The 57,671-nt window shown below is 47.5% G+C and carries 47 protein-coding genes, 5 tRNA genes, 3 pseudogenes and 1 other annotated feature (1 of these 56 running past the window's edge); of the genes and pseudogenes, 28 read left to right on the top strand and 27 right to left on the bottom strand.

Features of this window, described 5'->3' with window-relative positions; genetic code table 11:
- The 3 genes from gndA to wzzB form a co-directional block, all read left to right on the top strand.
- Positions 1 to 824: the 3' portion of an NADP-dependent phosphogluconate dehydrogenase gene (gene gndA, locus HEN33_RS13065; protein WP_176263159.1), read on the top strand. 583 nt of this gene lie to the left of the window's left edge; only the last 824 of its 1,407 coding nucleotides appear in the window; its start codon lies off the left edge, out of view; it ends in the stop codon at positions 822 to 824.
- 248 nt (positions 825 to 1,072) lie between these two features.
- Positions 1,073 to 2,239 carry a UDP-glucose 6-dehydrogenase gene (gene ugd / locus HEN33_RS13060; protein WP_105278941.1) on the top strand — a complete coding sequence of 389 codons (1,167 nt, stop codon included), beginning with the start codon at positions 1,073 to 1,075 and terminating at the stop codon, positions 2,237 to 2,239.
- Between the two features lie 145 nt (positions 2,240 to 2,384).
- Complete coding sequence (gene wzzB / locus HEN33_RS13055; RefSeq protein ID WP_176263163.1) at positions 2,385 to 3,362, top strand: LPS O-antigen chain length determinant protein WzzB; 978 nt, start codon at positions 2,385 to 2,387, stop codon at positions 3,360 to 3,362.
- Positions 3,363 to 3,533: 171 nt separating this feature from the next.
- Here the strand turns inward: wzzB and hisIE are convergent, their stop codons facing one another.
- The 9 genes from hisIE to hisL form a co-directional block, all read right to left on the bottom strand.
- Positions 3,534 to 4,145, bottom strand: a complete 612-nt coding sequence (gene hisIE, locus HEN33_RS13050) for a bifunctional phosphoribosyl-AMP cyclohydrolase/phosphoribosyl-ATP diphosphatase HisIE (RefSeq protein WP_135487595.1) — start codon at positions 4,143 to 4,145, stop codon at positions 3,534 to 3,536.
- Positions 4,139 to 4,915, bottom strand: a complete 777-nt coding sequence (gene hisF / locus HEN33_RS13045) for an imidazole glycerol phosphate synthase subunit HisF (RefSeq protein WP_000880156.1) — start codon at positions 4,913 to 4,915, stop codon at positions 4,139 to 4,141. Before hisF ends, hisIE begins: the two co-directional genes overlap by 7 nt.
- On the bottom strand, positions 4,897 to 5,634 hold the full coding sequence (gene hisA, locus HEN33_RS13040) for a 1-(5-phosphoribosyl)-5-[(5-phosphoribosylamino)methylideneamino]imidazole-4-carboxamide isomerase (RefSeq protein WP_176263158.1): 738 nt from the start codon (positions 5,632 to 5,634) through the stop codon (positions 4,897 to 4,899). Before hisA ends, hisF begins: the two co-directional genes overlap by 19 nt.
- Positions 5,634 to 6,224, bottom strand: a complete 591-nt coding sequence (gene hisH / locus HEN33_RS13035) for an imidazole glycerol phosphate synthase subunit HisH (RefSeq protein ID WP_001103560.1) — start codon at positions 6,222 to 6,224, stop codon at positions 5,634 to 5,636. The genes hisA and hisH overlap by 1 nt, the downstream gene beginning before the upstream one ends.
- Entirely contained in the window at positions 6,224 to 7,291 is a 1,068-nt protein-coding gene (gene hisB / locus HEN33_RS13030) for a bifunctional histidinol-phosphatase/imidazoleglycerol-phosphate dehydratase HisB (RefSeq protein ID WP_176263157.1), read from the bottom strand. The genes hisH and hisB overlap by 1 nt, the downstream gene beginning before the upstream one ends.
- Complete coding sequence (gene hisC / locus HEN33_RS13025) at positions 7,291 to 8,361, bottom strand: histidinol-phosphate transaminase (RefSeq protein ID WP_105278944.1); 1,071 nt, start codon at positions 8,359 to 8,361, stop codon at positions 7,291 to 7,293. The genes hisB and hisC overlap by 1 nt, the downstream gene beginning before the upstream one ends.
- Positions 8,358 to 9,662, bottom strand: coding sequence for a histidinol dehydrogenase (gene hisD / locus HEN33_RS13020; RefSeq protein WP_176263156.1), 1,305 nt, complete (start codon positions 9,660 to 9,662; stop codon positions 8,358 to 8,360). The genes hisC and hisD overlap by 4 nt, the downstream gene beginning before the upstream one ends.
- A gap of 5 nt (positions 9,663 to 9,667) precedes the next feature.
- On the bottom strand, positions 9,668 to 10,567 hold the full coding sequence (gene hisG / locus HEN33_RS13015; protein WP_176263155.1) for an ATP phosphoribosyltransferase: 900 nt from the start codon (positions 10,565 to 10,567) through the stop codon (positions 9,668 to 9,670).
- A gap of 46 nt (positions 10,568 to 10,613) precedes the next feature.
- Positions 10,614 to 10,737 (bottom strand) — a sequence feature (His leader region).
- A complete protein-coding gene (gene hisL / locus HEN33_RS13010) occupies positions 10,713 to 10,763 on the bottom strand; it encodes a his operon leader peptide (RefSeq protein WP_001364200.1) in 51 nt (16 codons plus the stop codon). It overlaps the preceding feature by 25 nt.
- Before the next feature lie 426 nt (positions 10,764 to 11,189).
- On the opposite strand from hisL, the gene HEN33_RS13005 reads away from it, so the two are divergent.
- From HEN33_RS13005 to plaP, 4 genes are all read left to right on the top strand, one after another.
- The gene (locus tag HEN33_RS13005; protein WP_000754726.1) at positions 11,190 to 12,014 is read left to right on the top strand and encodes an SDR family oxidoreductase; all 825 of its coding nucleotides are present in this window, start codon (positions 11,190 to 11,192) and stop codon (positions 12,012 to 12,014) included.
- 45 nt (positions 12,015 to 12,059) lie between these two features.
- Positions 12,060 to 12,989, top strand: a complete 930-nt coding sequence (locus HEN33_RS13000; RefSeq protein ID WP_000803364.1) for a LysR substrate-binding domain-containing protein — start codon at positions 12,060 to 12,062, stop codon at positions 12,987 to 12,989.
- A gap of 214 nt (positions 12,990 to 13,203) precedes the next feature.
- Positions 13,204 to 13,266, top strand: coding sequence for a membrane protein YoeI (yoeI, locus tag HEN33_RS12995; RefSeq protein WP_010723108.1), 63 nt, complete (start codon positions 13,204 to 13,206; stop codon positions 13,264 to 13,266).
- Entirely contained in the window at positions 13,256 to 14,614 is a 1,359-nt protein-coding gene (plaP, locus tag HEN33_RS12990; protein ID WP_000019197.1) for a putrescine/proton symporter PlaP, read from the top strand. Before yoeI ends, plaP begins: the two co-directional genes overlap by 11 nt.
- Positions 14,615 to 14,688: 74 nt before the next feature.
- Here the strand turns inward: plaP and sbcB are convergent, their stop codons facing one another.
- Positions 14,689 to 16,116, bottom strand: coding sequence for an exodeoxyribonuclease I (sbcB, locus tag HEN33_RS12985; protein WP_176263162.1), 1,428 nt, complete (start codon positions 16,114 to 16,116; stop codon positions 14,689 to 14,691).
- Between the two features lie 208 nt (positions 16,117 to 16,324).
- On the opposite strand from sbcB, the gene dacD reads away from it, so the two are divergent.
- The 4 genes from dacD to HEN33_RS12965 all read left to right on the top strand — a co-directional run bounded on the left by dacD (position 16,325) and on the right by HEN33_RS12965 (position 19,841).
- Positions 16,325 to 17,491: a serine-type D-Ala-D-Ala carboxypeptidase DacD gene (dacD, locus tag HEN33_RS12980; protein ID WP_001353122.1), complete on the top strand. Its 1,167-nt coding sequence runs from the start codon at positions 16,325 to 16,327 to the stop codon at positions 17,489 to 17,491.
- A 118-nt stretch (positions 17,492 to 17,609) separates the two neighbouring features.
- Positions 17,610 to 18,083: a DNA gyrase inhibitor SbmC gene (sbmC, locus tag HEN33_RS12975; RefSeq protein ID WP_001602831.1), complete on the top strand. Its 474-nt coding sequence runs from the start codon at positions 17,610 to 17,612 to the stop codon at positions 18,081 to 18,083.
- Positions 18,084 to 18,281: 198 nt separating this feature from the next.
- Entirely contained in the window at positions 18,282 to 19,340 is a 1,059-nt protein-coding gene (locus tag HEN33_RS12970) for an FUSC family protein (protein ID WP_001200890.1), read from the top strand.
- A 171-nt stretch (positions 19,341 to 19,511) separates the two neighbouring features.
- Entirely contained in the window at positions 19,512 to 19,841 is a 330-nt protein-coding gene (locus tag HEN33_RS12965) for a DUF496 family protein (protein WP_000450409.1), read from the top strand.
- Between the two features lie 100 nt (positions 19,842 to 19,941).
- Here the strand turns inward: HEN33_RS12965 and HEN33_RS12960 are convergent.
- A pseudogene (locus tag HEN33_RS12960) lies at positions 19,942 to 20,238 on the bottom strand (EutP/PduV family microcompartment system protein); the annotation flags it as partial.
- On the opposite strand from HEN33_RS12960, the gene HEN33_RS12955 reads away from it, so the two are divergent.
- The 5 genes from HEN33_RS12955 to ldtA all read left to right on the top strand — a co-directional run bounded on the left by HEN33_RS12955 (position 20,217) and on the right by ldtA (position 24,083).
- Entirely contained in the window at positions 20,217 to 20,576 is a 360-nt protein-coding gene (locus HEN33_RS12955) for a cobalamin biosynthesis protein (protein ID WP_176263154.1), read from the top strand. The pseudogene HEN33_RS12960 and the gene HEN33_RS12955 sit on opposite strands and share 22 nt — an antisense overlap.
- Positions 20,577 to 20,709: 133 nt before the next feature.
- Positions 20,710 to 21,255 (top strand): bifunctional adenosylcobinamide kinase/adenosylcobinamide-phosphate guanylyltransferase, encoded by a 546-nt coding sequence (gene cobU, locus HEN33_RS12950; protein ID WP_000973165.1) that lies wholly within the window; start codon positions 20,710 to 20,712, stop codon positions 21,253 to 21,255.
- Positions 21,252 to 21,995 (top strand): adenosylcobinamide-GDP ribazoletransferase, encoded by a 744-nt coding sequence (gene cobS / locus HEN33_RS12945; protein ID WP_176263153.1) that lies wholly within the window; start codon positions 21,252 to 21,254, stop codon positions 21,993 to 21,995. Before cobU ends, cobS begins: the two co-directional genes overlap by 4 nt.
- An 11-nt stretch (positions 21,996 to 22,006) precedes the next feature.
- On the top strand, positions 22,007 to 23,086 hold the full coding sequence (gene cobT / locus HEN33_RS12940) for a nicotinate-nucleotide--dimethylbenzimidazole phosphoribosyltransferase (RefSeq protein ID WP_176263152.1): 1,080 nt from the start codon (positions 22,007 to 22,009) through the stop codon (positions 23,084 to 23,086).
- A 61-nt stretch (positions 23,087 to 23,147) separates the two neighbouring features.
- Complete coding sequence (gene ldtA, locus HEN33_RS12935) at positions 23,148 to 24,083, top strand: L,D-transpeptidase (RefSeq protein WP_176263151.1); 936 nt, start codon at positions 23,148 to 23,150, stop codon at positions 24,081 to 24,083.
- 55 nt (positions 24,084 to 24,138) lie between these two features.
- Here the strand turns inward: ldtA and HEN33_RS12930 are convergent.
- Positions 24,139 to 24,214, bottom strand: a tRNA-Asn gene (locus tag HEN33_RS12930).
- Positions 24,215 to 24,538: 324 nt separating this feature from the next.
- Between HEN33_RS12930 and nac the strand changes: the two genes are divergently transcribed.
- Together nac and cbl are read left to right on the top strand one after the other, a co-directional pair.
- On the top strand, positions 24,539 to 25,456 hold the full coding sequence (gene nac / locus HEN33_RS12925; protein ID WP_176263150.1) for a nitrogen assimilation transcriptional regulator NAC: 918 nt from the start codon (positions 24,539 to 24,541) through the stop codon (positions 25,454 to 25,456).
- Positions 25,457 to 25,557: 101 nt separating this feature from the next.
- Positions 25,558 to 26,508 (top strand): HTH-type transcriptional regulator Cbl, encoded by a 951-nt coding sequence (gene cbl, locus HEN33_RS12920; RefSeq protein ID WP_001011014.1) that lies wholly within the window; start codon positions 25,558 to 25,560, stop codon positions 26,506 to 26,508.
- Between the two features lie 37 nt (positions 26,509 to 26,545).
- Here cbl and HEN33_RS12915 read toward each other — a convergent pair.
- A tRNA-Asn gene (locus HEN33_RS12915) sits at positions 26,546 to 26,621 on the bottom strand.
- 160 nt (positions 26,622 to 26,781) lie between these two features.
- Between HEN33_RS12915 and yeeO the strand changes: the two genes are divergently transcribed.
- Both yeeO and HEN33_RS12905 read left to right on the top strand, forming a co-directional pair.
- Positions 26,782 to 28,269, top strand: a complete 1,488-nt coding sequence (gene yeeO, locus HEN33_RS12910) for a toxic metabolite efflux MATE transporter YeeO (RefSeq protein WP_001354744.1) — start codon at positions 26,782 to 26,784, stop codon at positions 28,267 to 28,269.
- 100 nt (positions 28,270 to 28,369) lie between these two features.
- Positions 28,370 to 28,445, top strand: a tRNA-Asn gene (locus HEN33_RS12905).
- A gap of 458 nt (positions 28,446 to 28,903) precedes the next feature.
- Here the strand turns inward: HEN33_RS12905 and HEN33_RS12900 are convergent.
- From HEN33_RS12900 to shiA, 3 genes are all read right to left on the bottom strand, one after another.
- On the bottom strand, positions 28,904 to 29,620 hold the full coding sequence (locus HEN33_RS12900; protein WP_000532923.1) for a YebC/PmpR family DNA-binding transcriptional regulator: 717 nt from the start codon (positions 29,618 to 29,620) through the stop codon (positions 28,904 to 28,906).
- Between the two features lie 341 nt (positions 29,621 to 29,961).
- Positions 29,962 to 31,416, bottom strand: coding sequence for an AMP nucleosidase (gene amn, locus HEN33_RS12895; protein ID WP_001060256.1), 1,455 nt, complete (start codon positions 31,414 to 31,416; stop codon positions 29,962 to 29,964).
- 101 nt (positions 31,417 to 31,517) lie between these two features.
- The gene (gene shiA, locus HEN33_RS12890; protein WP_176263350.1) at positions 31,518 to 32,834 is read right to left on the bottom strand and encodes a shikimate transporter; all 1,317 of its coding nucleotides are present in this window, start codon (positions 32,832 to 32,834) and stop codon (positions 31,518 to 31,520) included.
- Between the two features lie 314 nt (positions 32,835 to 33,148).
- Here shiA and HEN33_RS12885 point away from each other — a divergent pair, with 314 nt between their 5' ends.
- Positions 33,149 to 34,219 carry a glycosyltransferase family 9 protein gene (locus HEN33_RS12885; RefSeq protein ID WP_176263357.1) on the top strand — a complete coding sequence of 357 codons (1,071 nt, stop codon included), beginning with the start codon at positions 33,149 to 33,151 and terminating at the stop codon, positions 34,217 to 34,219.
- Positions 34,220 to 34,596: 377 nt separating this feature from the next.
- On the opposite strand, the gene HEN33_RS12880 is transcribed toward HEN33_RS12885, so the two are convergent.
- From HEN33_RS12880 to mtfA, 3 genes are all read right to left on the bottom strand, one after another.
- Positions 34,597 to 42,585, bottom strand: coding sequence for an Ig-like domain-containing protein (locus HEN33_RS12880; RefSeq protein WP_176263351.1), 7,989 nt, complete (start codon positions 42,583 to 42,585; stop codon positions 34,597 to 34,599).
- A gap of 419 nt (positions 42,586 to 43,004) precedes the next feature.
- A tRNA-Asn gene (locus HEN33_RS12875) sits at positions 43,005 to 43,080 on the bottom strand.
- A gap of 100 nt (positions 43,081 to 43,180) precedes the next feature.
- Positions 43,181 to 43,978 carry a DgsA anti-repressor MtfA gene (gene mtfA, locus HEN33_RS12870; protein WP_032237848.1) on the bottom strand — a complete coding sequence of 266 codons (798 nt, stop codon included), beginning with the start codon at positions 43,976 to 43,978 and terminating at the stop codon, positions 43,181 to 43,183.
- 93 nt (positions 43,979 to 44,071) lie between these two features.
- Here mtfA and HEN33_RS12865 point away from each other — a divergent pair.
- A tRNA-Ser gene (locus HEN33_RS12865) sits at positions 44,072 to 44,161 on the top strand.
- 668 nt (positions 44,162 to 44,829) lie between these two features.
- Here HEN33_RS12865 and zinT read toward each other — a convergent pair.
- The 4 genes from zinT to hiuH form a co-directional block, all read right to left on the bottom strand.
- Positions 44,830 to 45,480, bottom strand: coding sequence for a metal-binding protein ZinT (gene zinT, locus HEN33_RS12860; protein ID WP_176263352.1), 651 nt, complete (start codon positions 45,478 to 45,480; stop codon positions 44,830 to 44,832).
- A gap of 256 nt (positions 45,481 to 45,736) precedes the next feature.
- Positions 45,737 to 46,372 (bottom strand): protein-methionine-sulfoxide reductase heme-binding subunit MsrQ, encoded by a 636-nt coding sequence (gene msrQ, locus HEN33_RS12855; protein WP_176263353.1) that lies wholly within the window; start codon positions 46,370 to 46,372, stop codon positions 45,737 to 45,739.
- Entirely contained in the window at positions 46,373 to 47,377 is a 1,005-nt protein-coding gene (gene msrP, locus HEN33_RS12850; RefSeq protein WP_176263354.1) for a protein-methionine-sulfoxide reductase catalytic subunit MsrP, read from the bottom strand.
- Between the two features lie 108 nt (positions 47,378 to 47,485).
- Positions 47,486 to 47,899, bottom strand: a complete 414-nt coding sequence (gene hiuH, locus HEN33_RS12845) for a hydroxyisourate hydrolase (RefSeq protein ID WP_176263355.1) — start codon at positions 47,897 to 47,899, stop codon at positions 47,486 to 47,488.
- Positions 47,900 to 48,031: 132 nt separating this feature from the next.
- Here hiuH and hprR point away from each other — a divergent pair, with 132 nt between their 5' ends.
- Positions 48,032 to 48,703, top strand: coding sequence for a response regulator transcription factor HprR (gene hprR / locus HEN33_RS12840; protein ID WP_001339045.1), 672 nt, complete (start codon positions 48,032 to 48,034; stop codon positions 48,701 to 48,703).
- Positions 48,703 to 50,061, top strand: a complete 1,359-nt coding sequence (gene hprS / locus HEN33_RS12835; RefSeq protein ID WP_176263356.1) for a two-component system sensor histidine kinase HprS — start codon at positions 48,703 to 48,705, stop codon at positions 50,059 to 50,061. Before hprR ends, hprS begins: the two co-directional genes overlap by 1 nt.
- A gap of 107 nt (positions 50,062 to 50,168) precedes the next feature.
- On the opposite strand, the gene hchA is transcribed toward hprS, so the two are convergent.
- Entirely contained in the window at positions 50,169 to 51,020 is an 852-nt protein-coding gene (hchA, locus tag HEN33_RS12830; protein ID WP_000218041.1) for a glyoxalase III HchA, read from the bottom strand.
- Between the two features lie 567 nt (positions 51,021 to 51,587).
- Here hchA and HEN33_RS12825 point away from each other — a divergent pair.
- The 3 genes and pseudogenes from HEN33_RS12825 to HEN33_RS12815 form a co-directional block, all read left to right on the top strand.
- Positions 51,588 to 52,020, top strand: a pseudogene (locus HEN33_RS12825) (transposase); the annotation flags it as partial.
- Positions 52,021 to 52,097: 77 nt separating this feature from the next.
- Positions 52,098 to 52,400 (top strand): hypothetical protein, encoded by a 303-nt coding sequence (locus HEN33_RS12820; RefSeq protein ID WP_170876768.1) that lies wholly within the window; start codon positions 52,098 to 52,100, stop codon positions 52,398 to 52,400.
- Positions 52,401 to 52,686: 286 nt separating this feature from the next.
- Positions 52,687 to 54,063, top strand: coding sequence for a hypothetical protein (locus HEN33_RS12815; RefSeq protein WP_160530549.1), 1,377 nt, complete (start codon positions 52,687 to 52,689; stop codon positions 54,061 to 54,063).
- 184 nt (positions 54,064 to 54,247) lie between these two features.
- On the opposite strand, the gene HEN33_RS27100 is transcribed toward HEN33_RS12815, so the two are convergent.
- Together HEN33_RS27100 and HEN33_RS12805 are read right to left on the bottom strand one after the other, a co-directional pair.
- Positions 54,248 to 54,499 carry an IS4 family transposase gene (locus HEN33_RS27100; RefSeq protein ID WP_349817641.1) on the bottom strand — a complete coding sequence of 84 codons (252 nt, stop codon included), beginning with the start codon at positions 54,497 to 54,499 and terminating at the stop codon, positions 54,248 to 54,250.
- A gap of 712 nt (positions 54,500 to 55,211) precedes the next feature.
- On the bottom strand, positions 55,212 to 55,538 hold the full coding sequence (locus tag HEN33_RS12805) for a hypothetical protein (protein WP_159458264.1): 327 nt from the start codon (positions 55,536 to 55,538) through the stop codon (positions 55,212 to 55,214).
- On the opposite strand from HEN33_RS12805, the pseudogene HEN33_RS12800 reads away from it, so the two are divergent.
- Positions 55,537 to 56,380 (top strand): annotated as a pseudogene (locus HEN33_RS12800) (IS5 family transposase). The gene HEN33_RS12805 and the pseudogene HEN33_RS12800 overlap by 2 nt on opposite strands.
- 54 nt (positions 56,381 to 56,434) lie before the next feature.
- On the opposite strand, the gene HEN33_RS12795 reads toward HEN33_RS12800, so the two are convergent.
- Positions 56,435 to 57,508: a porin gene (locus tag HEN33_RS12795; protein ID WP_088541397.1), complete on the bottom strand. Its 1,074-nt coding sequence runs from the start codon at positions 57,506 to 57,508 to the stop codon at positions 56,435 to 56,437.
- Positions 57,509 to 57,671 lie beyond the last annotated feature (163 nt).

Here is a 57,671-nt window from a genome sequence, read left to right as displayed (position 1 = left end):
AACTGATTGCTGAAGCCTATTCTCTGCTTAAAGGTGGCCTGAACCTCACCAACGAAGAACTGGCGCAGACCTTTACCGAGTGGAATAACGGTGAACTGAGCAGTTACCTGATCGACATCACCAAAGATATCTTCACCAAAAAAGATGAAGACGGTAACTACCTGGTTGATGTGATCCTGGATGAAGCGGCTAACAAAGGTACCGGTAAATGGACCAGCCAGAGTGCGCTGGATCTCGGCGAACCGCTGTCGCTGATTACTGAGTCTGTGTTTGCACGTTATATCTCGTCTCTGAAAGATCAGCGTGTTGCCGCGTCTAAAGTTCTCTCTGGTCCGCAAGCGCAGCCAGCAGGCGATAAAGCTGAGTTTATCGAGAAAGTTCGTCGTGCGCTGTATCTGGGCAAAATCGTTTCTTATGCTCAGGGCTTCTCTCAGCTGCGTGCGGCGTCTGAAGAGTACAACTGGGATCTGAACTACGGCGAAATCGCGAAGATTTTCCGTGCTGGTTGCATCATCCGTGCGCAGTTCCTGCAGAAAATCACCGATGCTTATGCCGAAAATCCGCAGATCGCTAACCTGCTGCTGGCTCCGTACTTCAAGCAAATTGCCGATGACTATCAGCAGGCGCTGCGCGATGTCGTCTCTTATGCAGTACAGAACGGTATCCCGGTTCCTACCTTCGCTGCTGCGGTTGCCTATTATGACAGCTACCGTGCCGCTGTTCTGCCTGCAAACCTGATCCAGGCACAGCGTGACTATTTCGGTGCGCATACTTATAAGCGCATTGATAAAGAAGGTGTGTTCCATACTGAATGGCTGGATTAATCTGATTTAACCAACAATAAAATTGAGGCCCGGCGTATATTGCACCGGGCTTTTTTTTGCCATTTATCTTATAGACTAAATTTCACTGCTTAATATTAACTTAATAAATATCAGCTACTCTTATAAAGAAAATCTGAATTGTTTTTCGTTGCGTTGACCAGCTATCGACGTAGCGTTAAAACTTTTAACTCTTATCAGGATGCTAAAAACATCATGATTCACAGTTAAGTTAATTCTGAGAGCATGAAATGAAAATCACCATTTCCGGCACTGGCTATGTAGGCTTGTCAAACGGGCTTCTAATCGCACAAAATCATGAGGTTGTGGCATTAGATATTTTACCGTCACGCGTTGCTATGCTGAATGATCGGATATCTCCTATTGTTGATAAGGAAATTCAACAGTTTTTGAAATCAGATCAAATACGCTTTGATGCCACACTAGATAAAAATGAAGCCTACCGGGATGCTGATTATGTCATCATCGCCACTCCAACCGACTATGATCCTAAAACTAATTATTTCAATACATCCAGTGTAGAATCAGTAATTAAAGACGTAGTAGAGATAAATCCTTATGCGGTTATGGTCATCAAATCCACGGTTCCCGTTGGTTTTACCGCAGCGATGCATAAGAAATATCGTACTGAAAATATTATTTTCTCCCCCGAATTCCTCCGTGAAGGTAAAGCTCTTTACGATAACCTTCATCCGTCACGTATTGTCATCGGTGAGCGTTCGGAACGCGCAGAACGTTTTGCTGCGTTATTACAGGAGGGCGCGATTAAGCAAAATATCCCGACCCTGTTCACCGATTCAACCGAAGCAGAAGCGATTAAACTGTTTGCTAATACCTATCTGGCGATGCGCGTAGCATACTTTAACGAGCTGGATAGCTATGCAGAAAGTTTAGGTCTGAATACTCGTCAGATTATCGAAGGTGTTTGTCTCGATCCGCGTATTGGCAACCATTACAACAATCCGTCGTTTGGCTATGGTGGTTATTGTCTACCGAAAGATACCAAGCAGTTACTGGCGAACTACCAGTCTGTGCCGAATAACCTGATCTCGGCAATTGTCGATGCAAACCGCACGCGTAAAGATTTTATTGCCGATGCCATTTTGTCACGCAAGCCGCAAGTGGTGGGTATTTATCGTCTGATTATGAAGAGCGGTTCAGATAACTTCCGCGCGTCTTCCATTCAGGGGATTATGAAACGTATCAAGGCGAAAGGCGTTGAAGTGATTATCTACGAACCGGTGATGAAAGAAGACTCCTTCTTCAACTCTCGTCTGGAACGTGATCTCGCCACCTTCAAACAACAAGCCGACGTCATTATCTCCAACCGTATGGCAGAAGAGCTTAAGGATGTGGCAGATAAAGTCTACACCCGCGATCTCTTTGGCAGTGACTAACATCCTGTTATCAGGGCGATTTTCGCCCTGATTGTCTTTTGTTACTTGAGTAATAATTCATTATTTTTATCAATTATCCTATAGCATTCATGAGGATTATCGCTAAACTATGCGGACTTGGAAATTTCCGTCAGTTAGGGTAATGATGAGAGTAGAAAATAATAATGTTTCTGGGCAAAACCATGACCCGGAACAGATTGATTTGATTGATTTACTAGTGCTGTTGTGGCGTGGCAAGATGACAATCATCATTTCCGTCATTGTGGCTATTGCCCTGGCTATTGGATATTTGGCAGTAGCGAAGGAGAAATGGACGTCAACAGCAATTATCACTCAGCCCGATGTGGGGCAAATTGCTGGCTATAACAATGCCATGAATGTTATCTATGGTCAGGCTGCACCGAAAGTATCGGATTTGCAGGAGACGTTAATTGGTCGCTTCAGTTCTGCCTTCTCTGCATTAGCAGAAACGCTGGATAATCAGGAAGAACCAGAAAAACTTACCATCGAACCTTCTGTTAAGAACCAGCAATTACCATTGACTGTTTCTTATGTTGGGCAAACTGCAGAGGGCGCACAAATGAAGTTGGCCCAATACATTCAGCAAGTTGACGATAAAGTGAATCAAGAGCTAGAAAAGGATCTCAAGGACAACATTGCTCTGGGACGGAAAAACTTGCAGGACTCTTTAAGAACACAGGAAGTGGTTGCGCAGGAACAGAAAGATCTGCGTATCCGTCAAATTCAGGAAGCGTTGCAGTATGCGAATCAGGCGCAGGTGACAAAGCCACAGGTTCAGCAGACTGAAGATGTGACGCAAGATACGTTATTCCTTTTGGGTAGCGAAGCGCTGGAGTCGATGATTAAGCACGAGGCGACCCGTCCGTTGGTGTTCTCGCCAAACTACTATCAGACTCGTCAAAACCTTCTGGATATCGAAAACTTAAAGGTTGATGATCTTGATATTCATGCTTACCGTTATGTGATGAAACCGACGTTACCTATTCGTCGCGATAGCCCGAAAAAGGCAATTACCTTGATTCTGGCGGTGCTGCTGGGCGGCATGGTAGGCGCGGGGATTGTGTTGGGGCGTAACGCTCTGCGTAATTACAACGCGAAGTAATCTTTTCGGTTTTAAAGAAAATGGGCAGGGTGGTGACACCTTGCCCGCATTTTTTGCCGGATGCGATGTATCCAGCTTACGTGTGCAGAGAGAATAGTCGGCCCGATAAGCTTGCGCATCGGGCTATGGCTCCGGATGCGACAACAACATCGCATCCGCTTACCCAGTAACTCACTGATGCCGTTTGCGCAGGTTCTCAATCACCGTCGTTAAGTCCAACTCCTGATCCTGCAACAGCACCAGCAGGTGATACATCAAGTCAGACGCCTCGTTGGTCAGTTCAAAGCGGTCATGTACCGTCGCGGCCAGCGCAGTTTCCACGCCTTCTTCGCCCACTTTCTGCGCAATGCGCTTGGTGCCGCTGGCGTACAGTTTGGCGGTGTAGGAGGTTTCCGGATCGGCAGATTTGCGTTCGGCGAGCAGTTGTTCCAGTTGATACAGGAACAGCCACTGGTGAGCAGTGTCGCCGAAGCAGCTGCTGGTGCCTTTGTGGCAGGTCGGGCCGATGGGATTCGCCAGTACCAGTAACGTGTCGTTGTCGCAGTCCGGGGCAATACTCACTACGTTGAGGAAATTGCCCGACGTTTCGCCTTTGGTCCACAGTCGCTGTTTAGTGCGCGAGAAGAAAGTGACTTTGCCGCTTTCGATGGTTTTGTCTAAGGCTTCCGGGTTCATATAGCCCAGCATTAGCACTTCGCCAGATACCGCGTGTTGCACAATCACCGGCATCAGTCCGTCGGTTTTTTCCCAGTCCAGTTCGCGGCGTTGTTGTTCTGTTAACATATCCTGATCTCCACGCCCTGTGTTGCCAGGTACGCTTTTAATTCACCAATATTGATTATTTGTTTGTGGAATACGGAAGCCGCCAGCGCGCCGTCAACGTCGGCATCGCGGAAGGCTTCAAGGAAGTGCTCCATAGTGCCCGCGCCACCGGAGGCAATCAGCGGGACGTGGCAAACTTCACGCACTTTTTTCAGCTGCTCGAGGTCGTAACCGTTACGCACGCCGTCCTGATTCATCATGTTGAGGACGATTTCTCCGGCACCGCGTTTTTGCACTTCCTGTACCCAGTCGAGCGTTTCCCACTGAGTGACGCGGGTGCGGCTTTCATCGCCGGTATATTGATTCACATGATATTTACCGGTTTCGGCGTCGTACCAGGTATCAATACCGACCACAATACACTGCACACCAAAACGATCGGCCAGGCGAGTGATTAATGTCGGGTCCGCCAGCGCAGGAGAGTTGATGGAGATTTTATCTGCACCAAAGGAAAGAATTTTCGCGGCGTCATCCAGCGACTTAATCCCACCCGCCACGCAGAACGGGATGTCGATCACTTCCGCCACGCGGGATACCCAGCTTTTATCTACCACGCGTCCATCGCTGGAAGCGGTGATATCGTAGAACACCAGTTCATCAGCGCCTTCTTCGGCGTAGCGTTTTGCCAGCGGTACAATATCGCCAATGATTTCATGGTTGCGAAACTGTACGCCTTTCACCACCTGACCATCACGAACGTCGAGACACGGAATTATGCGTTTTGCCAGCATGTGATGGCCTCCTTCACGGTGAATTTACCCTCCAGTAATGCACGACCAACTATTACGCCGCGCACGCCAGTACCACGCAGGGCCGCTACATCATCAATGTCACCAATTCCTCCAGAGGACTGAAATGCCACCTGCGGATATCTGGCGCACACTTCTTCATATAAAGAGACGTTAGAACCTGCCAGCGTGCCGTCGCGCGAGATATCGGTACACAGCACATGTTTCAGGCCGACGGGCAGATAGGTTTCCACCAGTTGTTCCAGCGAAACGCCTGAGTTCTCTTGCCAGCCGCTGACTGCCACCTGCTTGTTGCCTTGCTCGTCGATACGGACATCCAGCGCCAGCACTAAGGCATCGGCACCGAAGCGTTCAAACCAGCCTTTCACCATTTCTGGTGATTTCACCGCGGTGGAGCCAACCACCACACGCGCAACGCCTGCTTCCAGTAACGCCGCCACGTCTTCTTCGCTACGCACGCCGCCGCCAACCTGCACTGGAACGTTAACACCCGCGACCAGGGTTTTAATCAGCGGGATTTGACGTTTAGCCGGATCTTTTGCCCCGGTCAGATCCACCAGGTGCAGTACTTCGGCACCCTGCGCGGCGTAATCCTGTAAGCGTGGCAGCGGGTCGTTACCGTAATCGCGCTGTTTGCCATAATCGCCCTGATGGAGACGCACCACGGTGCCGTCGATTAAATCTAATGCCGGAATAATCATCACATCTCCAGGAAGTTTTTCAGCAACTTAGCGCCAGCGGCACCAGAACGCTCCGGGTGGAACTGCACGCCGTAGAAGTTATCTTTTTGTACCGCCGCAGTGAACGGTTCGCCGTAATTACACTGGGCGATGGTCCACGGATTGACTGGCATTGCGTAACTGTGAACAAAGTAAAAGTACGCGCCGTCTTCAATCCCCTGAAACAGGCGGTTGCCTGCCTGCGGGTAAACGCGGTTCCAGCCCATATGCGGCAGCGGCAGACCAAAGTCGGTCATTTTCGGCACGTCTTCGTCGATGATGCCCAGCAAATCGACGCCGTTGCTCTCTTCGCTGCGCCGCCCCAGCAGTTGCATTCCTAAGCAGATGCCCAGCACCGGTTGGGTACAGGCTTTGATGAGATCAAACAACTCGCGCTCACGCACCTGGTCCATCGCCGCTTGCGCGGTGCCAACGCCGGGTAAAAACAGTTTATCGGCCAGCAACACGACGTCCGGATCACGGCTAACTTTGGGTTCATAACCGTGACGCGCAATGGCAGACTTCACCGAGTTCAAATTGGCGCAGCCGGTATCAAGGATCACCACGTTCATTACAGCACTCCTTTCGACGAGGGCAGGGTATCGCCTTCCACGCGGATGGCCTGGCGCAGGGTGCGACCAAAAGCTTTGAACAGGCTCTCTACACGGTGGTGATCGTTTTTACCTTTGGTTTTTAGGTGCAGGGTCACGCCCATGGTGTATGAGAGCGAACGGAAGAAGTGCTCGATCATTTCGGTGCTGAGATCGCCTACACGCTGATAGGTAAACTCGGCTTTATATTCCAGGTGCGGGCGACCAGAGATATCCAGCGCGCAGCGGGCAAGGCATTCGTCCATCGGCAGCACAAAACCGAAGCGGCAAATACCGCGTTTGTCGCCAAGAGCTATTTTTAACGCTTCGCCCAGCGCCAGACCGGTATCTTCGACAGTGTGGTGATCGTCGATATAGAGGTCGCCTTTAACGTTGATTTCCATCCGGAAGCAGCCGTGAGTGGCAATCTGATCCAGCATGTGATCAAAAAAGCCAACGCCGGTGTTAATCTTGCTGCCACCTTCGCGATCCAGCCACACCTGAACGTCAATCTGCGTCTCTTTGGTGTTACGCACCACGTGGGCGTAACGATCGCGTTTCGTGAGTTGCTCACCAATCATCGGCCAGTTCAGGGTTTCGCGGTCGTAGCGTAAACCATTAATGCCCATGTTTTCGGCGAGTTGAATATCGGTCGCGCGATCGCCAATCACATAACTGTTGGCGCGGTCCATCGCTTGCTCAGCCAGATAACGCTCCACCAGTTTTACTTTTGGCTTACGGCAGTCGCACTCATCGGCGGGCAAGTGCGGGCAAATCAGCACTTCATCAAACTGCACGCCTTGCGAGGTGAAGATCTGCATCATTAGATTGTGCGGGCCATCGAAATCCGCCTGTGGGAAACTTTGTGTTCCCAGACCATCCTGATTAGTGATCATCACCAGTTTGTAGCCCGCTTTTTGCAGCTTCAGCAGTTCCGGGATCACGCCCGGTTCAAAGGCGAGTTTGTCAAAACGGTCCACCTGAAAATCACTCGGCGGTTCGCTAATCAGGGTTCCATCGCGATCGATAAAAAGATACTTCTGACTCATCAAACTTGCTCCGCACGTAAGGCGTCAATGACGCGCTGGCTTTCTTCACGGGTTCCGACGGTAATTCGCAGGCAGCCGCTTAAAGAGGGTTGTTTATTCTGATCACGTAAGATAATGCCCTGATCCCACAAAGATTTAAACACTGCGCTGGAGGCTTTAAAGCGCGCCAGAATGTAGTTGGTTTCAGAGTCAAAAACCTGCTCCACGCAGGGGATCTCTTTTAGTGCGGCAATCAGGTATTCGCGTTCTGCAATAATTTGCGCCACTCGTTCGCGCATGGCGACGATTCCCTGCGGGCTTAACGCCTGGGCCGCAATATCGGCAACCGGTGTCGAGAGCGGGTAGGGGGCGATCACTTTCATCAGCAGGTTGATGACGTCTTCGTTTGCCAGCGTAAATCCGCAACGAAGCCCTGCCAGAGCAAAAGCTTTCGACAGTGTGCGCAAAATAGCCAGGTGCGGATATTCCGCCAGCCAGCCAGCCAGCGATGCCTGCGGGCAAAACTCAATATAGGCTTCATCGGCAACCACAATCGCCTTACCGCGCGTTAACTCCAGCAGAGTGCGAAAATCCTGCGGGTTGATCAGTTGCCCGGTGGGGTTGTTGGGGCTGCAAACATAGACCACTTTTACCCCGTCCAGCTTGTCGGAAATGCCCTGTAAGTCCAGTTGCCAGTTGTCCAGCGTCGGCACTGTGCGGCACTCGACACCAATGGTTTCGGCGCTAACGCTGTACATGCCGTACGTTGGCGGGCAGTAGAGAATGGCGTCTTTACCTGGTTCGCAAAAAGCGCGAATCAGCAGTTCAATACCTTCGTCCGCGCCACGGCTGACCAGTACCTGTTCCGGTTTTACGCCTGCATATTGCGCGTAATTTTCAATCACCGCTTTTGGCTGGCATTCCGGGTAGCGGTTGAGCGTTTGCTGAGTGAGCTGAAACTCCACGGCGGTGGGATATTCGTTGGCGTTCAGCCAGACGTCGCCGTTACCGCCCAGACGACGCGCCGACTGATACGGCGTCAGGTTGCGGACGTTTTCACGCGCTAAATCGGTAATAGTCACGGTGCTCATGCTTGCTCCTTAAGGGCGTTAACACGCAAAGTAACGGCATTTTTGTGGGCAGTCAGGCGCTCGGCGGCGGCCAGTGTTTCAATGGTCGAAGCCAGCGTGGAAAAGCCTTCTTTCGACAGTTCCTGTACGGTCATGCGTTTCTGGAAATCTGCCAGCCCGAGGCTGGAACAGGTGGCGGTATAACCGTAAGTCGGCAGCACGTGGTTGGTGCCGGAGGCGTAATCACCTGCCGATTCCGGTGACCAGTCACCGAGAAATACGGAACCGGCACTGGTGATGCCATCGACCAGATCGCGGGCGTTGCGGGTCTGAATGATCAGGTGCTCCGGGCCGTACTGGTTGGAGATCTCCACGCACTGCGCTAAATCGTTGGTTACGATCAGGCGGCTGGCGCTCAGTGCCTGACGGGCGGTTTCGGCTCGCGGCAGTTCTGCCAACTGGCGTTCGACGGCTTCGGCAACGCGACGCGCCATATCAGCATCAGGAGTCAGCAAAATCACCTGTGAATCCGGGCCGTGTTCAGCCTGAGAGAGCAAATCAGAAGCCACGAAATCCGGCGTTGCGCCGCTGTCGGCAATCACCAGCACTTCCGACGGGCCTGCGGGCATATCGATCGCCGCACCGTCCAGACGCTGGCTCACCTGACGTTTTGCCTCGGTGACAAAGGCGTTGCCAGGCCCGAAGATTTTGTCCACTTTCGGCACGGATTCTGTACCAAACGCCAGCGCGGCAATGGCCTGTGCGCCACCGACGTTAAACACGTCCTGCACGCCGCACAGCTGCGCCGCGTAAAGGATCTCATCGGCAATCGGCGGCGGTGAGCACAACACTACTTTTTTACAGCCTGCTATACGCGCCGGAGTTGCCAGCATTAATACCGTTGAGAAGAGCGGTGCGGAGCCGCCAGGAATATACAAACCCACTGAAGCGACCGGGCGCGTGACTTGCTGGCAACGAACGCCAGGCTGAGTTTCAACATCTACCGGCGGCAGTTTTTGTGCAGTGTGGAAGGTTTCAATATTCTTTACTGCCACCGCCATCGCCTGTTTTAGCTCGTCGCTCAGGCGTTCGCTGGCGGCGGCGATCTCATCCGCAGATACCTTCAGCGCGGTAACCGTGGTTTTATCAAACTTCGCGCTGTATTCCCGCAAGGCCTCATCGCCACGCGTTTTCACGTTATCGAGAATATCGTTAACAGTGCGGGTAATACTTTCAGAGGCGGAGATCGCCGGGCGCATTAACAGCTGGCGTTGTTGCTCCGCAGTACAGCTATTCCAGTCAATGATTGTGCTAAAGCTCATGGCGATCACTCCATCATCTTCTCAATCGGCAGGACCAGGATTGAACTGGCACCCAGCGCTTTCAGTTTTTCCATCGTTTCCCAGAACAGGGTTTCGCTACTGACCATGTGCATCGCTACGCGTTGTTGATCACCCGCCAGCGGTAGAATGGTTGGGCGTTCGGCACCTGGCAGCAGAGCGATGACTTCATCCAGTCGGTCGGTTGGTGCGTGCATCATGATGTATTTTGATTCGCGCGCCTGGATCACGCCCTGAATACGCGTCAGCAGTTTGTCGATCAGTTGCTGTTTGGATTCTTCCATTTCACCATCGCGCTGGATCAGGCAGGCTTTCGAGCGGTAGATAACTTCGACTTCGCGCAGGCCGTTAGCTTCCAGCGTGGCACCTGTGGAAACCAGATCGCAAATCGCATCCGCCAGTCCGGCGCGCGGCGCAACTTCGACAGAACCGTTCAGTAAGCAGGATTTAAAAGAGATACCTTTCTGGTCGAGATAACGCTTGAGCAGGTGAGGATAAGAGGTGGCGATACGTTTACCGTTTAAGGAGAGCAAGCCGTCCCAGGCTTCATCAACCGGCGTTGCCAGCGAAAGGCGGCAGCCGCCGAAATCCAGTCGACGCAGGGTAAAGTAGCGTGGATCTTCACCCTGGGCGCGGCGGTTAAGCAGCTCTTCTTCCAGCACGTTTTCGCCGATAATCCCAAGGTCAACCACGCCGTCCATTACCAGACCGGGAATGTCGTCGTCACGCACGCGCAGAATATCAATCGGCATGTTTTCTGCCATCGCGATCAGGCGCTGGGTGTGAAGATTAATTTTAATGCCGCAGCGCGCCAGTAATTCGCGTGAGTCATCACTTAAACGGCCGGATTTCTGCATAGCTATGCGTAAACGAGTGTTGTCTGTCATTTTCTTATTCCTCTTTAAACCTGTCTGAACCGTTAACAACCGCGCAATAAAAAAGCCCCCGGAAGGTGATCTTCCGGGGGCTTTCTCATGCGTTCATGCACCACTGGAAGATCTGAATGTCTTCCAGCACACATCGCCTGAAAGACTAGTCAGGATGATGGTGATGATGGTGGTGTTTAAATTGAACGCGTGTCATAAAAGTCTCTGTGAATGTTTATTCAACTGATGTCTTTTAACCTAAACCACTTTCACGTTAGAAAGCAAGGGCTTTTTTATATATTTTATGGCGATGGATTTGTTTAATGAATGAGCGGGGAAAGGAGAGGGCCAGGAGTGGCTACGTTAAAAAAGTAATCGTGAAAATATGTCTTTAAAACCCTCAAGAACATTGTGTTCTGTAACTAAAGTGGGCTTGGTTCCTGCCGGATGCGGCGTGAATGCCTTATCTGGTCTACAAATGTTGCCTAAATTCAATATATTGATGTTTTTGTAGGACTGATAAGCGGAGCGCATCAGGCAATTGTATATTTGCTAACAGTTTCGATTTCATTCATAGAATGAATTGTCAGTTTTGATACGCTAGCGTAGCCTTATAGATCTAAGGTGTATCAGGAGATAACGGATGAAAAAGGTCGCAATTGTCGGGTTAGGGTGGTTAGGCATGCCGCTGGCGATGTCACTTTCAGCGCGAGGCTGGCAAGTCACCGGGAGTAAAACCACACAAGATGGCGTCGAAGCGGCCCGAATGAGTGGCATTGATAGTTATCTGCTTCGCATGGAACCTGAGTTAGTTTGCGATTCTGACGATCTGGATGCCCTGATGGATGCTGATGCGCTGGTCATCACGCTTCCGGCACGTCGTAGCGGCCCCGGCGATGAGTTCTATTTACAAGCGGTACAAGAGTTAGTGGATAGTGCGCTGGCTCATCATATTCCCCGCATTATTTTTACCAGCTCAACGTCTGTCTATGGCGACGCACAAGGCACCGTTAAAGAAACGACCCCGCGTAATCCGGTGACCAACAGTGGACGAGTATTAAAAGAACTTGAAGACTGGCTGCACAATTTACCCGGTACTTCAGTCGATATTCTGCGTCTTGCAGGCCTGGTCGGGCCGGAACGTCATCCTGGTCGCTTTTTTGCCGGAAAAACCGCGCCTGATGGTGAACATGGTGTCAATTTAGTCCATTTAGAAGATGTTATTGGCGCTATCACCCTGTTGTTACAGGCACCTAAAGGCGGACACATCTATAATATATGTGCGCCAGCTCACCCTGCGCGTAATGTTTTTTATCCGCAAATGGCCCGTTTACTGGGGCTTGAACCTCCGCAGTTCAGAAATAGTCTGGATAGCGGCAAAGGTAAGATTATTGATGGCAGCCGGATTTGTAATGAACTGGGATTTGAATACCAGTATCCCGATCCGCTGGTAATGCCGCTGGAGTAAACGATCACGCCAGCAGGACGCCGCATGCACTGCAAGGGGGCGTGTATGAAACCACTGCTGGATGTGTTGATGATCCTCGATGCCTTAGAAAAAGAAGGCAGTTTTGCGGCGGCGTCGGCCAAACTCTATAAGACGCCGTCCGCTCTGAGTTACACCGTTCACAAGCTGGAAAGCGACCTTAACATTCAATTGCTTGATCGTAGTGGTCACCGCGCTAAATTTACCCGCACCGGAAAAATGTTATTAGAGAAGGGGCGGGAAGTTCTGCATACCGTGCGAGAACTGGAAAAACAGGCGATAAAACTGCATGAAGGCTGGGAAAACGAGCTGGTGATTGGCGTGGACGACACCTTCCCTTTTTCTCTTCTCGCGCCACTTATTGAAGCTTTTTATCAACATCATAGCGTGACGCGCCTGAAGTTTATCAATGGCGTGCTCGGTGGTTCCTGGGATGCCCTGACTCAGGGACGAGCGGATATTATTGTTGGTGCGATGCATGAGCCACCATCTTCCAGTGAGTTTGGTTTTTCACGGTTGGGCGATCTTGAACAAGTCTTTGCGGTCGCGCCCCATCATCCGTTAGCCCAGGAAGAAGAACCGTTAAACCGTCGTATCATTAAGCGATATAGGGCGATTGTGGTAGGGGATACTGCGCAGGCAGGCGCTTCTACGGCCTCGCAACTTCTCGACGAACAAGAAGCCATTACCGTTTTCGATTTTAAAACCAAGCTGGAGCTGCAAATTAGCGGCCTTGGCTGCGGCTATTTACCCCGTTATCTGGCGCAACGTTTTCTCGATAGTGGCGCGTTAATCGAGAAGAAAGTGGTCGCCCAAACTCTCTTTGAACCTGTCTGGATTGGCTGGAACGAACAGACCGCAGGGCTTGCCAGCGCTTGGTGGCGGGACGAAATTTTAGCAAATAGTGCGATCGCCGGTGTTTATGCAAAATCTGATGACGGAAAATCAGCCATTTAAAGAAAAATTATTATGACAAGCCTCTCATTCTCTTGTCATTTCCCCCCCATTTAGGCACAATGCGCCGCTGTCAAAAAATGACTAAAAACCGACGTTTAATTAGCGTCGGTTATTTTTTGCTTCAAACCAATCATTCATACCAAGAGGCCGGGCTTCGTACCGGATAGATATTTACTAAAAATCGACAGTTGTTGTCGCTGAGGAATCCAAAAAAATGGGGCAATTTTTTGCTTACGCGACGGTTATTACCGTAAAGGAGAATGACCATGTCGCATAACGTTACTCCAAACACCTCTCGCGTGGAATTGCGTAAAACGCTTACGTTAGTTCCGGTTGTAATGATGGGTCTTGCCTATATGCAGCCGATGACGCTGTTTGATACTTTTGGTATCGTTTCAGGCCTCACGGATGGTCATGTGCCGACAGCCTATGCGTTCGCATTGATTGCGATCCTGTTTACGGCTCTGAGCTACGGGAAGCTGGTTCGCCGCTATCCTTCTGCTGGCTCTGCATACACTTACGCCCAGAAATCCATTAGCCCGACTGTCGGCTTTATGGTGGGTTGGTCTTCTCTGCTCGACTATCTGTTCGCGCCGATGATCAACATTCTGCTGGCGAAAATCTATTTTGAAGCTCTGGTGCCTTCCATTCCATCGTGGATGTTTGTGGTGGCGCTGGTGGCCTTTATGACCGCCTTTAACCTGCGTAGTCTGAAATCCGTAGCGAACTTCAACACCGTCATCGTGGTGTTGCAGGTAGTGCTGATCGCGGTAATTCTGGGCATGGTAGTTTACGGCGTATTTGAAGGTGAAGGTGCTGGTACGCTGGCGAGCACTCGTCCGTTCTGGTCTGGTGATGCACATGTTATCCCGATGATCACTGGTGCGACGATTCTGTGCTTCTCCTTTACCGGCTTTGACGGCATCAGCAACTTGTCGGAAGAAACCAAAGATGCAGAGCGCGTGATCCCACGTGCGATTTTCCTGACCGCGCTGATCGGCGGCATGATCTTCATCTTTGCAACTTACTTCCTGCAGCTGTACTTCCCGGATATCTCTCGCTTTAAAGATCCGGATGCGTCACAGCCTGAAATCATGCTGTACGTTGCGGGTAAAGCGTTCCAGGTTGGCGCGCTGATCTTCTCCACCATTACCGTACTGGCGTCCGGTATGGCGGCGCACGCAGGCGTGGCGCGTCTGATGTATGTAATGGGTCGTGACGGCGTATTCCCGAAAAGCTTCTTCGGTTATGTGCACCCGAAATGGCGTACTCCGGCAATGAACATCATCCTGGTTGGCGCGATTGCCCTGCTGGCAATCAACTTTGACCTGGTAATGGCTACGGCGCTGATTAACTTTGGTGCGCTGGTGGCGTTCACCTTCGTTAACCTGTCGGTTATCTCGCAGTTCTGGATCCGTGAGAAGCGTAACAAGACGCTGAAGGATCACTTCCAGTATCTGTTCCTGCCGATGTGTGGTGCGCTGACCGTTGGTGCGCTGTGGGTTAATCTGGAAGAAAGCTCAATGGTTCTGGGTCTGATCTGGGCGGCAATCGGCCTGATTTACCTGGCTTGTGTCACCAAGAGCTTCCGTAACCCGGTTCCGCAGTACGAAGACGTTGCATAATCTTACAAGCCGGATGACATAATCATCCGGTAAATCTCAAAAAGCCGGAGTTTATCGCTCCGGTTTTTTTTGTTTCAGACGATCTCTTCCGCGTACTGCCAAAGTGCTTTTAACAGCGCCACTTTCTCTTTGTCATCGGCATATTGTTGTGCCAGCATCTGCAATTCATCTGCATAGCCCTGCAAAAACTCTGGCGTGAAGACCTGGCGGCGGTGCTCCAGCCAGCGTTGCTGCTCGGCATAATCCAGCGTCCCCGGGAAGTTGCGTGCCCGATAATTGAACAACAGCTTTTCAATCCGTTTATCAACAAAAGTGATATCCAGTGCCGGTAAATTACGCGGCTCGGTTTCAAGCACAATTTTCATTGCTGCACGATCGGCGTCACTGAAAAAGCCATTATAAAGCTGTGCATCCACGTTATCTGAAGGCGTAAACGGTTCGGCTTCCGCGAATATCGCCACCACTTTTTCACGCACTTGCGGATTTTCACGCAGAATTTTCAGGTTATCGAGGCAATGCTGACGATTAATTCCCAGTCGGTCGGCATCTTCCGGGCGTAGCGTATTCGCCTGGGCCAGCACCGGACATTTATTGATATGCACCAGCTTAACCGGAACGGCGGCGTTATCGCCAAGATCGGCTTTTGCGGTATATAAACGCTCGCGCAATGTGTCGCCATCCAGCTCCAGTAATGACGAAATGTCTCCTGCCAAATCCACCATAATTACGGCATTGCGATTTTCAGGATGCCACGCCAGCGGTGCCACCCAGCTGGTATTGCCACGCCATGCCCCAAACATTCCGGAAACGTGAACCAGGGGTTTCATCTGCGGAACATCAATCAACGCCATCAGTTTGTGTTTATTGCGATGGGTAAAGAGATAATCAAACAGGCGTGGCTGACGCGTTTTTACCAGTTTCGCCATCGCAATAGTGGCGTACACATCAGCCATCGCATCGTGGGCGTTGCTATGTTCAATACCATTCGCTTTGGTTAAATGCTCAAGGCGAAAGCTCGGTAGACCGTCATCATTTTCAGGCCAGTTTATTCCTTCCGGGCGCAGGGCATAACAGGCACGCATAACATCCAGTAAATCCCAGCGCGAGTTATCATGCTGCCAGCTCCAGGCGTAAGGATCGTAGAAATTACGATAAAAAACGTTGCGTGTGACTTCGTCGTCGAAACGCACATTGTTGTAGCCCAGAATACAGGTCTTCGGTACGGTAAAAAGCGAGTGAATACGGGCGGCAAACGCGGCTTCGTTTTCTCCTTTCGCCCGTGCCTCCTGCGGGGTAATACCGGTAATTAATACTGCTCCAGGCTGGGGTAAATAGTCATCCGCGGGCTTGCAGTAAAAAACTTCGGGTTCGCCGATGACGTTAAATTCGTTATCAGTGCGAATGGCTGCGAACTGTGCAGGGCGATCTAACGCGGGGTGCGTTCCAAAGGTTTCGTAATCGTGAAACAAAAAGGTAGATTGTTGCTTACCGTCATTCATCATTAGGTTAAATCCGTTATTTCTGCTGTCTGCCAGAGTATCAAATATCACCGTGCTAATCAGCTTTAGCGCGACAATTTGGCAGCGAGTGGCAACAGATCATGTCAGATAAAAATGAGATAGTAGTCACATTTTCTTGCACTTTATTCCAGCCAGTTCATAAGTATTTCCGTAAAAAGAACAGCTATTTGAAACACCTGAGGGTTTGCTGTTGAAACGCCGTCTTATTATTGCTGCTTCTTTGTTCGTTTTTAATTTATCGTCTGGTTTTGCGGCGGAAAACATTCCTTTTTCACCTCAACCTCCAGAGATTCATGCTGGGTCCTGGGTATTGATGGATTACACCACCGGTCAGATTCTCACCGCGGGTAATGAGCATCAACAGCGCAATCCCGCCAGCCTGACAAAGCTGATGACGGGCTATGTCGTGGATCGCGCTATCGATAGTCATCGCATTACGCCAGACGATATTGTCACCGTGGGGCGTGATGCGTGGGCGAAAGATAATCCGGTGTTTGTCGGTTCTTCACTGATGTTTTTGAAAGAGGGCGATCGCGTATCGGTACGTGATTTAAGCCGTGGTTTAATTGTGGATTCCGGAAATGACGCTTGTGTTGCACTGGCTGACTATATTGCCGGTGGGCAACGGCAGTTTGTTGAAATGATGAACAACTATGCCGAGAAGCTGCATCTCAAGGATACGCATTTTGAAACAGTGCATGGTCTGGATGCACCAGGCCAGCATAGCTCGGCTTATGATTTAGCTGTGCTTTCTCGCGCTATCATCCACGGCGAGCCCGAGTTTTATCATATGTACAGTGAGAAAAGCCTCACCTGGAACGGTATTACCCAGCAAAACCGTAACGGGTTATTGTGGGATAAAACCATGAATGTTGACGGCCTGAAAACGGGTCATACTTCTGGTGCCGGGTTTAATCTCATTGCTTCGGCTGTAGACGGGCAGCGTCGCCTCATTGCAGTGGTAATGGGTGCTGACAGCGCAAAAGGTCGTGAGGACGAGGCAAGAAAATTACTGCGTTGGGGGCAACAAAACTTTACTACGGTGCAAATTTTGCACCGTGGGAAAAAGGTCGGTACGGAACGCATCTGGTATGGTGATAAAGAAAATATCGCCCTGGGAACGGAACAAGAGTTCTGGATGGTGCTACCGAAAGCCGAAATTCCACATATCAAAGCCAAATATACCCTTGATGGTAAAGAACTCACCGCGCCAATTAGCGCCCATCAGCGGGTAGGGGAAATTGAACTTTACGACCGTGATAAACAGGTGGCGCACTGGCCGCTGGTTACCCTGGAATCTGTCGGGGAAGGCAGCATGTTTTCCCGCCTGAGTGATTATTTCCACCATAAGGCCTGACCTTTCTTTTGCAGCAGACTGGCAGGAGTGCGAGTCTGCTCGCATAATCAACACTCATTCCTTGTGGTTTTAATATTGCAACTATACTGTATATAAAAACAGTATTAATGGAGGCGTCATGAACTACGAGATTAAGCAGGAAGATAAACGTACCGTTGCAGGTTTCCATCTCGTTGGCCCGTGGGAACAGACGGTAAAGAAAGGCTTTGAGCAGTTGATGATGTGGGTAGATAGCAAAAATATTGTGCCGAAGGAGTGGGTTGCTGTCTATTACGACAATCCAGATGAAACACCCGCCGAAAAATTACGCTGCGACACCGTCGTGACGGTGCCGAATAACTTTACGCTCCCTGAAAACAGTGAGGGCGTCATTCTGACAGAAATTTCAGGTGGTCAGTATGCGGTGGCGGTGGCTCGTGTAGTCGGTGATGATTTTGCTAAACCCTGGTATCAGTTCTTTAATAGCCTCTTGCAGGACAGTGCTTATGAAATGTTACCAAAGCCCTGCTTCGAGGTTTACTTGAACAATGGCGCGGAAGAGGGGTACTGGGATATCGAAATGTATGTTGCGGTGCAGCCAAAACATCACTAATTCATCTCAGGGCGGTGTGTTAACGCGATGACCACTCTTTTTTTGAAAGCGAAAAGAGTAAGATGCGCCTTTCAAATTTTTCGCTCCTGCCGGGAAATTACACTGTTCCCGGTATGTCCGTCGGATAATTCAGAGGCGCGCCTTCTGGCCGACAGATGTGTTATGAGCGCTTTTAATCTTCATTAACGGAGTTTCTGCGTGCGTGCCGATAAGTCATTAAGCCCGTTTGAAATCCGGGTATACCGCCATTACCGCATTGTGCATGGTACTCGGGTCGCGCTGGCATTCCTGCTCACTTTTCTCATTATCCGCCTGTTTACTATCCCGGAAAGCACCTGGCCGCTGGTCACCATGGTGGTGATTATGGGGCCAATCTCGTTCTGGGGTAACGTTGTCCCTCGCGCATTCGAACGTATTGGCGGTACGGTGTTGGGGTCGATTTTAGGTCTTATCGCTCTGCAACTGGAGTTAATCTCGTTACCGCTGATGTTAGTCTGGTGCGCGGCGGCTATGTTTCTTTGCGGTTGGCTGGCGCTGGGCAAGAAACCGTATCAAGGTTTATTGATTGGGGTGACGCTGGCAATTGTTGTTGGTTCCCCGACAGGTGAAATTGATACGGCGTTATGGCGAAGCGGCGATGTGATCCTCGGCTCTTTACTGGCAATGTTGTTTACCGGCATCTGGCCACAACGGGCGTTCATCCACTGGCGCATTCAACTGGCAAAAAGTCTGACCGAGTATAATCGGGTCTATCAATCTGCATTCTCACCGAACTTACTCGAACGCCCACGTCTGGAAAGCCATCTACAAAAACTCCTGACCGATGCCGTGAAAATGCGTGGGCTGATTGCGCCCGCCAGCAAAGAAACCCGTATTCCCAAATCGATATATGAAGGTATCCAGACCATTAATCGCAATCTGGTTTGTATGCTGGAGTTGCAAATCAATGCATACTGGGCCACGCGCCCCAGCCATTTCGTGTTATTGAACGCGCAAAAACTTCGTGATACCCAGCACATGATGCAGCAAATACTGCTGAGCCTTGTTCATGCGCTGTACGAAGGTAATCCGCAGCCGGTTTTTGCCAATACGGAAAAATTGAACGATGCTGTGGAAGAGCTGCGTCAGTTGCTCGATAACCACCATGACCTGAAAGTCGTGGAAACACCAATCTATGGCTATGTGTGGCTGAACATGGAAACAGCGCATCAGCTTGAATTGCTATCGAATCTGATTTGCCGGGCCTTGCGCAAATAATTCCTGAACTTCAGAATCATCTTGCTGCTGCTTCGATTCAGCAAGGATAAAGGGTATGATAGTGAAAAGGGATAAAAGCATTGTCATCTGCGGCAGCTATGAGTAATGTTGGCCCTAACGAATAGCGGTTGCTTAAACGAATCCGACTCTCACATTATCAGGGGTATAAAAATGGAAACTACCAAGCCTTCATTCCAGGATGTACTGGAATTTGTTCGTCTGTTCCGTCGTAAGAACAAACTGCAACGTGAAATTCAGGACGTTGAGAAAAAGATCCGTGACAACCAGAAGCGCGTCCTGCTGCTGGACAACCTGAGTGATTACATTAAGCCGGGGATGAGCGTTGAAGCAATCCAGGGCATCATCGCCAGCATGAAAGGTGACTATGAAGATCGCGTTGACGATTACATCATCAAAAATGCCGAGCTCTCCAAAGAACGCCGCGATATCTCCAAAAAGCTGAAAGCTATGGGCGAAATGAAAAACGGCGAAGCGAAGTAATTCCTGTTTTATTCAATGAGGGTTGCCCGGTAACCCTCATTGCTCATTGTTTCTTTTCTGTGTATCACCGTCATCATTCCCATCTGATAACCTATTGAAATTAGCGACAGCCTTCTTCTGTATGCAGCAAGGCAAAAAGTTCTGTAACTCCATTGTTATTAACCGCACTGGTTACTAACACGTTGTGCGCTCCAGCTTCCCGTAACCAACTTTTCACCAAAGATATTTGTTCCATGCTGGCTAAATCTGCTTTGGTAACTACTCCAATGACCGGGCGATTCATTGACGAGGTAAAGCCTGGCGAAAAAGGTGACCACGGTGCGTCCGCATTAAGTACCAGCGCGATAATGTCTGCTTCGCAGGCACTGACCAACAATGCACTGTAAAGGCTGCGATTTTATTGGTGAGGACTGGCAGCAAGATTTCCAGCCTTTTGACGGTGGGCCTGTGCAATCGTTATCAGATTCGTATAGCGATTATTCAGTGCTGCTATTGATAGCAGCTGAAAGCGAGATATCCGTACCAGAATGGCTCGCTCATTCTGAGGGAACGACGGTAATTTTGATTGCAGAACACAATGCCCGTTTGCTGAATGGTCCGGCTGGTGGGGCTGTAGCATTAATCCATTATTTGAATGAAATCTGTCATGCCAGAGAAACCGCTGTCAATGACGCATTTTGTCGGACGTTAACACGAGGAAGTCTGGCTATTCCGCAATGCTATCTTCTTTCGTAATGGATTGAGAATGCTGGATTTTTAATTATATTACGCGCAGTATTAATCGCGTAAATGTTTTGCGGTCAGCAACAGTGGGGGAACCATTGTTCTGTTCAATGAATACCATCATACAATTGAATCAGGAGTCGGTATGATGATTTTGGTGACGGGGGGCGCACGGAGCGGGAAGAGTCGCCACGCAGAGGCGCTTATTGGGGACTCTTCACAGGTTCTGTATATCGCCACCTCGCAAATCCTTGATGATGAGATGGCTGCACGGATAGAACATCATCGGCAAGGCCGCCCGGCTCACTGGCGCACAGTGGAGCGCTGGCAACATCTTGATGAATTAATTCATGCAGACATTAACCCGAATGAGGCTGTGTTGCTGGAATGCGTTACCACAATGGTGACTAATCTGTTGTTTGATTATGGCGGCGATAAAGACCCTGATGAATGGGATTATCAGGCGATGGAACAGGCGATTAATGCTGAGATTCAGTCGTTGATTGCTGCCTGCCAACGTTGCCCCGCAAAGGTTGTATTAGTGACTAACGAAGTGGGAATGGGGATTGTGCCGGAGAGTCGTCTGGCACGACATTTTCGTGATATTGCCGGGCGGGTAAATCAGCAGCTGGCCGCTGCGGCAAATGAAGTATGGCTGGTGGTTTCGGGTATTGGAGTAAAAATCAAATGAGTAAATTATTTTGGGCGATGCTCTCATTTATTACGCGTCTGCCTGTACCGCGTCGCTGGTCCCAGGGACTGGATTTCGAGCATTATTCTCGCGGTATTATTACTTTTCCTTTAATTGGATTATTGCTTGGCGCGATTAGCGGGCTGGTCTTCATGGTGCTGCAGGCATGGTGTGGCGTACCACTGGCGGCATTGTTTAGCGTACTTGTGCTGGCGCTGATGACCGGGGGATTCCACCTGGACGGCCTCGCTGATACCTGTGATGGCGTATTTTCTGCACGTAGCCGCGATCGCATGTTGGAAATCATGCGTGATAGCCGTTTAGGCACCCACGGCGGTCTGGCATTGATTTTTGTTGTACTGGCAAAGATTCTGGTGTTAAGCGAGCTGGCTTTGCGTGGCGAACCGATCCTTGCATCGCTGGCGGCAGCATGCGCGGTCAGCCGCGGGACTGCCGCATTATTGATGTATCGTCATCGTTATGTCCGGGAAGAAGGGCTTGGCAATGTGTTCATTGGCAAAATTGATGGGCGACAAACCTGCGTCACACTCGGTTTAGCCGCTATTTTTGCTGCCGTATTATTGCCAGGTATGCATGGTGTGGCTGCTATGTTGGTGACGATGGTGGCGATCTTCATCCTCGGTCAGCTTCTCAAACGGACTCTGGGCGGGCAAACCGGCGATACGCTGGGGGCAGCCATAGAGCTTGGCGAACTGATCTTTCTGCTGGCGCTGCTATAAAGAGACGCGACATGCAAACACTTACCAATTTACTGAATACGATCCCTGCCATCGATCCTGCCGCTATGTCGCGTGCACAACGGCATATTGACGGGTTACTCAAACCTGTTGGTAGCCTGGGAAGGCTGGAGGCGCTTGGCGTACAACTGGCGGGAATGCCGGGGTTGAATGGCATACCGCATGTGGGCAAAAAAGCGGTACTGGTTATGTGTGCCGATCACGGCGTCTGGGAGGAAGGGGTCGCTATTTCCCCAAAAGAAGTGACAGCCATTCAGGCTGAAAATATGACCCGCGGAACAACCGGCGTGTGTGTGCTGGCAGCACAAGCGGGCGCTAACGTCCACGTAATTGATGTTGGTATTGATACTGCTGAGCCTATCCCCGGGCTTATCAACATGCGTGTCGCACGAGGTAGCGGCAATATTGCTTCAGCTCCGGCAATGAGTCGCCGTCAGGCTGAAACGTTGCTTTTGGACGTCATATGCTATACGCGGGAGCTGGCAAAAAACGGTGTCACGCTGTTTGGTGTAGGTGAACTGGGGATGGCAAACACGACACCGGCAGCTGCGATAGTGAGCACAATCACTGGCCGGGATCCTGAAGAAGTGGTTGGGATTGGCGCAAACCTGCCGACAGATAAACTGGCTAATAAAATTGATGTTGTGCGACGGGCGATTACGTTGAATCAACCAAATCCGCAGGATGGCGTTGATGTCCTGGCAAAAGTGGGTGGATTTGATTTGATCGGAATGGCTGCCGTGATGTTAGGCGCTGCGTCCTGCGGTTTACCGGTGTTGCTGGATGGATTTCTTTCTTATGCTGCCGCGCTCGCAGCCTGCCAGATGTCTCCTGCAATCAAACCGTATCTCATTCCTTCTCACCTGTCGGCAGAAAAAGGGGCGCGTATAGCGCTGTCGCATTTGGGGCTGGAGCCTTATCTCAATATGGATATGCGTTTAGGTGAGGGAAGTGGCGCAGCTCTGGCGATGCCCATCATCGAAGCTGCCTGTGCGATATACAACAGCATGGGCGAACTTGCTGCCAGTAATATTGTTCTACCGGGGAATACGACTTCTGATTTGAACAGTTAAAAACGAAAAGTCTGATAAAAGCTATACTTATCGGATAGTATTCGCGACTTAGGAAAGGGACATGATGCGTCGTGTAAATATTTTTTGCTCATTTGCTCTACTTGTTGCCAGCCATAATAGCCTGGCGGTAACTTATCCATTACCTCCAGAGGGTAGCCGTTTAGTGGGACAGTCGCTTACTGTAACTGTTCCTGATCACAATACCCAGCCGCTGGAGACTTTTGCCGCACAATACGGGCAAGGGTTAAGTAACATGCTGGAAGCGAATCCGGGCGCTGATGTTTTCTTGCCAAAGTCAGGCTCGCAACTCACCATTCCGCAGCAACTAATTTTGCCCGCCACTGTTCGTAAAGGGATTGTGATTAACGTCGCTGAGATGCGTCTTTATTACTACCCTCCAGACAGTAATACTGTGGAAGTCTTTCCTATTGGTATCGGCCAGGCTGGGCGAGAAACCCCGCGTAACTGGGTGACTACCGTTGAACGTAAACAAGAAGCACCAACCTGGACGCCAACGCCGAACACCCGGCGCGAATATGCGAAACGAGGGGAGAGTTTGCCCGCATTTGTTCCTGCGGGGCCTGATAATCCCATGGGGCTGTACGCGATTTATATTGGCAGGCTATATGCCATCCACGGTACCAATGCCAATTTTGGTATTGGGCTCCGGGTAAGTCAGGGCTGTATTCGTCTGCGCAATGACGATATCAAATATCTGTTTGATAATGTTCCTGTAGGTACTCGTGTACAAATTATTGATCAGCCAGTGAAATACACAACGGAACCGGATGGATCAAAGTGGCTGGAAGTTCATGAGCCGCTGTCGCGCAACCGTGCGGAATATGAGTCAGACCGAAAAGTGCCTTTGCCCGTAACGCCATCTTTGCGGACGTTCATTAACGGGCAAGAAGTTGATGTGAATCGCGCAAATGCTGCATTGCAGCGCCGATCAGGAATGCCTGTGCAAATTAGTTCTGGTTCAAGACAGATGTTTTAAGAGCGTTGTTAATTAGAAAGCAAAAAGCCTGCTCGAAAGCAGGCTTTTTTGAATTTGGCTCCTCTGACTGGACTCGAACCAGTGACATACGGATTAACAGTCCGCCGTTCTACCGACTGAACTACAGAGGAATCGTGTGAACGGGGCGCATATTAATGGCAGTGCATGGTGATGTCAAAGGGTGAAATGCATTTTTTTGTTTGTTTGCTGCCAATTTCGACAAAATGGTGAGCTTTCAATCTTTTTGGTAATGAACCATCGTGGTGCATACCTTTCTGTCTTGGGGCAGAGAACGCGAGTTCTAATAAAAAGATCGAGTGACAAAACTATCATAATCTCTTATTTGACAGTTGCTTAGCTTGTACATCAACGCCAAAATAAAACTGGCAAGTATCTTGCAATCTGGTTGTAAGTAATGGCGGCACTTGGGCCGATTCTTATAAACCGGAGGCAACATGAACTTCAGACGCCTGAAATACTTCGTTAAAATTGTAGATATTGGTAGCCTGACCCAGGCTGCTGAAGTGTTGCATATCGCGCAACCCGCGCTCAGCCAGCAGGTTGCCACGCTGGAAGGTGAGTTGAATCAACAACTTTTGATTCGCACAAAACGGGGCGTTACGCCAACAGACGCCGGAAAAATTCTCTATAACCATGCGCGGGCCATTTTACGTCAGTGTGAGCAGGCCCAACTGGCGGTGCATAACGTTGGTCAGGCATTATCGGGGCAAGTCTCGATTGGCTTTGCGCCAGGAACCGCTGCGTCATCCATCACCATGCCCTTATTACAGGCGGTTCGCGCTGAATTCCCGGAGGTCGTTATCTATCTTCATGAAAATAGCGGTGCAGTGCTTAACGAAAAACTGATAAATCACCAACTCGATATGGCGGTGATTTATGAGCATTCCCCTGTGGCTGGTGTATCCAGTCAGGCTTTACTGAAAGAAGATCTTTTCCTGGTAGGAACGCAAGATTGTCCGGGGCAAAGCGTTGATGTTAATGCTATAGCACAAATGAACCTCTTTCTCCCCAGCGATTACAGTGCCGTTAGACTTCGTGTTGATGAGGCTTTTTCCCTACGGCGGCTTACAGCAAAAGTTATTGGGGAAATTGAGTCTATTGCCACGCTTACCGCAGCAATTGCCAGCGGCATGGGCGTTGCGGTATTACCCGAATCGGCCGCGCGTTCGTTATGTGGCGCAGTAAACGGATGGATGTCACGCATTACCACACCTTCAATGAGTCTCTCTTTGTCATTAAATTTACCCGCCAGAGCGAACTTATCACCACAGGCGCAAGCAGTGAAAGAGTTGTTAATGTCAGTGATGAGTTCTCCAGTGATGGAAAAAAGGCAGTGGCAATTGGTGAGCTAAGCGTTATATCGGGATGGAATAAGATGCGGGTTTTTATTATTTGTTATGCCGGGCATTAGACTTTAACAATAACGTGATATCTGAACTGCCCGGAGTTTACCGTGAATTTCCAACAACTAAAGATAATCCGCGAGGCTGCACGTCAGGATTACAACCTGACAGAGGTTGCGAATATGCTTTTTACCTCACAGTCAGGCGTCAGCCGTCACATTCGGGAACTGGAGGATGAACTTGGCATCGAAATATTTGTTCGACGAGGTAAGCGACTGCTGGGCATGACTGAACCGGGCAAAGCATTACTGGTCATTGCAGAACGTATTCTTAATGAAGCCAGTAATGTTCGTCGGCTTGCAGACCTGTTTACCAACGATACGTCTGGCGTTCTCACTATTGCAACGACGCATACTCAGGCACGTTACAGCTTGCCTGAGGTCATTAAAGCCTTTCGCGAACTGTTCCCGGAGGTTCGGCTCGAGCTAATCCAGGGGACGCCACAGGAAATTGCGACGTTGTTGCAAAATGGCGAAGCTGATATTGGTATTGCCAGCGAGCGTTTAAGTAATGACCCGCAGCTCGTCGCCTTCCCGTGGTTTCGTTGGCACCATAGTTTGCTTGTTCCACTCGATCATCCCTTGACGCAAATTATACCGTTGACGCTGGAATCAATAGCGAAGTGGCCGTTAATCACTTACCGACAGGGGATTACGGGGCGCTCACGTATTGATGACGCATTTGTCCGCAAAGGTTTGCTGGCAGATATTGTATTAAGTGCGCAGGATTCTGATGTCATTAAAACCTATGTTGCACTCGGGCTGGGGATTGGATTAGTTGCCGAACAATCCAGCGGTGAACAAGAGGAAAAGAATTTAATCCGTCTGGATACGCGGCATCTTTTCGATGCTAATACTGTCTGGTTGGGACTCAAGCGAGGACAACTTCAGCGTAACTATGTCTGGCGCTTTCTGGAACTTTGTAATGCAGGACTGTCAGTTGAGGATATCAAGCGCCAGGTGATGGAGAACAGTGAAGAGGAAATTGATTATCAGATATAGCAAAAAGCCCGCTATAAAAGCGGGCTTTTCAGAAATTTGGCTCCTCTGACTGGACTCGAACCAGTGACATACGGATTAACAGTCCGCCGTTCTACCGACTGAACTACAGAGGAATCGCTGTTGAGGCACATCTTAACGGCGAAAAATCTTTTGTCAAACCCGATTTTTAAATTTCCCAACTGTTTGCCGTTTCTATCAACAGTTTGTTGCATTTGCAGACAATTTGTCGGCAAAAATCTTTGCAGCTTTGCTGATTCTCCCTCATTATTTGAAATGTGGTTTCACTTTTTGCAATTAAGGTCGGCTTTGAATATCTCCTCTGCTTTACGCCAGGTTGTTCACGGCACTCGCTGGCACGCCAAACGCAAGAGCTACAAGGTGTTGTTCTGGCGCGAGATAACCCCGCTTGCTGTTCCTATCTTCATGGAGAATGCCTGTGTCCTGTTGATGGGTGTTTTGAGTACTTTTCTGGTCAGTTGGCTGGGAAAAGATGCGATGGCAGGCGTGGGGTTGGCGGACAGCTTCAATATGGTCATTATGGCTTTTTTTGCAGCTATCGATCTTGGCACTACTGTCGTTGTGGCATTTAGTCTCGGTAAGCGGGATCGACGACGAGCGAGGGTGGCGACGCGACAGTCATTGGTGATCATGACGTTGTTTGCCGTACTGTTGGCAACGCTTATTCATCATTTTGGCGAACAAATTATTGATTTCGTCGCGGGTGATGCCACGACAGAAGTTAAAGCACTGGCGTTGACTTATCTGGAGCTGACGGTACTCAGTTATCCAGCAGCTGCCATCACTTTGATTGGTAGCGGGGCACTTCGTGGTGCAGGGAATACGAAAATACCGCTACTGATTAACGGTAGCCTGAATATTCTTAATATTATTATTAGCGGCATATTGATTTACGGCCTTTTCTCCTGGCCGGGACTGGGATTTATCGGGGCTGGGTTGGGGTTAACCATTTCTCGTTATATTGGCGCAGTGGCAATTTTGTGGGTGCTGGCGATTGGTTTTAATCCTGCGCTAAGGATTTCGTTAAAGAGCTATTTTAAACCGCTGAATTTTAGCATTATCTGGGAAGTCATGGGGATTGGTATTCCAGCGAGTGTCGAATCAGTGTTATTTACCAGTGGTCGGTTATTAACCCAAATGTTCGTTGCCGGGATGGGGACCAGTGTTATTGCCGGGAATTTTATCGCGTTTTCAATTGCGGCTCTTATCAACTTACCCGGAAGTGCGCTCGGCTCTGCTTCTACGATCATTACAGGCCGAAGGTTGGGGGTAGGGCAGATAGCGCAAGCAGAGATTCAGTTGCGGCATGTGTTCTGGCTGTCCACTCTTGGATTAACGGCCATCGCCTGGCTAACGGCTCCCTTTGCTGGGGTTATGGCATCGTTTTACACCCAGGATCCACAGGTTAAACATGTCGTTGTGATTCTGATTTGGCTAAATGCTTTATTTATGCCTATTTGGTCTGCCTCATGGGTGCTACCCGCTGGATTTAAGGGTGCTCGCGATGCCCGTTACGCCATGTGGGTTTCTATGTTGAGCATGTGGGGTTGCCGGGTTGTAGTCGGTTATGTGCTGGGAATCATGCTTGGCTGGGGTGTGGTTGGTGTCTGGATGGGAATGTTTGCCGACTGGGCTGTGCGGGCCGTGCTGTTTTACTGGCGCATGGTTACTGGACGTTGGCTGTGGAAATACCCTCGACCTGAGCCGCAAAAGTGTGAAAAAAAGCCAGTTGTGTCGGAATAAACGACAAAGTGCATATTATTTCAGCAAACGATTTCAAATTAAAAAAACAGGCTTTGACATTAAGGATGGGCGTCGCTAATATTCGCCTCGTTCTCACGATTCCTCTGTAGTTCAGTCGGTAGAACGGCGGACTGTTAATCCGTATGTCACTGGTTCGAGTCCAGTCAGAGGAGCCAAATTTTAGTTTTGAGACAACTTTATGAGTCTCAAGGCAGCTAAAAATAGAAATTATTTTTACCCGACCACCTAAAAAAGGTGGCCGGGTTTTTTGATGCCTGTATCTCGTGCCCTTAACCGAGCCTGATGGTTCAATGAGCAAATTGCCCCCAGTGGACATCACGGTTAGTAAGGTCATACCAACGGCTTAAAAGTCTGTTCTATACAGCACCGAACAAAGGTAAAGAGAAAAATACTTTATGCGGGATGTCGCTGTCTTGCCCTTATCGGGAAACTATACGTAATTGCGGCTTTGTCTTCTGTAATCAGGAAAAGACGACCTGGAATATCAATTAATGTTATTTCTCTGCGGGCGGGGATTTTTATAATCAATATAATAGGTTGACCATTATATTTTTCATGCAATTATATGAAATTAAAGAAATCTGCCATAAAGACAGATTTCTTTAAAATATAATTAGAGATTTGCGACGTTATGATAAACTTTTTGAACATCGTCGTCATCTTCAAGGGCATCAACAAGCCCTTCAAAGATTTCTAAATCTTCTGGGGAAAGCTCAACTTCAGATTGAGCAATCATTTCTAATTCTGTTGTTGAGAACTCAGTGATTCCAGCTGCTTTTAGAGCCGCGATTCCTTTATGAAGGTCAGTTGGTTCAGTATAAATAACAATGTTACCTTCTTCTTCGGTCACATCGCGAACATCAACTTCAGCTTCAAGCAAAATTTCAAAAATATGGTCCGGGTCTGTCCCTTTAAATACAATCACACCCGTATTGTCAAACATATAGCTGACAGAACCTGCCGCTCCGATATTGCCGCCTTTTTTATTGAAAATTGTGCGAACGTTAGCAATTGTACGGTTAACATTGGAAGTCAATGTCTCGGCGATAATCATTGAGCCATTTGGACCAAAGCCTTCATAACGTCCCTGCACGAACGTTTCATCTCCGCCGCCTTTGGCTTTATCAATTGCTTTATCAATAACGTGCTTTGGAACTTGTGCCTGCTTCGCACGTTCAATAACGAATTTTAAAGATGTGTTTAATTCTGGATCGGGTTCACCTTGTTTGGCAGCAGCATAGATTTCCACACCGAATTTTGCATAAATTTTAGACGTTGCACCGTCTTTAGCCGTTTTTTTAGCAACAATATTGGCCCATTTACGTCCCACAGGAATGATCTCCTCGAAAATTTATTTACATTACTGGTAAATCGTTAACATGCGTTAATTCGGCATATTATATCATAACAGGAAAAATCTCGTCTATTAGAAATAAAAATATTCTAAATCCATAATATTATATTTAATCTCATAAAAACTAATGTTGTTGGTGGATTTTTTTATAATTGTGTTTTGAAAGCATACTTGCTTTTAACATATGGAAATCATTAAGGCTATAATAAAACTCGTATCCGCCCCAGGAAGCAAACAGCCTGCTTTATTGCAGGCTATTTGCTGGATGACTTACTAAATCCTTCACATCTATTCCTGATAAAAAGGAACAGAACTTATTACCGGAACGGCGGTTCATTAAAGGTTCGTAATTTACGTGAATGCAGTCGGTCGCCTTCTGCGCGCAGCAAATCGATCGCCCGAATGCCAATTTGCAGGTGTTCGGAAATAGCGCCTTCATAAAAACGGTTAGCCTGACCGGGAAGTTTAATCTCACCATGCAAAGGTTTATCTGAAACACACAGTAGTGTCCCGTATGGCACGCGGAAACGATATCCTTGTGCGGCAATGGTTGCACTTTCCATATCAATTGCCACGGCACGGCTTAAGTTAAAACGAAGTGCAGAAGCTGAGTAACGTAATTCCCAGTTCCTGTCATCTGTGGTTACCACAGTGCCAGTACGTAGCCGCTGTTTAACTTCCTCTCCGGGCCTGCCGCTGACTAACTTGGTAGCGTCATAAAGCGCACGTTGCACTTCAGCAATGCTCGGAATAGGAATATCGGGCGGCAGTACCGCATCAAGAACGTGGTCATCGCGTAAATAAGCGTGTGCAAGTACATAATCTCCAATGGCCTGGCTTTCACGTAAGCCACCACAGTGACCAATCATCAACCAGACATCCGGGCGCAGCACCGCCAGATGATCGCAGATGGTTTTAGCATTTGACGGTCCCACGCCAATATTCACCAGAGTAATACCCTGACCATCGGTGGTAATTAAATGCCATGCTGGCATCTGGTGTTTTTTCCATGCAAGGTCGGAAATGGCTTCTTCTGGCGCTTCGGTTTCGGCGGTGATCCAGTTCCCGCCAGCACAAGAAAGGGCAATGTAGGGACTATCAGGATCGAGGATCTGGCTGCATCCCCAACGAACGAACTCATCCACATAACGTGTGTAGTTGGTAAACAAGACGAACGGCTGAAAATGTTCTACTGGCGTACCGGTATAATGGCGCAACCGTGCGAGGGAAAAATCAACCCGGCGCGCATCAAAATGAGATAGCGGGGAGAATTCCGTTGGATGATAAATGCCGTCTGCAGTTTCATCGCCGATTTGCGCCAGTTCTGTTGTCGGGAAGTAGCGAGTTAATCCAGCGCTCATTGAGCGATCAAGTGTCAATTCAGAGCCATCGATGACATAAGGATAAGGGATTTCATGTTGCGAGGGTTGCACAGAAATATGCGCACCATAATCCTGATAAAGCAACGTTAGTTGCTCATTCAGGTACGAACGAAAGAGAGTAGGGCGAGTAATCGTGGTGGTGTAGCTGCCTGCGTGAGTAAAACGACCAAATGCGCGCGTTTTGGGGGGATTTGTTGTGCTACCGTCCCAGGTTACGGTCAGTGATGGATAGACAAAAAGACCTTCTTTACGGGCATTTTCATCAGGTAATTCGCCACTTTTAATATAGTTGCCAATGGCATTGCGTAAAGCGACTACAGATTGCTCATACAGCGCGTCGAGTTTTTCCAGTGCCTGAGCTGGGGTCAGACCGGAGCCCTTATTATTCATGTGTGTCTCCTGTTCCATACAATTACCGCACTTCCGATAGTATGTCACAGGAATGTGAAACAAAAGTGTAAGGCGAAGATCGGATGATCTTCGCCTGACTATCAAGCGTGTTGATTGTCTTTCATCAACAAAGCGGTTATTGCAGAAATGAGGCATCCAGCCAGCAAATAAATGGCGACGCTATGCCAGTTTCCAGCAAAATAAGTGATGAGTGCAGCAGCAATAAAAGGTGTAAATCCACCGCCGACCACACTGGCAACCTGATATCCGACTCCAGCGCCACTATAGCGATAACTGGCACCAAACATTTCGGTAAACATCGGTTGTTGCACGCACACCACCATGTCATGCGCAATGTTTGCCAGCATTATGGAGAAGAAAACTATCCAGAAAATAGATTGTGCTTCAAGCGCCATAAAGAAAGGAAATGCGCTCAACGTTCCGATTAACGCACCTGTGATATAAACTCTGCGGCGACCAAAACGATCGGCAAGCCAGGCAAAACAGGGAATTGTCAGACAGCTTAGTCCACCTACCAGCAAACCAATATTGAGGAAAAGTTCGCGCGGTAACCCCATATTCTGGGTTGAATAATTAAGTGCGAAGGCGGTAACGATGTACATCGTCAGCAACTCGCACAGTCGTAGCGCAATAATCTTCAGGAAAGCACCGGGATGCCGTAATAGTGCTTCGATAACCGGAATGCGTTTTTTCGCGGCCGCTTGATTATGTTGCTGTTGTTCGAATTCCGCGGACTCCTCCATGCCATTACGCACCCACAATGCCCCCAGTACCAGTACGATGCTAAACAGGAAAGGAATGCGCCAGCCCCAGCTTAAAAACTGTTCGTCAGTCGTCATCATACTGATCAATGAAACCAGTCCGGTCGAAAGCAGTAAACCTACTCCGTAGCCAACTTGTACACCGCTACTGTAAAAGGCTTTTTTATTTTTCGGTGCACTTTCAACGGAAAGTAACGCCGCGCCTCCCCATTCGCCGCCGACGGCAAATCCCTGAATGGCACGCAGTGTCACCAGTAAAATGGGGGCCCACCAACCTATGGTCGAGAAGGAAGGAAGAATGCCAATCAAGGCTGTCGCGATGCCCATCATCCAGACGGTCAGCATTAACATGCGCTTACGTCCCAGTCGGTCGCCAAAGTGACCGAAAATGACACCGCCGAGCGGACGGAACAGGAATCCGACACCAAAGGTGGCAAATGCGGCGAGCGTTCCCATAGCCGGGCTTACTTGCGGGAAAAACTCGCGATTAAACACCAGTGCGGCGGTAATGCCATAGAGTAAAAAATCATACCAGTCGACGACGGCACCAGCGAAACTGCCTAACGCAGCTCGTCGGGCGCGACTTAACGAAAGCGTCCCTTCATCGGGACGAGTGGAGATGAGCGTGGTGTCCATAATGATCCTGTTTGTATTGTCTTTTTATAATTAGTATGGAAAAGGTAACTCACATTGCCGTCGATCTATAAACGAACCTTATGAGACTACCGCGCCAGAGCGCTTCTGCAAATGATTTTATGGCTGATTAACGGCAACATGAAAAATTCGATAGAAGATTAAAGCGTTGGAACTGCAGGCGTTGCTTAAGGATCCATCAGGATCCCTTACTCTAGCGAGATATGAAACATAAAAAGTCCGTATATGCACAAAATTGCACCCTGCTGATTCTGATAGACTGCATTGCTTTTAACCAGTAGGGAGGCGAGGTGAATATGTTTGTCGCATCATTGTTGAGACGTATTGCATTTAGTTGCTACGATTATAAATCGTATACTTTCAATATTGAAAAAACAGAGTTTGTTGTCATCCATATTCCCGATCAGATTGGCGATGCTATGGCTATCTTTCCAGTGATTCGGGCGCTTGAATTGCATAAAATCAAGCATCTTTTAATTGTTACTTCGACAATTAATTTAGAAGTCTTTAATGCGCTCAAACTTGAACATACTAAATTAACATTAGTCACAATGACTATGCAGGATCACGCAACATTAAAAGAAATAAAAGATTTAGCGAAGAACATAACACAGCAATACGGTACGCCGGATCTTTGTATAGAGGCAATGCGTAAAAAGAACCTGAAAACGATGTTATTTATCAGTCAGTTGAAAGCAAAAACAAATTTTCAGGTTGTTGGTTTAACCATGAAGTGCTACTCCCCTTTGTGTAAGAACGCCTCCCGGATGGATCAACATCTCCGGGCTCCCGTACCCATGACATGGGCGTTTATGATGCGTGAAGCGGGTTTTCCTGCAGTCAGGCCAATATATGAATTACCATTAAGCGAGCAGGTAATAAATGAAGTACGTGAGGAATTGTGCACTTTAGGATCTTACATTGCGCTTAATTTAGATGGCAGCGTGCAGGAACGCACATTTTCGTTATCAGTAGCTGAGAAACTCATCGCCAAAATTCAAAGTGATAATGATATGCCAATAGTCATTGTTCATGGACCAAAAGGGGAAGATAAAGCCCGGAAATTAGCGGGTTGTTATAATAATGTCTACCGGCTATCCTTATCACCCTCGATTAAACGTTCAGCAGCAATCATAAAAGATGCTTATATCGCAATAACCCCTGATACCTCAATATTACATATGGCAAGTGCCTATAATACCCCCGTCGTTGCAATTTATGCTGATTACAAAACGCGGTGGCCTGCGATGGCAGATATCTCGGAGTCAGTGGTCGTTGGGCAAAAAATTGATCATATAAGTTTGGATGAATTCGGAAAGGCGCTAAAAAGTGCTTTGGAGAGAGTATGTGTCAGTACTTACGTATAGAGGGTAATGCCGATCTGTGCTGAACAGGGGACATTAATACCCTGAGGTTGGTCAATCACCACAAAAAAAGCCTTTGAATCAAAGCAATACTCACCGAATAATAAGGCAACCTGAACTTAAATCCCCGTTAACTGGCATACATTATTATGACTTGCACTGATGTAATTAGCTAAATATTATCGTGATTTGACTAAATAGCAAAAATGATAGCTATCAAAAATAGCTCATATACTTTGTTTCCCGCTGCCGTAGAATAGATGGTCCTTCCATGTTTCAAGCATTTATTCAAAAAAAAGGGGCTCGACTGTCTTACGATAAACAGAGAGGGATTGTAAAGTCGAGTGCCCCTAATGGAGCACTCTATAAAAAATCAACAATCAAATGTTTTTATAACATGTAACATGAGCAAATCCAAGTTTTGCCATTACGCTTTGCTCACCTGTTGCCAGGGAAATTTCGTATTGTTCATTGGAGTTTGCGGGACTAGATGACCAATACATATTTGAATAAAAATCGGCTTCATTCATATAATGCCCCATATCTCCCCATTCACTGTACAATGTCCCTATACCTCGGGAACGACCCTGGCTTAAAAGGCTTGCACGGGGAAGCATGTAGCCATTGCTACTGCAAAAATTTTCAGCAAGGCTGTATATCATGACAGAATCGCCGGAGTTTACCCACCAACTCTTCACCCGGATTTCGTATATATAGCCAGGGCCTCCTGATTTTGGCGTCGCTGTAATCGTTACCCAACTGCTTCCGACATTTTTAAATGTCACTTTACCGGTAGCGTCAACATCGACCCAGGAGGCAGAGCTTGAAAACTCATAATCAGCCGCCGTTTTGCCCGGGGAAAAGTTGTCATTATTCAACTGATAATACGCCCCGGTGAATCCCTGAGAAGGGAATGAGTCTGTCGGTAGGTCAACACCATTGACTGACACTGTACCGCTCATTTTTTTACTTTGTGCGCGAGTGAATTGTATTGTGGTACTGAGATCAGCTTGATGAACACCATTCAACACGGGGATCAGCTTTGCAATACCCTCTCCACCGCCTGTAACGGTGGCTTTGTACTCGCCGGAGAAATTATTACTGTAGTCAATTGCGCTAACTTGCACATAGGGCACGTTGGTATCTGACTGCACAAATTCCATCCCTTCAGAAACATTGATCGGATTGCCTGATATATCGTGCAAAACAAGATGTAGCTCAGCACTATCGGTATAGTCCCCTTTTAGTGATGACCGATTGTTCTTAAGGACGGACTGCGAGGCGTCTGCCGGGCCTGCCACCAGCGTTATATTAGCTGTTTGCGTTGCACCTGTGCTCGTTCCTGCACTAACAGTTACGCCCCCAGTTCGCGCACTTTTCACGGTGGTTGTCGCAAATCCGTGTTGATCGGTCACCGCTGTTAATGACCCTAATGTGGCAGAGCCACCTTTTAATGCGAAGTTCACATTGACGCCTTCGACTTGGTTACCACTGCCGTCCTCAACAGTAGCCTTCAGCGTGCTGATATCGCTGTCGTTGGCAGTGATAGTTGACGGATCAGCGCTCAGGCTGACCACATGGGCTGTGCTTTGGTTGCCAGTAACTTTCACGATTGTCTGCGCCTGAATAATTACGCCACTAGTGATAGATGCTGTAACCGTATACGTACCGACTTTATTGCTGGTCAGAACGACTTGTGCCTCCCCGGAAGGATTGGTTTTCATTGTTCCGCTACTTAACGTTGCATCTTCTGGCGTTACGCTAAAGGTAACGAGTTCATTGTTCACTGGGGCCCCATTTGGATTGGTTAGCCTTACTGTCAGAGTTGAACCTAATGGGTCATTGATGCCGATAAGTGGACTTGATGCTGTGAGTGTTAGTTTTAAATCGATTACCACCAGGTCCTTCTCATAAGAGGAGCCATTCGCCAGGGATGCTTGCACAGTATACGAACCGTATCTATTGGGCGTCATGGTGACCTCGGCTATACCCTGTGTATTCGTAGAGACCGTATCCTGACTAATGACCATGTTAAAAAATGACGGCTCTGCACTGAATGTCACAAGCTGTTCAGAAACTGGATTGCCAAACTGGTCGTCGACGTGCGCTTTAACCGCCAGGGGGGTTGCGACCATAACCTGACCTTCAGGCATTTCCAGACTGGTGATCGTCGCAGAATCAGCATCTGCTTTGACAGTCAACGTTTGCATGATGGTATCTGTAGGTGCATTTGCCAGATTAGCCACAACAATTTTCGTCCCTGCAATGGTGCTTGTTACAAGAATTTCTGCCTTACCCTGAGCATCTGTTTCAGCGGTGGTGTTACTCAGCGTGGCGGATAAGCCGCGGAAATTGACCTTGATGCCTTCTAATGGATTGTCATAAGCGTCAGTGACACTTGCCGTCAGGGTCGCACCCTCGGTTGTGCTGGCGATTAATGAGCTTGATGATGCGGTAAAATCAGCCAGTTTAGCGGTACTCGCATCGGCAAGCAAAGTCACCGGCCTCGTATCACTGACACCATAACTGTCCACGCTGACCGTCACGGGATAGGTGCCGGCCTTCGTACCGCTTAGTGTAACTTCCGCCTTGCCGTTGATGTCAGTAATGGCGGAACCGCCTTGTCCGAGAGTAAAGCTTGCACTCACATCTGCCGGTAACGTGAATGTCACCGCCTCATTGGCTAACGGGTTGCCGTTTCCATCAGTCACTGTTGCCTGAAGTATGGTCATTCCAATGTTATTGGCGATAAAGTTGTTTTCGGTAACGTTAAGATTAACCTGCGCAGTGAGCGTATCCGCAATAAAGTTCACCACCAATTGCTCACTCTTACCGCCAGCCATCGCTGCTGTCACGGTATGTGCTCCTGCTTTTGTACCTTTCAGTGTGACTTTCGCTTTGCCTTCAGCATCAGTAACCGCTTTACCGCCATCGCTCAGCGTGAAGTTTGCCCTCACATCTTCCGGGAGAGTAAATGTTACTTCAGTGTTGGCTATCGCATTGCCCTCTGTATCTGCGACTGTTGCTGTTAATGTCGTGAGATCGTTATTGTCGGCAATCACCGGATCTTTTGAGGCTCCCAGCGTGATTTCAGCATTCGCCACGTTCGGCACATAGGTCACTGTTTGTTGCATCGAATCGCCATTGTCGAGCGTTGCCGTCACTTGATAAACCCCGGCTTTTGTAGCGGTAAAGCTTGCGTAAAAATGGCCGTAGGAGTTGGTAGTATATATAGCGTTATTACTGGGGGTCACACCTTCACTTGGCGAAACGCTGATGGTCACCTTATGTTGGGGTACACCGTTTCCGTAATTATCGTTTACCACAACATACAGATCGGTTGTGTTGCCTGCGGAGACTGTATCAGTAAGTGCTTGTAACAAGGTGATATGTGCCGTAGACGCATCAGCGTTGACATTAATTGATGTGCTAAGCGTGGAGCTACCATTTTCCAGACTGGCCTCAACGGTATCCGGCCTCCCTCCTGATTCTGTCGAGGAACGGGTATTGGTATAAGTGACGGTTGCCTTACCCTGTTCGTTCGTTACGGCTTGGCCGCCATTCGTCATTTCAGCAGAGTTTGTACTGCTGGTGAAACTCACAGTTACACCTTTCACCGGAAAGCTATTATTATCAACGACTGTCGCGGTGATGACGCTGCCGGTGCTATTCTGCGGGGTACCAGCGATTATGCTGTTTGGGACAGACGTCAACCCAATAATTTTTGCCGCAGCTGTGTCGCCAATAAAGTGCACAGTTTTGTGGTCGCTGGCACCATTATTAGCAAGTGATACAGTGACCGTCTGCTCACCAAAGGCAACGCCTACGAGAGTGGCCTGCGCGATGCCAGACTCATTGGTATTACTCTCCCCTGGGGTGAGGGTGAGGCCTGAAAAGGCTGAGCTGAATGTTACCGGAAGATTGTTCACCTTATTGTCGAACTGGTCTTTAACCGTTGCAGTTAACGTTGCACTATCGACGCCATTACCCGTGATCTCATCTTTTGACATCTGCAGGGCAACCTGAGCCGAGGTTTTGTCTGCCACAAATGTTACCGGCTGCGAATCACTGGCATTGTTATTAATCAGCGTCGCGGTAACTGTATGCGTGCCCGCTTTTTTACCTTTGAGGGTGACATGCGCTTCCCCATTGGCCTGGGTGACAGTAATACCGTTATTTTCAAGGGTAAAGTTTGCCGCGACGTCTTGTGGCATGGTGAAATTCACCGCTATCCCCGCCACCGGATGATTCGACGGATCTTTCACTGTAGCTGTCAGCTGCACACTGTCGCCGTTATTCGTCACCACCTGGTGAGCAGGGATGTTCAGCGTGAGCCGTGCGTTGCTGGCATCGGGAGCAATATTGACTGTCTTCGAATCGCTATTGCCGTTAGGCAGAGTGGCTTCGGCTGTATGAACACCCAATACCGCGCCCTTAAGGGTAACTTCAGCAACACCACTGTCGTTAGTGTTGGTCGTGCTCTGACTAAGTTGAGTATCTGCCGGATCGGTACTGAAGGTGACCGGTAGATCTTTTACTACGTTATCAAAAGGATCTTTCACTGTTGCTGTCAGTGTCGTCTCATCCACGCCATTCCCAATGATTTCCACTTTCGATGTTTGCAGAACGACAACTGCGCTGTCCTTATCCGCCACGAATGTGACTGGCTGCGCATCGCTGGCATTATTGTTACCCAGCGTTGCAGTAACCGTATGCGTGCCCGCTTTTTTGCCTTTGAGCGTGACATGCGCTTCGCCATTGGCCTGAGTGATGGCAATACCGTTATTTTCGAGGGTAAAGTTTGCCGCAACGTCCTGTGGCATGGTGAAGTTCACCGTTATTCCCGCCACCGGATGATTCGACGGATCTTTCACCGTTGCCGTCAGCTGCACGCTGTCGTTGTTATTCGTTACCACCTGTTGAGCAGGGATATTCAGCGTGACCTGCGCGTTGCTGGCATCGGGCGCAATATTGACTGTCTTCGTATCGTTGTTGCCGTTAGGCAGTGTGGCTTCGGCTGTATGAACACCCAAAACCGTGCCCTTAAGGGTAACTTCAGCAATACCGTTCTCATTAGTATTACGCGCGTTCAGGCTCAGTTGTGTGTCTGCGGGGGAGGTGCGGAAGGCTACTGACAGATTTTTAACCACGTTATCAAAAGGATCTTTCACTGTTGCTGTCAGCGTCGTCTCATCCACGCCATTCCCAATGATTTCCGCTTTCGATGTTTGTAGAACGACAACCGCTCTGTCTTTATCCGCCACAAACGTCATTGGCTGTGCATCGCTGACATTGCTGTTAGCCACACGAGCCGTGATCATATGCGTGCCCGCTAACGTGCCGGTCAGGGAGGCGATTGCAACCCCGTTACTATCCGTCATGCCTTTTCCGCCGTTGCTAATCGAGAACCGACTTGCGACGTCGTTTGGCACAGTGAAGGTGATTTCTTTATCTTTTAGTGGGTTGCCATTTTTATCCTGCAAGGTTGCAGTCATATGTTGCGGTGCTGTGTTGGTGACGGTGATATCACCTGAAGGCACACTGAGGGTCAGGGCAGCAGTACTTTGATCACCGATAAAATTCACCTGTTGACTAGCCTGGGAACCAGAGCTGACAGAGGCCGTAACCGTATAATCACCATTTTTCAAACTGGTCAGCGTGGCTGTGGCGATCCCGTCGTGGCTATTCACTTCGGTTTGGCTCAGTTTCGCCTCTGTTGAATTAACATTGAAGGTGACCTTGACGTCATTGAGCAGGTTGCCTTTTGCATCCCGGACTGTAGCGGTCATTGTGGCGCTGTCATTGCCGTCAGCGACCACTTCATTTTTCGACTTCTGTAGAACAACCTGCGCGGTACTCGAGTCACCGACAAAACTGACGATTAACGTTTGTTTCACGCCATTTTCAAGGGTGACTTCAACCGTGTTGTCTTCCTGCTTACTACTTTTCAGATCAAAAGTCGCCAGACCATTAGCATCCGTTTTTGCGGTGTTTTGATTGTTGAAGGAAGTTGCCGATCCGTTTAATACCGCAAACGTGACGGTATGATCATTGATTGGGTTGCTTCCTTCATCAGCGACATTGACCGAGACGGTATTTGCTGCATTCTCATTGGCGAGCACACCATTATTGCTGGCAGATAATGTCGCAATTTTCGCTGACTGCGGGTTGGCGTCGATGATAAATCCAGCGGTATGCAAATCTTCATTCCAGTTTTGCATTAACAGCTTCGCAGTAAGTCCACTGCCTTTGGTATAGGCGGTATAGGTTGCCTTATAGACGCCATCTGCGGTTTCTTTCCAGTCTGTAGTGACTCCTGGTTTCACGTTGTCGATGCTGACTGCAGTATTCAGTTGCTTTTTTTGCTCCTTAACAGGTTTGTCATTTTCATCTCTCAGTTCTACCGTCACCTCGATAGGATTGCCGGAGAGATAACGGTCCTTATCAATCTTAATTGACGAGTGAGTTCGGGATGACGAAACAGAAATGATATTCACCACGGCGGGGGCTTTAGCCGCATCCACACCGTTCAGCTGTGGCATCAGCGTTAGCGTGCCAGACATCGCTCCTGTGGTCAGGACTTGGGTATAGCTTCCGTCACCATTATCTTTCCAGTCAGAAAGGGTAATGTCCTGAACACCTTCATGACGCGTCGAGAGCACCAGCCCGATAACAGGATTACCAGCTGCATCATGAGCAATAAAAGTCAGTGTGGCGGTTGAATGGGAATCCGCGCTCAATGTTTGGGTACTTAACGATACCGAGGAATCTTTCTGGCTTAGCGCAGGTGCCTGAACGACCACCATGCTTTGTTCACGATTCGACAAATTGCCTTTGACGTCTTCAGCGGTAACTTCAATCGGCCAGGTGTTATCGGTTTCTGGCGTACTGGTGAACCGGTAACCAGGCAGGGTAACCAGAATATCTTTACCCGTTGTGACCACTTTACCACCGGCAGCTTCCAGAGCGGTGGCTTCGACGTTATAGCCTTTCAGGGCATATTTAGTTTGTAGCGACGAAACCAGTGATTTCACTTCTCCTGACTTCCCTGTCACGGGGTCTGTCAGGGTCAGGCGAACCAGTTCTTTTTTGCGATATTCCAGAACGATGTTGTTGTTGCGATCCACCAGATCATAACGGCTGCCTGCAAGGCTACGCCGTGCAGCGACTTCGTTCGGGTCAAGCTGTTTCTGCATTGCGCTGCCAGGTTGCCAGGTAAAATCGACGGCAAAACGGGTGTCATTTTCGCCCTGTTTACCCTGGCGTTGCTCCGCGCTGAAGGTCATCAGCGGGAAGGGGGTATAGTTAAGTCCAGCGGTTATGGCATGAGGATTACTTTGCCGATCGTCTTTATCGAACAGGGCTACTTCATCGCCATAATACTGTTCATAGACCAGTTTACCGCCAAGGTGCGGCCAGGCGGGTAACCAGCCTTCTGCGCGTACATCCCAGCCATTGGCCGGGCGTGCTTCATAATCGTTGTCCAGTTCAGGTGCGCTGCGCCAGTTGGTCAGTCGCAAATAGCCGTTACTGCTTAATTTAAGATAGTCGCGCCAGTACTCCGCGCCAATGCCGGCGCGGGAGTGGTAACGGCTAAGATCGTGGTCGAAAAAGAAGTTGATGCCCGACATCCATGTGGGAGTGAAATGACGCCAACCCAAGCCGTTGTTAATCTGCGTACGCTCGTCAGTACGGTGGAGAGTATGCTGGCTGAAAAAGAGATTATCAGGCGTTTCATACCATGGATGGAGAAAATCGAACTGGGAATTCTTCAGGCTAAAATCTTCATCCACGCCCAGCCTGATTCTTGCGGTGCCGAAGCGGCTTAACCAGTCTGTCATTGCGCCAGATGCCTGAGAAGAGGCCCATCCACGCGCCATATTGGCCGCTTGCTCGCTGTTCATATCTTCGGCGAGCAGAGACCCGATTTGCTGTGAAGTACTGGCTATCTGTTGCTCAAGGTTGTCACTGCTATTACGCGGCGACGGGGTTAAATTTTTTTCACTAACTTGTGCCGGGACATCCAGTTCATCACCCTGGCGGACATTATCAAAACCTCGAGCAAACGTACGAAACTGGTTGAGTTTGCGTAACTCAGCCAACGAAATACCGAAACGTTCGGCAACGCTTTGGGCCGATTCGAGCGCTCCAAGGGTGTAGGGCACCGTATTGGTATTTTCAATGGCGATTTGTGCAGGAACTGGTTGTTGGGTTGCGGCGTTTACCACACCTTGTGCTGCCGCAGTCATAGGGAACACAAGTTGAGTTACCAGGCAGATACCCGCAGTTAAGCGGCGTAGTTTAATACCCATCCCGCATAAGATTTGCCGATCATTTATTTCTTCTCCACTTCTCTTTTTCGTAGCCATGCTTACCTTCCCTGAACGAGCTAACATAAATGCGCCCTTTCTAGCACAGCGAAAAAATATAAATCCTGATAGCAATATGATTGAAAATTAATAACTTTTCGTTAAGCAGTTTTGGGTGTGAGTTGCAAGAGGGGAGACTACTGAATAACTCAGTTTAATAATTGAGGGGGCAATGGTGACGAATATAGGGACGGAGTAGAGAAGATAATGCTGAACTCTTTGCCAGCAGAAGGTTATGTGGCACAAAAATAACCGTAACTTCTCACTCTCGACAGGAAAGCTGTAGACGGCGTCCATAACAAAACGCCCCCAACCATAAGGTCGAGGGCGCTTAAGATGACAAACCCGCTCTTCGTTAAAGAATCAATGCTTAATGTAGATGAGTTGCATTGCACGATAAAAGCGAAATTTTTAGAATTTGGCTCCTCTGACTGGACTCGAACCAGTGACATACGGATTAACAGTCCGCCGTTCTACCGACTGAACTACAGAGGAATCGTGAGAACGAGGCGCATATTACTTAGCGGTGCCGCGTCTGTCAACACCAAATTTCATAAGTTATTTCAACTGGTTAATTAATCTGCAAACTTGTTAATTAATGAACATTCGTCGCCGAAAAAGAGTCTGTATCATTAGCATGACGTAGTCTCTGCAAAGGATCTTGTTGATAAAATTGGCAGAAACGTTGCCACAATGAAGGGAAACGAGGAGCAAAAAGCTCAGGGGCGCTAAAGAAATATTCAGAAAGTACGGCAAAACACTCAGCAGGATCACTGGCAGCATAAGCATCGATGCTCGCCGCATTTTCACCGACTAATTCGATCTCTTCCTGAATGTTGTTCATTGCGGCATGAAGATCGTGTTCCCAGCCAGCAACCTCACGCAACGGAATAAAGGGAACTCCGCTGGCGCGATCGCCGTTACGGGTGTCCAGCTTATGAGCGACTTCATGAATAATCAGGTTAAAACCAGAAGCATCAAACGAATCTTGTATATCCAACCAGTTCAAAACGATTGGCCCTTGCTGCCAGCTCTGACCTGACTGAACAATACGTTGGTTATGCACTAAACCGATATCGTCTTCCCACTCATCATCGACCACAAATGGCGCAGGGTAAATTAAGACTTCATGAAAACCATCCAGCCATTCTAGCCCTAACTCCAGAACGGGCAGGCAAAATAGAAGGGCTATCCGGCAGCTTCTTAGTGAATCCAGCTCAAAGCCCTGTAAGGGAACAAGCCGTTTTTGCTGTAAAAAACGTTCGGCAAGAGTGACTAATTTGCTTTGTTCCTGTTCCGTCAGACACGTTAAAAGGGGGATCGATAGTGCTTCCTGCCAGGGAAGGGCAGTTTGATGTGCTGATTCTTGTACTTTCCAGGGCCACTTAATCATCGTTTTGCTCGCAAACTCGTCACTTGAACAAAATTGCACGGACAGGGACTGTTAAAATGCCAAATTTCCTGGCATCATGGCAACCATCTGAACGGAGAGATGCCGGAGCGGCTGAACGGACCGGTCTCGAAAACCGGAGTAGGGGCAACTCTACCGGGGGTTCAAATCCCCCTCTCTCCGCCACTTTATCAATGACTTATCTCCTAACTTCCCGCCTTGCTTTTTCTTAACAGAACAATCGTAGAATATTCTTGAAGGTTTAGATCGTCACTGTTTTCTGTTCGATACTGTGACATTCAGCACTTGATTCGCTATGGATCAGACAGGAAGGTTTCGAGCGAAAATCTACTGTTATTCAGTCGTTTTCTTATCGGTCACCATTATTCTTTTAGACATTGATCCTATGAAACTGCCGCAAAGTTGGTGGCGGGAACTGAAGTTGCGTAGAGATGGGGTCAATAATTGAGCCAAAAAAGGAACGCGGCCGTCAGATTAAAGCCGCGGGACAAAGTCCATAATTTCCAAGAGTTGTTGAATTTCCCAGCTTTTTTGAAAGCCTTTGTATCATACTAACAAGTAAAAAAGGTTTAAATACCAAAATTAACCTATATTTCTGGTTAGCTTTACCATGACAGATGACTTGCTCCTGGAGACATTGGCGCTACCAGTCTGTATTGGTGAGTTGTGTATTTATTGTTCGCCGTTTCCTCAGTTTTTTCTACAGACATAATAAAAAAGACACGTCTCAAGCATGAGCGTGTCTGAGTTTGTCTTATTTATTTGTCTTGGTAAATTATTGTCGTTACTACCAGACACTGTTCTGTTAAATAATTGAAGTCAGCGCAAAAAAATCAATGAGACATCATCTCCTCGACCACTTCTTCGCTACTCAACTGATAGGGATAATACGTTGGCCAGTTTTCCATTTCATTCAATAAAGATTGCTGTGAATCATTACCCATAAAAATGTGAAAATGAGATGATTTTCGTGGTGCAATTATATGATCGCTAAATTGTATATATTTAGGAGCTTTGCTTTCAGGATCTTTACATTCGAATAAGTAACGAACGCCTTTCTTGCCTGATTTATAGATGAGTATTTTGTAGCCATCGTAATCATATTTACAGGATGTAGTTTCGTTATTTCTATGGAATTCAATAATGCCGTCCTCAATACCAATCATTTCGATATCTGTCGCGTAGCCTTTCTGATAATAATCTTTAACTTCTGCGAATGTTTTGGTTTTATCTGCATTCGCTTTCTTTCGAAAGACGGGGTCAAGCTTGCCATTTTGCAGTAAGGGATAAACGGATTGCCAGACTCCATCCCAGTCACTGAGCGTTCGGTTTTGTACATTGGCATCATCAAAAACACCGTTAGCCGCTTTTTGTTCGACCTCTGTTAAGGGTTTGCCGTGTGAGTGATGACCATGCGAAAAGGCAGGAGCGCTAACAATAAAGACACCTAAAGCAATAGCCAGTTTATTAAGACGAATCGCCAAAACAGTTTCCTCCAGAGTTATTGCACATGATGTGTTATGTTATATTGTAACATATGACGAAATGCAATAACTCTTAGGAAACAAGAGCATAGTTTTCTCAGGTGTATTTACCTATCTTATTGAAATGAAATAAATTATGTCGATGATTTGAGGTTGATGACAAACGAAACATAACTTGATGCGATCTGTGTGGGCCGGATAAGGCGCTCACGCCGCATCCGGCAGGGATAACGCGTACTTTGTCGGCAATATGAAGTTATAGAGATAATTTGTTGTGAACCTGCTTGCGTAGCCGGTTGAAAAGGGAAAGCAACTTCTTATACCGTAAGACTAAAAGCAGTACAGCCAGCCCAGCGTAGATGAGTGGCTGCGGTGAAATAATCTTCACTGACCACAGATAATGTATTGGGGCCAGGATCGCGACAAGATAGACGAAGTTATGCAGCTGTTGCCAGTGTTTGCCGAGTTTTCGCTGCATCGCCTGGTTTGAAGTGAACGCTAACGCAAGCAAAATTACCCAGCTGATAATACCTAACGTTAAATAAGGCCGGGTAATTAACTCCTTACCTAATAACGCCAGATTATTCACGCCCAGCTCCAGCAATGCGTAACTGGTTAAATGCAGTGTCGCCCAGGCAAAGCACCATAAGCCTAACAGGCGGCGAGTGCGTATCAATAACGGCTGTTTTGCGTAACGTGCCAGAGGTGTAACTAACAAGGTCGCCAGCAAAAATTTCAGTGCAGTGCGACCAGTAAAATGCTGAATATCTTTCACCGGATCGGCACCCAATCCACCGTGATTAATCGCCCAGACTAGCCAGAGAAACGGCAACAATCCGGCAAGATGCAGGCAAACTTTCAGCCATGTCACCTGTTTTGCTGTCAGACGCATTTAGAAATTCTCCCGCAAATCCAGGCCACGATACAGCGATGCCACCTGCTCGGCGTAACCATTAAACAGTAGCGTTGGCTGGCGCTGTACATTGAGGATGCCGCCTGAACCGATAAATCGTTCGGTAGCCTGTGACCAGCGCGGGTGATCAACATGCGGATTAACGTTGGCGTAAAAACCGTATTCGTCAGGCGCTGCCAGATTCCAGGTGGTTGGCGGACGCTCGCGGGTCAGCTTAATACTGACGATCGATTTAATCCCTTTAAAGCCATATTTCCACGGCACAATCAGTCGCACCGGCGCGCCATTTTGTGGCGGTAACGCCTTGCCATAAACACCTACGGTCATCAGTGTGAGTGGATGCATTGCTTCGTCGAGACGTAATCCCTCGACATAAGGATATTTAAGCCCGCCGCCAATAAAGCGATCCTGCTGGCCTGGCATCTGTTCCGGCGCATAAATCGTTTCGAAAGCGACATACTTTGCATTGCTGGTGGGTTCGGCAAGCGCCAGCAATTTGTGCAGTGGAAAACCAATCCACGGCACCACCATCGACCACGCTTCCACGCAGCGCATACGATAAATACGCTCTTCCAGCGGGAAGCGACGGGTTAAATCATCGTGATCGAGGGTAAATGGTTTTGCCACTTCGCCGCTGATTTTCAGTTTCCATGGATCGGTTTTCAGGCTACCAGCATTAGCGGCGGGATCGGCTTTATCCAGCCCGAATTCATAGAAGTTGTTATAACCGGAGACTTTATCTGCTGGCGTCAGTGGCAGGTTATTTTGCCAGGCGGCAGGCTTGCTGAACTCCAGCGCTTTTCCGGCGGGGGCGGGCGGACGATCGTTCCCTTTGAACCAGCTAAGCAGATCAGCATGTGCGGCGTGAGGCAAAGAAAGTGCAGCTGCGCTGATGCCCAGTGCTTTTAACACCTGCCGACGCTGCATAAAGAATACCGACTCGGCCGTAACATCTGATTCTTTTAAAAATTGATTCTTTTTCATAAGCCATTACACTTTTTTGTCGTTAGCCAGCAAGAGCCGTTTACTGTTAATCTGTCAGGGAGTCACCTCCCTAACAGTAGCAGAGATCTGCTTTTATATATTTATGCATTAACTGCCACGATAGGTTGAATACCCATATTGGCTAAGTAACAAAGGTACATGATAATGCTCGTTCACTTTATTAATTTGAAACTCAACAGGGATCTCAGGGAAGAAACTTTCAAGATTTTGTTTCTTAAAATATTCTCCAGTTTTAAATACAACACGGTAATCGCCCGTGGTTGCAGTTTGCTCGGGCCACAGTGCCTTGATTCGTCCATCCTTATCTGTTTTGGAGGTATTAAGTTGTAACCAGCCGTTATCCGCTTTCTTTTCCAGAGTGACTGTCACGTCGGCAGCGGGTTTTCCTGTTTGCTGGTTCAAAATGTGCACGCTAAGAATGTTCTGTTGTGCGGCATAAACCAAAGAAGGTAATGAAAATGCAGCCGTTGCAACCGAGAGTAGTAAATAACGCTTTAACATGTTTATATCCTTGTCATGTGAATGAGTTTTGAGGATAGCGAAAAAACGTCTGTGATAACCTTACAGAAGCATTACAATTTTGTAATGAACCAAGCTGTTTCTATAACATATGATTTATGGCATATTATTTTCATGAAGATTCTACTTATTGAAGATAATCAAAGGACCCAGGAATGGGTAACGCAGGGGCTTTCAGAAGCAGGTTATGTCATTGATGCGGTTTCTGATGGCAGAGATGGGCTTTATCTTGCGCTGAAGGATGATTATGCATTGATCATTCTGGATATTATGCTTCCGGGTATGGATGGCTGGCAGATCTTACAAACGTTACGAACGGCAAAGCAAACCCCCGTTATTTGCCTTACAGCAAGGGATTCTGTCGATGACAGAGTTAGAGGGCTGGACAGTGGGGCAAATGATTATCTGGTAAAACCTTTTTCATTTTCTGAGTTGCTGGCGAGGGTTCGGGCACAATTAAGACAACATCACGCTTTGAATTCAACATTAGAAATCAGCGGATTAAGAATGGACTCTGTTAGTCAAAGTGTGAGCAGGGACAATATCAGTATTACACTGACGCGCAAGGAGTTTCAGTTACTTTGGCTACTGGCCTCCAGAGCTGGCGAAATTATACCCAGAACGGTTATTGCGAGTGAAATTTGGGGAATCAATTTCGATAGTGATACTAATACGGTGGATGTCGCTATTCGCAGGCTCCGCGCAAAAGTTGATGATCCTTTTCCTGAAAAGCTAATCGCTACAATCCGGGGAATGGGGTATTCATTTGTAGCGGTAAAAAAATAATGAAAAGATTATCTATAACCGTCCGTTTAACCTTGCTTTTTATATTGCTACTGTCTGTCGCTGGCGCTGGAATTGTCTGGACTCTCTATAATGGCCTGGCAAGTGAGTTGAAATGGCGCGATGATACAACACTCATTAACCGGACTGCACAGATCAAGCAGTTACTAATTGATGGGGTAAATCCAGATACTTTACCTGTCTATTTTAACCGGATGATGGATGTTAGTCAGGATATTTTGATCATTCATGGTCATGGCATCAATAAAATTGTTAACCGGACGAATGTCAGTGATGATATGTTAAATAACATACCTGCGACTGAGGCAATCAGTGCAGCTGGCATTTACAGAAGCATTATTAATGACACAGAGATAGATGCTTTACGAATTAACATTGATGAAATTTCGCCATCATTAACGGTTACTGTGGCTAAATTGGCTTCAGCCAGACATAATATGCTTGAACAGTATAAAATTAATAGCATTATAATTTGCATCGTCGCCATTATACTGTGCTCAGTATTAAGTCCGCTGTTAATCAGAACAGGATTACGAGAGATCAAAAAGTTGAGTGGGGTAACGGAAGCATTAAATTATAACGACACCCGAGAGCCTGTTGAGGTTATCGCACTACCGAGTGAATTAAAACCTCTTGGTCAGGCGTTGAATAAAATGCACCATGCTTTAGTAAAAGATTTTGAGCGCCTTAGCCAATTTGCTGACGATCTCGCTCATGAACTTAGAACGCCAATTAATGCATTACTGGGTCAGAATCAGGTGACGCTCAGTCAAACCCGAAGTATCAGTGAATATCAAAAAACAATTGCCGGAAACATTGAAGAGCTGGAAAATATTTCGCGGTTAACAGAGAACATACTGTTTCTTGCCAGAGCAGATAAAAGCAATGTTTTGGTGAAACTGGATTCGCTCTCTCTTAACAAGGAAATTGGGAATTTGTTAGACTATCTGGAATACCTTTCAGAAGAGAAACAGATTCATTTTCAGGTCGAGTGCAATCAGCAAATCTTTGCGGATAAAATTTTACTTCAACGAATGTTATCGAATCTTATTGTTAACGCCATTCGATATTCACCAGAAAAATCGTGCATTCATATAACCAGTTTTCTTGATGCCAACGGCTCTCTTAATATTGATATCGCCAGCCCTGGATCGAAAATTAATGAGCCGGAAAAACTCTTCCGTAGATTTTGGCGGGGAGATAATTCGCGTCATTCTGCAGGTCAGGGGCTTGGCCTTTCTTTAGTCAAAGCAATTGCCGAATTGCATGGGGGAAGTGCTACATATCACTATTTAAATAAGCATAATGTGTTCCGTATTACGTTACCGCAAAGAAATTAACCTATGGCTTCAGTACGCCACAGGTTAACCGTGAAAAAACGCAGCCACGTCGTGAGTACTCACGTGGCTGCGATTGATTATGCGCTTATATTACAATGTAACAGGGATTAACCCACGTAAGCTGCCAGCATTTCCTGTGCTGCCAGTTTACCCAACGCATTCGCAGCGAAAGGACTGTCGCCGGTGAGCAGTTTACGGTCTTTATGAACTCGCCCGGTGATGTCGTCATTAATAATGTTCATGCCCATTTTCTTCAGCTCTTCGCCGAAGTACCAGGTGAGATGACCCGGCATATAGCCAATATCTGGCGTTTGTTTGTCTGCGGCGTCTGGGAATGCGCAAATGGAATAACCGTTCAGTGGGTTATCGCTGTGTCGAAGCGCCAGAAATGCCGCTGGGCCGTGGCAAAGGGAGATAACAAAACGGTCATTTTTGATTGCCCACTGTAAAGCGGCAGCTACGTCCTGGCTTTCTGGTAAACCAATAAGTGCGCCATGACCACCAGGAACAAAGATTGCTGCATATTCGCTGTCAGCATTGAGGCTGGCGACAATATCCGCGAGTTTCTTCGGATTGCGGAACAACGATTTATGCTGCTCAAAGAACGGCATTACCTTTTCATCTTTGTGTGGCATAGCCCAGTATTCAAACTTGGTCATCAGGCCGGAAATGGTCGCCACTTCGAATTCGAAACCTGCAGCATGGAGATGATACAACGGCAGCAACGTTTCAATCGGATGGTTACCGGTTGAGAACAATTTGCCGTTGTCGGTCGGCAAATAACGTTCGTCCGCGGCGATCACCAGAATTTTGTGTTTACCGCGATACGGTTTTGGATAGTCCACGCCATCAAGATCAGAGACAGGACTGGTATATTGGCTAAGCGAATATTCTGAAGGGAAGAATGCATTATCTTCAGCAGTATCGACCTGCGGATCTTTACTTTTTTGAACAGTCATAGTGTATTCCTTGTTGTTGCTTAGTTAGGTTAGTCACTATATTTGCGACTGAGCTGGTCGCTATTTTTAACCAGGCTGGAAAATTGAGTCAATATATCGAAAGCGGTAGGCGACGAGGGAAAATATGTAATGATGATGCTGCACTGATGTTGAATGTTTCTCACGCCAAATTTTCCTTTTTGAGTCATGTGGTCACAAGTGACTTCAATGATTTTAGACCATTATCAGAGGTCTGGGACGACGATGAGAGATTGAGTGCTATGGAATATTGCTATTCTGTTGAATATTTATATCCCGAACTGCTGTAGAAAAGGCTTTTTTCATGCACTATTTTTGCAAATATTTTTATATGGGAGGTGGTCTTGTTGCGGATTAATTCATAAAGAAATGCATTTGGGGTGGCTGGAAGAGTCACTGGTAGATGTTATTGTGCCAGGAGGGGCAGGGTAAGGTGCTGTATCGATATGTTTGGCAATTGCGTGTGCCGTAGATGGAGATGAAATGATCTTACCCAGTAATAGTGGACACTCGGCTAAGTGAGTAAACTCTCAGTCAGAGGTGACTCACATGACAAAATCTGTATCAACCAGCAAAAAAGCACGTAAACAACATTCGCCTGAATTACGCAGTGAAGCCCTGAAACTTGCTGAACGCATCGGTGTGCTGCCGCAGCCCGTGAACTCAGCCTGTATGAATCACAGCTCTACAACTGGCGCAGTAAACAGCAACATCAGCAGACTTCTTCTGAACGTGAGCTGGAGATGCCCACCGGGGTTGCACGTCTCAAACGCCAGCTGGCAGAGCGAGATGAAGAGCTGGCCATCCTCCAAAAGGCCGCGACATACTTCGCGAAGCACCTGAAATGAAGTATGTCTTTATTGAAAAACATCAGGCGGAGTTCAGCATCAAAGCAATGTGCCGTGTGCTCCGGGTGGCCCGCAGCGGCTGGTATACATGGTGTCAGCGGCGTACAAGGATAAGCAAGCGTCAGCAGTTCCGCCATCAGGTGTGTGCGCTGCTAATGTCATACTCACAGACCAGCCTTGAACGATGACCATGACGTTACAGGACTGAGAATTGGGTAACGTTGAGCAGCCAGAAGAAGTCTGTCAGTCCTATCAGGTAAATATTTCAGCAGATCAAAACCTTCAGTGTGAAGTTGTGGATGTATCCGGCACGGCGTGTTTCGGCCTCATTCTTGAGATTGACCGGGGTGTACCGACGCTGCATATCGACACAGGGAGTGATTCACTGCTGCATATTCACGCAGCTCACAACGGACTGGTACTAATACCGGATTCACCAAGCCATGGATTTGAAAATGCCCCAGTAGATCGTTTTTCGTATAACAGCCCGTCCCTGTGGGTGCCAGGGGTGTAACAAGGTATTAAACCCAGCGGCATAGAAGCCAAGGGTAATTAAACAAACAACTAAATAGCTCAGGGGATTACTGATGAGCGATTTTTGATAGTTCCGTTCAGATATATAAGGTGTAATTGTGCCAGAGATCATCTCAGGCACAATTTATTAGCCCAGGACGTTAATTTAAGTCGCTGCACTGGTAACTTGGGTGTTGACAGTTAGGGCTAAGATATTCAGCGGTGGTGTTAAATTCGGATTGTTGTGTATAAATTAATAGTTCATCGTGAGGAATAGCGAGGTTACTATGGTTAGTGTGACGAGTAATATATATCCAAATAAAACAGAGAATGATAATAGCCAGTTACAAAATCAGAATCTAAGGGAGAGTATCGAAAAAAGCCTCGAGAGTAATATTTCTAAGTTAAATGCGATGGAACAAAGTGGCCTGCTCGATAATTATAGGGCAAGGTCTCACGATGACAGTTTTCGTGAAGTTTTTCGCAGTTTATTATTATACATTTTAGATTCTTTTCATATCTATCGACATGATATTAGTGATAAATTGGTTCCTTATTTTCATGTTACGCCTGAATCGGAGAATGCGAATTATAAGACATGGATTGCCGTTACAGGCATGGATAGTTATACAAAAATTGAGCAGACCGGAAGTAATAAATTTAAAGTCACTGATATGTATCGTGAGCTCAATAACAAAAAAAAATGTTTTGATCGAAAGAGTAGGGAACAGGATTTTAGTGGTCGAAATGTAAAAGAGTTTATAAGGTTATTATCAGATCACGATCAATTTGAAAAACATCAACTCTCAGAATTAACAGTTGCTGCAAATGCTCTTAAGCTGGAAGTTGCTAAAAATAACTATAACATGTCTTCCTGTACTGATAAGCAAACCGAATGCCGAATGATCGAGCTTCTAAAGGAACAAAAAGATTTAATTCCAGAACAGTATTTACATCAATCAGGTATGGAAAACCTTACGCTTGGAGAGGCGGAATTTAGCTCACTCCTTGCAGATGCAAAAAGACAAGTTCTGGAGGGAAGTTCATTTGTTTTATGTTGTGGTGAAAAAATAAACAGCACTATAAGAGACTTACTTAGCGAAAAATTTCATGCCAACGAATCTTTCACTCGCTCTGGATCTCTTTCTCATGATGTTTATGAGGAAATATTCAAGAAATTTATTTTCAAATCTGATGAATGTCATCTGGTGAGAGAGTCTTTAGAGCAGGATCGTATAACGCCAGAAAAAAGAGAAGAAATTATTTCTTGTTTATCCAGTCCTACCGGGATTGGAAATTTGTTTTATGCTTGTTCACAAGCATTTCATGTTGCTAATGATAACGCTGCACATGATGTGCGTAGCGCCGCTCTAGCTGTTAGCGATAAATTAATTGATTGTCCGAGTTTTGTTGCTTTGAATGGTAGACATAACCATCTTCATGCCGATTTCTCAGCAAACGGATTCACACAAACCCTTTACGTTTTAAGAGCAGTCGTAAATAGCGAGAATAACAACTTTGATATTGCTAATTATATCTATACCACTAAAGGCGAAAGTATCATCCATAACAACGCTGAAGATGATAATCGGTCAAGGGATAATGATATCCGCAATATAAAGAGAAATTTCTCTGGCAATATTACGATTGCAACTTACAAATAATTCGCTTTTTTCAGTAATACGCGCAAAACGCTTACCTCTCAGGTAAGCGTTTTGACGATAAACCCAACATCATTAGACCAATACATACCCCATATCTACTTGAACAACATCGCGCTTATCGTTAAGGTATGCGCGTTTTTATCCGCCAGAATCCAATCATGATCACCGTTGCCCTTACATACCCTTACCCACAAGTTTTCTGGGATATTTCTATGTCATTAATTGACAACATTAATCGTGTTAATCCTGACCATATTGCTTTTGGGCCTGGTGGCGAATCATTTTTTCTTGCCAGATATCCTCCAGGTCTCGCCAACATTACTGTTGCTGTTTTTATATCAGGAGGATTTTTCGGAGGTGCTGTATTTTCAACAAGAAGCCAGAGGTATTTCCACTCATCTCCGGGGGAAATAAATTTGCTAGATATTTCTGGCATAGTTTTATACAATGAGATTATATACATGATTCGCCAGTCTATTATTAAATATAGCGCGAGACTGTTCCGGGTTCTTTCAAACGTTTCAAGCTGTAATGTCTCAACCTGACATCCACTTTTTAATACTTAAAAAAAACTTCAATTTTCCAGTGTTGTAAATACCACTGAATAAGTTGTGCTGGTTCCGTTAAATCTTCAACAGGAATACTACTCATTAACTACCAGATAAGAGGTTGGGTCCCTTTCGGTGGGTTTCTTTCTTTTGCAAGCAAAACTGTTACGGTTACCGGAACACAACGAAGCTTTCCTCTACGTCCGGTGGGGGGATGCAGTGTCAGTCTGGCCAGGCGCAATTCCTGTGTCACTGTTCTGGCTGGCTGCCCCCGCCCATCTGGTATAGCGAATTCAACCAGTTGCTGCGGTGTAATCTCCATGATTCTTTCGTGCAACAACCTATGATCCCGTTTTCCATTGATATTCAGCGTGGCTCTGTTATTAAATTTCATTCTGACAAGCCAGTCAGCTTTTATTCCGGGAGTCTGTTCTGCGTGTTCAAACAGATCATAAAAATCGCCTTCGCGCTCAGAAATTGACAATACATGGGTAGCAGGGCATTGGCGGGCCAGTTCTGTTGCTTTATTATATCCTTCAACCCAACGCCAGGTTTCTTTTTCACTGACATGTTTTTATGAAGTAAATCATTGCAGATTTCTTATCGGGTATTTTTACTGGTCTTTAATTCATCCCTGAACCACTGATAGTCATCATAAACCCTAAGGCAAACACCTGACTCACTGATGACGAGTTGAGGATGAAGAAATAAGTTTCTTTCATCTTTATATTTTTTAGGACCAACTCCCTGTTTTTCATTCAGACCAGAATAATTAAGTTCAATTGTATCCTGTAAAACTAAAACTCTTTTAAACTGCTGAGCTCTTTCAATGATGTTTTCTTTGTGAGGAGCCATGATTTTATTAGGCTGTGTCCCGTAATAGTTTGAGCTATAGTAACGGTCTGTTTCCACAACATATTGAACCATAGCTCGCTACGACCTCCCCGATGAAGCATGGGCCATCATCAAGCCCTTGTTGCCCCCTGAACCTGCCACACGACGGGCCGGGCGCCCATGTGCAGAGCATCGTAAAATCATCAACGGCATGTTCTGGGTATTGTGTTCCGGCGCACCATGGCGCGATTTACCCGAACGATTTGGGCCATGGAAAACCGTTTATAACCGCTTTAACAGGTAGTCAAAGTCAGGCGTGATTAACATCATTTTCAACAGATTGCTTTCACTACTTGATGCGAACGGCTTTGTTGACTGGTCTGCCACAGCGCTGGATGGCAGTAATATCCGGGCACTAAAATGCGCCGCCGGAGCTCAAAAAAAATTCCGATATCGACGGAGATAATGGGCTGGGTCGCTCTCGAGGCGGTTTGGGCACCAAAATCCATCTGGCAACAGACGGAAGCGGCCTCCCGTTAAATATCGTGCTAAGCCCCGGGCAGTCTCATGAAAGCCAGTTCGCGCAACGACTTCTGGACGGCATTGGCGTTCATCGTCAGAACGGTTGCATGAAACGCCGTGGTCATGTTGTGCTGGCCGCCAAAGCGTACTCCGGACTCACATTGCGCAACGAGCTGAAAAATAAAGGCATAAAGGCAGTCATCCCCCGAAAATCAAATGAAAAAATGGCATCGGATGGACGAGCACGGCTTGATCGCGATGCATATCGCAATCGCAACGTCGTTGAACGGTGCTTTGGTCGCCTGAAAGAATACCGCCGCATCGCTACGCGTTACGACAAAACGGCGAGAAATTATCTGGCGATGGTGAAACTGGGCTGCATCCGACTCTTTTATCAACGGTTGCGTAATTAAGGGACACAGCCTAGTGTTATGTTTTACAGTAACACGCCGAGGCGTGTTGGCTGATTAGAACTGGTAGACGATACCAACTGCAAACTGGTCATCAGTTGCAGCATCGGTAATTGCTGCATCATCTTTATCCAGCAGGTTAAATTTGTATGCTGTGTAAACGTTCATGTTCTTATTGAAGTAGTACCAAGTACCAACTTCGATGTAATTTACGCGGTCAGCATCAACACCTTTATGTCCATCACGAGCATAAAGATCTTTGCCTTTGGAATATACGTAGCCTAAAGACGGACGTAAACCGAAGTCGAACTGATACTGTACAACAGCTTCAAAGTTTTGGGTTTTATTGGCGAATGCATCATTCGCCAAAACGGTCATGTTGCGGGTTTCACCGTACATCATTGCTGCATAGATATTATTTGCATCATACTTCGCGGCTAATGACCACACTTCAGCGTTATCACCGTAGCCGTCACCAGCTTGTTCATTAGTACGATCAGACTTGCTATACGCACCTACAAAACCAAAACCATCGATGTTGTAGTCTACAGACAACGCATAGCCATCACCATTTTGTTTAGTAACGCTACGATTGCTGTTCTTACCTTGATATTGAACAGCAAAATTCAGACCATCAACCAGACCAAAGAAATCAGAGTTACGGTAGGTTGCAACACCGTTGGTACGACCATTCATGAAGTTGTCAGCGGAAGCCCAGGAATCGCCACCCCATTCAACTAACATATCGGTATAAGCTGCGGCATCATAAGCAACACCGTAGTTACGACCATAGTCGAAAGATCCTAACTCGTTATATTTCAAACCCGCGAAGGTTAGACGGGTTTTTTCCTGATTAGAGCCTTCAGGCTTGCTAGCGTCGAGGTTGTATTCAAACTGACCGAAACCAGTCAGTTCGCTGGTGATTTGAGTCTCACCTTTAACACCGAAACGAGCATACGAGGTATCTTCGTTTTCGCTGTTATTATCATCAGTGTTTGACCAGATGCGTTCGCCAACCATCTTGCCGTAAAAATCAACTTTATTGCCATCTTTATTATAAATTTCAGCCGCATTTGCTGCGCCAGCAACTAATAACGCCGGGACCAGCATTGCCAGAACTTTTCTTTTCATTATGTATTCCCTTGTGATTATAATCTTCATGAATATAACAATAAGTGCCGTTATCCAAAAAAAGCACATTTGGATACTATTCTATGAAGTTCATTTTATTTTAAGGATTACATGTAACAAATGTATTTAAAAGATTTCAAAATGTTTCTAGTCTATTTAATAT

The organism is Escherichia sp. 94.0001 (genome assembly GCF_013369155.2).
GTDB lineage: Bacteria > Pseudomonadota > Gammaproteobacteria > Enterobacterales > Enterobacteriaceae > Escherichia > Escherichia coli_F.
Note: the sequence above shows the minus strand (reverse complement) of the source record. Positions and strands in the feature narration are given on the sequence as shown.

Bases quoted from the DNA above. Each gene is read 5' to 3' on its own strand.
- ugd (WP_105278941.1), top strand. From the start codon at position 1,073: ATGAAAATCACCATTTCCGGCACTGGCTATGTAGGCTTGTCAAACGGG.
- wzzB (WP_176263163.1), top strand. From the start codon at position 2,385: ATGAGAGTAGAAAATAATAATGTTTCTGGGCAAAACCATGACCCGGAA.
- hisIE (WP_135487595.1), bottom strand. From the start codon at position 4,145: ATGTTAACAGAACAACAACGCCGCGAACTGGACTGGGAAAAAACCGAC.
- hisF (WP_000880156.1), bottom strand. From the start codon at position 4,915: ATGCTGGCAAAACGCATAATTCCGTGTCTCGACGTTCGTGATGGTCAG.
- hisA (WP_176263158.1), bottom strand. From the start codon at position 5,634: ATGATTATTCCGGCATTAGATTTAATCGACGGCACCGTGGTGCGTCTC.
- hisH (WP_001103560.1), bottom strand. From the start codon at position 6,224: ATGAACGTGGTGATCCTTGATACCGGCTGCGCCAATTTGAACTCGGTG.
- hisB (WP_176263157.1), bottom strand. From the start codon at position 7,291: ATGAGTCAGAAGTATCTTTTTATCGATCGCGATGGAACCCTGATTAGC.
- hisC (WP_105278944.1), bottom strand. From the start codon at position 8,361: ATGAGCACCGTGACTATTACCGATTTAGCGCGTGAAAACGTCCGCAAC.
- hisD (WP_176263156.1), bottom strand. From the start codon at position 9,662: ATGAGCTTTAGCACAATCATTGACTGGAATAGCTGTACTGCGGAGCAA.
- hisG (WP_176263155.1), bottom strand. From the start codon at position 10,567: ATGACAGACAACACTCGTTTACGCATAGCTATGCAGAAATCCGGCCGT.
- HEN33_RS13005 (WP_000754726.1), top strand. From the start codon at position 11,190: ATGAAAAAGGTCGCAATTGTCGGGTTAGGGTGGTTAGGCATGCCGCTG.
- HEN33_RS13000 (WP_000803364.1), top strand. From the start codon at position 12,060: ATGAAACCACTGCTGGATGTGTTGATGATCCTCGATGCCTTAGAAAAA.
- plaP (WP_000019197.1), top strand. From the start codon at position 13,256: ATGTCGCATAACGTTACTCCAAACACCTCTCGCGTGGAATTGCGTAAA.
- sbcB (WP_176263162.1), bottom strand. From the start codon at position 16,116: ATGATGAATGACGGTAAGCAACAATCTACCTTTTTGTTTCACGATTAC.
- sbmC (WP_001602831.1), top strand. From the start codon at position 17,610: ATGAACTACGAGATTAAGCAGGAAGATAAACGTACCGTTGCAGGTTTC.
- HEN33_RS12965 (WP_000450409.1), top strand. From the start codon at position 19,512: ATGGAAACTACCAAGCCTTCATTCCAGGATGTACTGGAATTTGTTCGT.
- HEN33_RS12955 (WP_176263154.1), top strand. From the start codon at position 20,217: ATGCACTGTAAAGGCTGCGATTTTATTGGTGAGGACTGGCAGCAAGAT.
- cobU (WP_000973165.1), top strand. From the start codon at position 20,710: ATGATGATTTTGGTGACGGGGGGCGCACGGAGCGGGAAGAGTCGCCAC.
- cobS (WP_176263153.1), top strand. From the start codon at position 21,252: ATGAGTAAATTATTTTGGGCGATGCTCTCATTTATTACGCGTCTGCCT.
- cobT (WP_176263152.1), top strand. From the start codon at position 22,007: ATGCAAACACTTACCAATTTACTGAATACGATCCCTGCCATCGATCCT.
- ldtA (WP_176263151.1), top strand. From the start codon at position 23,148: ATGATGCGTCGTGTAAATATTTTTTGCTCATTTGCTCTACTTGTTGCC.
- nac (WP_176263150.1), top strand. From the start codon at position 24,539: ATGAACTTCAGACGCCTGAAATACTTCGTTAAAATTGTAGATATTGGT.
- yeeO (WP_001354744.1), top strand. From the start codon at position 26,782: ATGTGGTTTCACTTTTTGCAATTAAGGTCGGCTTTGAATATCTCCTCT.
- amn (WP_001060256.1), bottom strand. From the start codon at position 31,416: ATGAATAATAAGGGCTCCGGTCTGACCCCAGCTCAGGCACTGGAAAAA.
- shiA (WP_176263350.1), bottom strand. From the start codon at position 32,834: ATGGACACCACGCTCATCTCCACTCGTCCCGATGAAGGGACGCTTTCG.
- HEN33_RS12885 (WP_176263357.1), top strand. From the start codon at position 33,149: ATGTTTGTCGCATCATTGTTGAGACGTATTGCATTTAGTTGCTACGAT.
- HEN33_RS12880 (WP_176263351.1), bottom strand. From the start codon at position 42,585: ATGGCTACGAAAAAGAGAAGTGGAGAAGAAATAAATGATCGGCAAATC.
- mtfA (WP_032237848.1), bottom strand. From the start codon at position 43,978: ATGATTAAGTGGCCCTGGAAAGTACAAGAATCAGCACATCAAACTGCC.
- msrQ (WP_176263353.1), bottom strand. From the start codon at position 46,372: ATGCGTCTGACAGCAAAACAGGTGACATGGCTGAAAGTTTGCCTGCAT.
- msrP (WP_176263354.1), bottom strand. From the start codon at position 47,377: ATGAAAAAGAATCAATTTTTAAAAGAATCAGATGTTACGGCCGAGTCG.
- hiuH (WP_176263355.1), bottom strand. From the start codon at position 47,899: ATGTTAAAGCGTTATTTACTACTCTCGGTTGCAACGGCTGCATTTTCA.
- hprR (WP_001339045.1), top strand. From the start codon at position 48,032: ATGAAGATTCTACTTATTGAAGATAATCAAAGGACCCAGGAATGGGTA.
- hprS (WP_176263356.1), top strand. From the start codon at position 48,703: ATGAAAAGATTATCTATAACCGTCCGTTTAACCTTGCTTTTTATATTG.
- hchA (WP_000218041.1), bottom strand. From the start codon at position 51,020: ATGACTGTTCAAAAAAGTAAAGATCCGCAGGTCGATACTGCTGAAGAT.
- HEN33_RS12815 (WP_160530549.1), top strand. From the start codon at position 52,687: ATGGTTAGTGTGACGAGTAATATATATCCAAATAAAACAGAGAATGAT.
- HEN33_RS27100 (WP_349817641.1), bottom strand. From the start codon at position 54,499: ATGCCAGAAATATCTAGCAAATTTATTTCCCCCGGAGATGAGTGGAAA.
- HEN33_RS12805 (WP_159458264.1), bottom strand. From the start codon at position 55,538: ATGGTTCAATATGTTGTGGAAACAGACCGTTACTATAGCTCAAACTAT.
- HEN33_RS12795 (WP_088541397.1), bottom strand. From the start codon at position 57,508: ATGAAAAGAAAAGTTCTGGCAATGCTGGTCCCGGCGTTATTAGTTGCT.